The organism is Halolamina pelagica (assembly GCF_001307315.1).
GTDB classification, from domain to species: domain Archaea; phylum Halobacteriota; class Halobacteria; order Halobacteriales; family Haloferacaceae; genus Halolamina; species Halolamina pelagica_B.
Map to the genome: position 1 here is coordinate 1287801 of NZ_LGUC01000001.1, position 55614 is coordinate 1343414.

Below are 55614 nucleotides of genomic sequence, written 5' to 3' on the forward strand. Positions count from 1 at the left end.
CCGATTGAAGGACTCAGTGAGGAGGAGAAGCAGGACTACAAAGCCCGGTTTGACACCGCAGAAGGGCGCTTCGACCTGTTCGTCCTGTTCTACGAACAGGCCCTCGAAATGCTGGCCGATAGCGGACGGTTGTCGTTCATCACGCCGGAGAAATTCGAGTACACGGGAACGACCGCCCCGCTCCGGCGCATTCTCGCGACGTACGATATCGAGGAGATCGATCACGTCGACGAAGACTCGTTCGGTCAGCTGATCACGTTCCCCGTCATCACGACCGTCAACAACGCCGAACCGACAGACACCCGCATCATCACGCGAGAAGGTGACGAACGCATTGTTTCTCTTTCGTCAGATGGGTCGAGCTGGGCAGCAACTGTCCGAGGCGGCGCTCCCGACATTGACTCCGGTGTCACCCTCGGGACGTGTGCGAACGCATCAGTTGCGGTGTTGCGACCGGGGCAGACAGCGTGTTCGTCGTCGATGAAGACGAGGTTGCGCCGCAACTGGAGGACTGGACGTACCCGACGACCAGCGGCAAACAACTGCGTATCAACGACGGCCCCGACAGCGGCCAAGTGTTCATCAGCGCCTACAACGAGGACGGGAACCTCCCTCCCGAGGACGAACTCGGAGCGTTCGGCGACTGGGCCGAACTCAATCGCGACCGTCTCGAAGACCGGTCGTGCGTCAAGAAGCACGGCAAGCGCTGGTATGCATGGCACGAAAACCCGCCGATGGAAGACATCCTCCAGCCAAAACTCGTCTGTAAGGACATTACCGAGTCACCGCACTTCTGGCGGGACGACACCGGCGAGGTCGTGCCGAGACACAGCGTCTACTACCTGATTCCAGAGGAATCAGTCGAGATGAAGGAACTTCAGGAGTATCTGAACGGCCCAGATGCCACAGCATGGTTGGAGGCGAACTGCCAGCGCGCAGCGAACGGTTTCCTGCGGATGCAATCGACGGTGTTGAAGCAACTACCGGTGCCGCAGGAGTTCGGGGAGTCGCACCAGGCGAAGCTCACTGAACTCTGACGATGCAGCGATTCGCCGAAGGCGACCGCGTACGCATCGACATCCCAGACAAGACCGACCCAGATCACGACCGCTGGCACGACACGCTCGGTACCGTTGTTGCTGTGCGGGAGGACGATGCTGGGGTCGAGACCGGTGACGAGCGCGACGGCGTTGAGTACCGAGTTGAGGGCGACGGCGGGGAGTCGATGTGGTTCAGGTGGCGTGACGTCCGGCCAGCCGGTGGGCGCTAGTTGAGGGCTTCTTCGACCGCGTTCTGCGCGTCCGCTACTGCGTACAGTTCCTGGCGAACCTGGACGACTTTGGCCTGTTCGTCGTAATCGACGACCGACTGAGACAACCGGGGGATGTGCTGCTGAATGCAGGACACGTAGCAGGCAGTCCGGTCATCGCCCAACTCCGACAGATGGTCGGCGATATCACTCACCGGAACCTCCTGATCTTCGCTTTCCGTGAGGAACTGGATGATGTGACGACGGCGCTCGTTTTGGAGGAGGGAATACGCTTCTGACGGTGGGATATTGGCGCTCGCCGGCTGTTCTTGCGGTTGCGATACCTTCTCTCGAAGACGGTCAAGCAGGCTCATCACTGTCCCTGATGCGAGCCTGCGCGACCGGCTAGTATAAGACTGTAGACCAGCTCTCCTCCGTTTCCAACGGCGTTTCCGCCCCCAACGCCCGCCACCCTTCCTCGGTCAGATAGTAGTGCTCGTCCATTAGCGGGTGTTCGATCATCCCAAGTTCGGTTAGATTGCTTCTCGCGGCTTTGAACGCCTCGAAGTCGAACTCGCCGCGACGATCCGCGAGCACGCTTTTGAGTTTGTGGTGGTCGATAGGGTGATAGTATGCGACCGCTCTGAGCATCTCTTCCTCGAGCGACCCACCGGCCATATTCTGTGTTGTGCCGGTCAAGGCTATGAATACGATTGGTCTAAACGCCTCTCTCGTGACTAAAACAGGCCTAAACAAGGAGTCAGCGGGACAATCCGGGCACGTCCACGGATCGATAACCCCGTCGGGGTCACACCATGCGTCAATTAATTCGAGGCCGGCGTGCTCGCCGCAGTTGGTGCATCGAACAGGGTCACGGTCAGGGTCGGGATCTATGTCGACTGCTGTTTGGTTATGCAACTTATTCTCAGATGTTATTCTATGCTAATAGAGGGGTTTCGGGGGTTAATTCTGTGGGAGGGAAGCTGGGGGCGACCTGAATCAATGATAACGTACACGACCTGGAGCAGTCGTAATCGGTCGCCCCGACCGAATCGTGTCACCGGGTAGTATTAGTTTTAGGGACTGGGGTAGAATGGCGCAGTGACGAAACAACCTGTGCCTATAATCGGGTTTCTTTAAACAGTCGTGAAACGAGGTGCGGGGTTCGACAGTGACGAAGTCAGGTGTGAGTCGAGAACATCGAAACGGAAAGGAGGGGATATGGAGCAACTAACTGCGTTGAAGCTAGCATGAACCCCTGAGAAAAGGGGGATATCAACCACCAACCGTTCGAGGAGGGCAATTCGTTGTTGACGCGATCCTGTCAAGGGCCAATCAGAGGAGATGTGACAGTAGGGCACGGATAGCAATAAACTCCAAGCAGTTGAAGTTTCGAATAAATGCTAGCCGGCAAGCGATGCCGTCCACGCCGCCTTTTCTCCCCTACCACCACCGCTGCCTCCGGCCACCGACAGCACCGCAGCGAGACATCAGAGACCCGACAGCCACAGCGACAGCGACCGCAGCAAGAGTCTCGGGGATCGAGCAGAGAGTTGAGCTTGGTGTAACCGGGGTTGCCGGGGTGTAACCAGGTGGGGGTGACGAAAGAATCGGCAGCCGGCGTTGGGGTGTAACCCCCGTAACCGGGGAGGGTGAAACTTTGGATGGGAGGGGTGGTAGAAGTGAGTTTGACGGAGTGTAGAATGGTATGGGAGAAAGTTTGGTCGCACCCCGGTGACGGGGATTACACCGAGGGTGTTTTCGCAAGATAGCGGAAGGGCCGATGTATAACCGGGTGATGGGTTACGGGCGGCTACAGGGGTGGCGGTTAGTGATTGTGAGGTCAGTAGAAGACGGGTGGGCGGGTCGCAACCCCCGCCCGAAATGAATTCGGGTCTTCGGAGCTATCAGGCGAAGACGTGGGTTCGACCCGCCGTCTTCGATTCTTTCTAGCATCTGGCTAAAGTTAAAACTTGCTACTACCATGGATTAATACCGGTGATAGGGTGTCGATGAGCGGGGATGAATGGGTGGGCAGGACGCAACCCTGCCCGAGTGTGGCATGGTTTGATGTCATTCGGGTCTTCGGAGCTATCGAAGTGACTTTTCTTGGGGTGCCACGCCCCGAACTGCTAGATTGTGCGCGTCCTACTTATATTTTTCACAACCTCCATTAGATATTTATAAATTCGAGCAATACCCACAATCAACCCCGACGGGGCTCGCACCCCGTTCGGGTCAACGGAGCTATCGAAATGACTGCAAGCCCTCCCGCCGGAGACGAGAGTCCCGGCAACGACTCGGAAGCACAGCAATCAACCAACCAAAACGGTCACAACGACGACATCGAATTTGGTGGCGACACCGACACCGTCGGGGTCGTCGGCGCCCCCATCGACGACGGAAGCGACGATGTCGACGAGAACGTCAGCGGTGGAATGTTCGGTTCCGACGACGGTCGGACACTTGGCGAAGCAATCGAAGAAGGCCAAGAGAATCTTCCAGAGCCCGACACCGAAGATGTTGACTGGGAGCGCGCGTTCGACGAGATTTTCGAGGCCGAACCATCAACGCCAAGCGACGACAGCGGTATCAGCGACTTCGTCGAAGACGACGACGACCACGACTTCCTGTGGAGCGTCGGCACCACAGTCGAACGTTGGCAAGACGGAGAATACGACGAAACCGAAGCGCTGCACCGCATCGCGGAAGCTGTCGTTGACCACTACAACTGCGTTCGCCCGCACCCCGAAGCCTCTGGCGTCAGAGACGCCCTGTACGTATACAAGGGCAACGAGGAAGGCATCTACACGCCGCGCGGCAAGGCCATTGTCGAGTCGGCGCTCGAAGATGTGCTCGGGAAGTACCTGCGGAACGCGAAGCTGTCCGAGATTCTCGGGCACGTTGACCGCATGGCGATGAAACTCGACGACGCCTGGTTCAGCCCACCGCGGTACGAAGCAGTGATTGACAACGGAATCCTCGACTTCCGCACCGGCGACGTTCGCGACTGCACGCCGGACGAATTCTTCACGAAAGCGTCGCGCATCGAGCACGAGTATGACCCTGAGGCGTCCTGTCCTGAAATCCGTGAGTTCCTCGAATCCATCGTTGATGGTGGCGACGTGGACACGCTGATTCACATTGCCGCGCACTCGCTGCTGAACGCCTATCCGACGCGGAAGGCGTTCATGCTCGTCGGCGACGGTAGTAACGGGAAGTCCGTATTCCTGCGCCTGCTCGAAGCATTCCTCGAGGGTGAACTTGTCGAGGAAGACGAGCAGAAGGACAAGGTATCGAACGTTGAGCTGGCGGACATCGCAGCTGACGAGCACGCTGCTGCGGAGCTATACGGGAAGCGGCTGAACATCGGGTCGGACATCTCGTCGCAGGCGCTGACCGATTTGAACATCTTCAAGAAGGCAACAGGTGGTGACCCGATCCGGGCACGTCGCCTCTATGAGAACTCATTCACGTTCAAGAACAAGGCGTCGATGGTGTTCGCGGTGAACGAGGTGCCGCAGTTCGACGAGGACACGCACGCGGTGTGGAGTCGCTGGGCGATGATTAACTTCCCCAACGAATTCCACCCCAGCGACGACGATTACGTCCCTGAAGAGGAACTGCTGGACGATATCGCCTCTGAGGAAGAGCTGAAAGGACTGTTCGCGCTGTGCGTCGAGCACCTGAAGGATGCCCTGAATGGTGGCGAGTGGTGGCCGAACGTTGACGGTGCGTCGAAGCAGCGGGAGAAGATGAAGAAGGCTGCTGAGCCGTTCTACGCGGCTGCAATGGCGTGCTTCGTGCCAGATGAAGATGGTCAAGTGAAGACCGATGACGCCCGTGAGTGCCTCCGAGCGTATGCTCGGCAGGAAGGGCTTCCCATGGGTACCGAATTCGAGGAGTCCTCGGACTTCGGGACTGCCTTGAAGAACATTCGTGAGTTCGACGTTGAGCGGAAACAGCGTCGGTTCAACGGTAGCACAGAGTACGCCTATACGGGAATTTCCCTGTCTCCACGTGGCCTCCAGGTGCTCGAAGGGGAGCGTTCCGGTGAGAAGATTCTCTCGAGTATTGAGGGTCAGCAGAAGGACGATACTGACGGAGAGTCTGAGTCGGAAGAGGAAGATACAGGCGATGAGAGCCGTGTTGTGATGGAAGTCACTGCGAAGAGTGTCATCGCACACCTGAACAGAGAAAACGACTCAGAAGCCAATTACAGGGCGATTGTTGAGCACTGTCGTGACGGCCCAGATCTGACCGGCGTGCTTGAGGCCCTCGACACGCTTGAGGAGAGCGGTGAGGTGGAACGAGACGAGAGCGGCGTCTACCACGTTGTCGAAACCGACGACGGCGGCGGGGATGATAGCGCTCGCCGGACAGTGGTGGACGGTATCCGGTATGCGATGTCGCACGACATGGATACCGTGGCTGTGAAAGCTGTCGCAGGTAATCTGCACAATAGCCCGCTCGGTCGCAGTGAGATTGACGCTATCCTCCGGAAACTCGACGAGGAAGGCAAAGTGGTGTTGTCAGATGATGGTGACAGGGTGACGCTCGTCGAGTCAGCTAATGAGATTCTGGCTGAGGGTGAGTCCGATGAGTGAAGCTCCCGGTGAAGACGCCGGTTGGTATTACGAGCTGGAACGTGCCGAGGGTGTTGACCCGGTCTTCGTCGATGAGAGTACTGAGAGTCGGTACATGGTGTGTAAGAATCAGAGTAATCCGGATATCTGCGAGAAGTGTGGTGTCGAGTCGGCTGATGTCAAATTGGGTGGCCCAGAAGGGCATGTCGTGTGTCCTCCTTGCCGAGAGGAGTTGCAGGAGTGGTACGATGAGAACGCGCCCGACCCGTGCATCGCCTGTGGGTATTGGTCTACCGACGATAGTGAACTGTGTGCGCCGTGCATCGAGAAGTACGAATCGGTTGAGGGATATCGTCGGTACCAACGGAATAAGAATAAGTATGCGAATGTAATGCCGCCTGGTCGTCGGAAGTAGTTCTGGGCACCCCTAGTTCTTTTCAGTTTTCTCAGGTAGCGTTCTGTGGGTCGCGTTTGCTATCCCTCCCTTTCCGGTGGACACCGTCGTTTCCAGTCTGTATTTTCTGTATGATCGGGGTATCTTTGGTTCCCTTTGACCGGTCATACATGGCAATCCGAGCGAGTATTTTCGAGAACGGACGTCGTTCTCCGCAGATTCGGGGGAGAATAGTGATATATCGAAATCGGCAACAAATGTTGCGACGCGACTACCAACGTGATAAGACAGAAAAACCGCTGTTCTGCGAATATATCGCGCGCTCGCCGGGCGATATTTAAAGGTGGCGCGGCGTCACTACCGTTGTCGCGACCAACTTGAAGATTCAGTTCGGTCGAATCTCCAGATGTACGCCCGGTTTCTCCCCTATCACGTTGGTAGTTGGGGTTAGTCGGGTGGTTTCTGCGGTGCGGGTGTTGGAGGGGTATAAGATTTTGATTCGTAAGAGTAGTGGTGCTTAGTTGATGCCGAGCGGGTCTACCGTCACTACTACGTTCCCTTCTGAATCGATCAGAGAGCGTAGCCCGTCGTCGGTTCGCTCGACGGAGAGGTTGTCGCCACCATGCTCTTTCAACACCCCGAACGGAACATAGACAGTTGTTTCACCATCTTCGTCGGCATGCGGGAGTGATATCGGAACGGTCTCATCGTCGGTAGGACTGGCCGAACCCATCAGGGAGTGACCGACGACGTTCTCGATTTTGTCTTGATGTTTCGATTTCAACGATTCGGGGAGGTCTGCTGGGTCTCGAACGATTTGAGATGGTGAGTCAAGTAATATTTCGACGAGCGGGTCTTCTTGGCCGAACGTTTGGAGGTACTCCGTGAACCACTGCGGACGCATATCTTGCTCCAACTGCTGGCCACACTGTGGGCAAAATCGCATCGCAGTATCGACAGATATGTTACAGTTAGGACAATTTTCGATGGGGGCGACCTTCATACCCGTCCGTTCTTCAGCCTCAATACCAAGCGTGTCCAAAATCTGGCTATTCACGTCGTCGCCGGTCAGGTGTTCGTAGCGTTTCAGTTGCCCAGATTCGCGCGCCCAGCCAGCCCTATATTCGATTTCGCGGTCGGACATACCACGCAGGGCCCATATTGTGACGGCTGCGTGCTTCATGTTGTGCGGATGCAGCTTCGAGGGGTCGATGTCCGTGTTTCGCGCTAACCGCTTCATACGGCGCCTGAACAGTGCAGGGCCGATTGACCCGTCGTCGTCCGGATCATCTGGGTCGTAATGCCTGCCGATTTTGTGAAATAGAGGCGCTTCAGGGTCGTCTGGACGTGGGTGCTCGTTTCTCAAGTAGCTGCGAATGTGCCCGGAACTGATCGTGGCGACGTGTGTTCGTCCGCCACTCCCTTTCTGCCCTAAAGCGTCACCGTTGACGGTGATTTCCCCGACTCGCGCACCGTCTTCGAACTCAAAGTCCTTGACACGCAGCGAGCAGAGGGCCGCGACTCTGAGACCGAGGTCAATTAACGTAGAGAACATTGCCCGGTCACGTGCGCGGTTGCTGGCTTCGTCAATCAGGACTCGCACTTCTTCAGGCGAGAGAATGTCCTCTTCCTCGATTTTGCCCCCAGAGTCGTCTTCTGCGAGGGAGATATCGTCCTTGTCTGCGGGCACGTCGTCTTCAACGGCATCGAGGAACGACCGAATGCTTTTCTGATAGTTCCGTTTTGTCCCTGAAGTCCACCCACGTCTATTCGACAGATCTGTGACGACGCTTGTCCAGTCGAATTTCGTCGCTTCAGCGAGTGGCACGTCGAGTTCCTCTTGGAGCGTGAGGAGGTGACCGAGGTGTGCTAATGTAGTGCTGTCGGCGTTGCTGTCGCGGAAGTTCGAGAGCCAGTATTGGAGCAGTTGACGGTCTTCCCGGGGGAGGTCTTGAACATCTTCGATGCGGGATTCGAGCCTACTTTTATCGTTGTTTGGGTCATTGACCGATGGCACGCGTGGTCGGGTTTTCTGGTAGAGAGGATTAATACCTTCTCGTATCGAATCCGCCCGGGACTATCTTCCCGCGAACGTCGGTGAGTGAGAGATCTCGCTGTGGCGTCGACGCCCCCAAGTAACCCTCACGTCAGCGCGTACTGAAGTTTCTCCAGGGCGTACAGCCGGTATGGCCGATCCGACGCCCACACCGGGCATCCACCACGTCACCTGCGTCGCCGGCGACCCCCAGCAGAACCTCGATTTCTGGGTCGAGACGCTGGGGCTCCGCCTCGTCAAGCGCTCCATCAACCAGGACGACCCGAGCACCTACCACTTCTTTTTCGCCGACGCGGAGGGGACGCCGGGGACGAGCATGACGTTCTTCCCCTGGGAGCATCTCCCCCAGGGAACGGTCGGCTCCGGGCAGGTCTCCCGGGTCGCGTTCCGTGTTCCTGAGGGGAGTCTCGACTACTGGGAGGCGCGCTTCGACGAGTACGGCGTCGACTACGACGACCGCGTCGAGCGCTTCGGCGGCGAGGCGCGAAGCGCCTCGGCAGAAGCGAGCGGCGATCAGCCGCGAGCAGAGACCGTCCTCCCGTTCCGCGACCCCGACGGCCTCCCCTCGAACTGGTCGCGACCGCGATCGGCGACGACGATCCCACGGTGCCGTGGACGGCGTTCGTCCCGGAGTCGGCCGCAATCAGGGGGTTTCACTCGGTGACGCTCTGGCTCGCCGATCCCGACCCGACACAGGAACTCCTGGAGACGATGGGGCTCGACCGCGTGGGCACCGAGCAGACCGAGGACGACACCCCGGGCGACGAACGGACGCGCTTCGCCGCCGACGGACCGGTCGGGGCGTATGTCGACGTCGTGCCGACGGTTCAGGGCGGCCGGAACGGACACGGGACCGTCCATCACGTCGCGTTCCAGACGCCGACCGATGCCGACCAGGACGCCATGCGCAAAGCCGTTCGCTCGCGCGGGCTCAACCCCACCTCGCAGGTCGACCGTCACTGGTTCCGGTCGGTTTACTTCCGTGAACACGCCGGCGTGCTGTTCGAACTCGCCACCAACGGCCCCGGCTACGACAGCGACGAACCGCTCGCGGAACTGGGCGACAGACTGGTCCTCCCCGGCCGGTTCGGGGAGCGCCGCGAGGAGATCGAGGCGAACCTCGCGGAGGTAACGATCCCCGGAAGCGGCCGCGCCGACGCCGACGACTGAGACGCTGTTCGCGTTCTCTCCCGCCGTTCGAGATACCGACAGCGACGGCGCCGCCCACCGCCCGCCGTGGCGTTTTCTGGAGGTTGTCGCCCACCGACAGCCCTTGTTGAAAGAGAATTTTCTTCAAGATGTTCCTGTGTTCGCTGTTCCGGTACTATTATCACTGGTAGATGAGAAATCCACTCCACAATGCCGACTCGTACTGCATCGGTGGCGTGGGGCGCCGCGTTCCTCCTGCTCGCGGCCCTCTCGATTCCGTGGTTCCTCTGGAACGACTCGACAGTCGTCGCCGGCTTCCCGGTGTGGTTGTGGTGGCACATCGGCTGGATGGTGCTGGCGTCGATCACTTTCGCCGTGTTCACCCAACGTGGGTGGGGCGTCTGGATGGGGGGGTGGTCGGCGTGACCGCGTCGCTCGCACCCGCGGGGCCGCTTCAGTCGGCGGTGACGATCCAGCTCGGTATCGTCGTCGCCTACCTCCTGCTCGCGCTGGGGGTGGGACTGGTCGCCTACCGGCTCACGGACCGCACCGCGGAGGACTACTACCTCGCCTCGCGGACGCTGGGGACGGTCGTCCTGCTGTTTACGACGTTCGCCACGCTCCTGTCGGCGTTCACGTTCTTCGCGGGGCCGAACATCGCCTACGGCCTGGGACCGGAGTGGATCTTGGTGATGGGGCTGATGGACGGGATCATCTTCGGTGTGCTCTGGTACGTCGTCGGCTACAAGCAGTGGCTCGTCGGGAAGGCCCACGGCTACGTGACGCTTGGTGAGATGCTGGGCGATCGGTTCGGCTCGCCGGTGCTGCGAGCCACGGTCGCGCTCGTCTCGCTGTTCTGGCTGTTCCCGTACGTGATGCTCCAGCAGGTCGGTGCCGGCGGCGCGCTCTCGGCGCTGACGAACGGCGCCGTCCCCTACTGGGCCGGCGCGGGGCTGATCACCGTGTTCATGATCGTCTACGTCGTGCTCTCGGGGATGCGCGGCGTCGCCTGGACCGACACGCTGCAGGGGCTGTTCATGCTGACGATGGTCTGGGCGGCGTTCGTCTGGGTGCTCTCGGCGGTCGGCGGCATCGGCGCCGCGACGGACGCGATGGCGTCGGCGAACCCCGAGTTCCTCGCGTTGGGCGACGGCTCGTCCTCGCCGTCGCTGTTCGGCGGCGGCGCCTACTCGCTGCCGTGGATGCTCTCAAAGGCGATCGGCATCGCCTTCGGCGTCGCGATGTTCCCCCAGGTGAATCAGCGCTTCTTCGTCGCGAACTCCGAGAAAGTCCTGAAGCGCACGATGGCGCTGTGGCCCGTCGTCGTGCTCCTGCTGTTCGTTCCGGCGTTCATGCTCGGCGCGTGGGCGGCCGGCCTCGGCGTGGCGATGCCCGAGAGCGGCAACATCCTCCCCGGCCTGCTCGCTGAGTACACGCCGACGTGGTTCGCGGCCCTGGTCGTCGCGGGCGCGATGGCGGCGATGATGTCCTCCTCGGACTCGATGCTGCTCTCGGGATCGTCGTACTTCACGCGGGACCTGTACCGCCCGTTCGTCAACGCCGACGCCAGCGAGCGCCGCGAGGACCTGATCGCCCGCGTCGGCGTCGCCGTGTTCGCAACGCTTGCGTTCGTCGCCAGCCTGTTCAACCCGCCGTCGCTGTTCGTGATCGGCGACACTGCCTTCGGCGGGTTCGCCCAGCTGGCACCCCCGTGATCGTGGCCCTCTACTGGTCCCGGACGACGCTGTCGGGGATGTTCGCGGCGATCCTCGGGAGTCAGCTGTTCTACATGGTCACGACGTTCACGCCGGCGGCCGGCGAGACGATGACCGTTCTGGGTGTCGTCGTCCCGGGCGTCGTCGAGAACTTCGCCGGTTGGTCGTCGTCGGTGGTCGGGATGGTCGTCGGCCTGGTGTTGGTCGTCGGCGTCTCGGCGGTCACCTCCGCGTCGGTCGCCGAGCAGCCGTCGGTGCTGGAGGGCCCGACGGACGACTGACGCCGGCAGCGAACGTTCGCGGGCGATCCGTTTTCTCAGTCCCGTCGCCACGCCTCCCGCAGGAACACCAGCACGCCGCCGAGCATCGCGAGGTTCCCGAAGAAGGCGAGGCGGTCGCCGCTGCCGTCGCCCTCGGCGTTCCAGAAGTCGTGCATCGTCGGCGTCACCACTGCGAGAAAGCCGGCGGCGGCGGCGGTCGCGAGCCGCGGTAACCGCCAGAGCGTGATCCCCAGCCCCGCGGCGACCATCGACCCCGACGCCAGCGGCGCGAGCGTCTCCGGCATCGGGACGCCGGCCGATTCGGCGTACTCGACGGTGTCCTCCATATCCCGGAAGTCCTCGGTCGCCTGAAGCGCGAGGCCAAGCCCGAGCGCGATACGGCCGAGCGTCGAGAGCGAACGGTCGTCGTCGGTCATGGGCGGTCGTTCTCGGGGACGACCAAAAGCGTGACTGCGCCGTCGACGACACGCGGCTGCTGTGCCCGACGCGTTCGGGTTCTCAGTCGAGTTCGAAGGTGATCCGCTCCTCCTCGCTGCCCTTCGTCTCGCGGCCGGTGACCGTCACCGCGCCGATCTCCTCGGTGTTCGAAACGTGGGTGCCGGCACAGGCCGTGCGGTCGAACGGCTCGTCGTCGTCGCTCGCGGGGTCGGGGCCGACCTCGACGATCCGGATCTCCGTGATCGAGTCCGGCAGCAGCGAGAGCCGGGTCCGCTCGGGGTCCAGCCGTTCTTCGGCGGTCGACCGGTCCAGCACGTACCAGTCGACGGCTCGGGCCTGCTCGACCAGCTCGTTCATCCGCCGTTCGATGTGGGCGAGTTCGTCGTCGTGGAAGCGCTCGTAGGCGCAGTCGAGCGTCGCCTTGTGCGCCCGGACCTGGTTCCCGGTCGTCTCGGCGTCGTACTCCTCGAGCAGCAGCGCCGACAGCAGGTGCTGGGCCGTGTGGTAGCGCATGTGGCTGTACCGGCGCTCCCAGTCGAGGACGCCAGTGACCGTGGATCCAGCGTCTGGGAGCTCGCCCGCTTCCACGCCCTCGCCGGGTTCGAGGTAGTGGTGGATCCCGTCGTGTTTCTGCACGTCGACGACGGCCCACTCGCGACCGTCGGTGCCGGTGATCGTACCGCGGTCGGCAGGCTGGCCGCCCCCTTCAGGGTAGAAGTGGGTGCGGTCGAGCACGACGCGGTCGTCGCTGACGGTGCGTTCGACGGTCGCCTCGAACTCTCGGACGGTGGCGTCCTCGAGATAGGGCTGCTCGGTCATACCGCTGGGCAGCATCCCGACGCACCTAACGGTTCGGTCCCCAGCAAGGTCGCGGGCCGACCCGCCCTGCCCGAACTGGATATCGGCCGACGAAGCGCCGAAATCGCGTGTTTGCCCGTCCCGCAACGACTAAGAGCGAAACGACCCTCCTTTCCGGTAATGAACTACGTACGCTGTCCGACCACATCCGGAGGGGGATCATGGGCGTCGAAATAAGGGACGCACCGGTCACCGCCGAGGAGTTCGCCGCGATGGAGGAGTTCGTCCACGACTACCTGGCCGCGAGCGTCGAGACCGAGGACGACGGCGGCCGGATGCGCTGGTACCCGTGGCACTCGGCCGACTACCGGTTCAACCACATTCGGAACGTCGTGGAGATCGCGACCCATATCGCGGAGAAGGAAGGAGCGAACGTCCACGTGGTTCGCGTCGCGGCCGTGTTCCACGACGTGGCCAAACTCGAGGCGGAACAGGACCGCCACGCCGACGCCGGCGCCCGGGTCGCCCGGGAGTACCTCCAGAGTCGGGGCGATTTCCCCGACTCGTTCATCGACGAGGTCTGTGGCGTCGTCGCCGACCACTCCTACCAGGGGCCGCTCTCGGACGTGTCGCTCGAGACCCAGAGCCTGATCGAGGGCGACGTACTGGACAAGGTCGGCGCCAACGGAACCGTCCTGATGCTGCTGCGAATGGGCTACGAGGCCCGCACCCACATGGACGCCGCGGAGATGGTCGACCGCGTGCTCGAACGCGGGAAGGAACACTGCGAGCGCGTCGAGAGCGACACCGCCGAGTCGATCGGCCACCAGCGGCTCAAGCGCGTGAAGTGGTTCCGCGAGTGGCTGGAGGAGGAAGTCGCCGGTATCAGCGAGGAGAGTCGGGCGACGGAGTTCTGAGCGGCCGAGGCGGGCCCGGGTGCCGGTTTCAGACCGTATCGAGCACCGACAGCACCGTCTCCTCGTTCTCGCGGCCGGGGTCGTACTCGCTCCCGTCGCGGTCCGACTCGCGGTGCTCCTCGACGGTCCGTGCCATCGCCTCCTCGAGCGGCGTCGACGACCAGCCGAGGGCGGCCAGCTTGTCCGTGTCCAGGAGATGTGGGTAGTCGCGGTAGAGGATGAACGACTCCGGGTCCAGACCGGCGGCGGCGAGTTCGCGCTTGCCCGCGTGGACGACCTCGATCTCGGTGTCCATCGCGTCGGCCATCAGCTCCAGCATCTCGTCGAGGGTGACCGCGGTTCGGTCGCCGACGTTGTAGAACTCCCCCGGCTCACCCTCCTCGGCGACGACCCGGAGCGCGCTCGCCACGTCCTCGACGTACGCGCGGTGCCAGACGTTCTGCCCGTCGCCGGGGACGACCACGCGGTCGTAGCTGTCGACGCGGTCGAGCCAGTAGTCCATCCGCTCGGTGTAGTCGTACGGCCCGTAGACGATGCACGGCCGGACCGACATCGCGTTCACGCCGTTTTCGGCCGCTTCCACGACCTTCCGGTCGCCCTCTGCCTTGCGGTTGCCGTACGTCTCGCCGGACTCGTCGACGGCCTGTTCCTCGGTACACGGCCGCATCGGCGTCTCGTCCTCGCGTTTCGGGATCTCCTCGACCCCGTAGGCGTCGCCGGAGGAGATGTACACGTACCCGTCCACGTCCGCGAACACGTCGGTCGCGATCGCCACGTCCGCGGGGTAGTACGCCACGCAGTCGATGACGATATCGGGTTCGACCGACAGTTTGGCGGCCTTCAGGTCGGTCTCGTCCCGGCGGTCGCCCTCGACGTGGTCGACGTTCTCGCGGTCGGCGAACGGGTTGTCGTGGTTGCCGCGGTTGAAGATGGTGACGTGGTAGTCGTGATCGAGCAGTTCCTCCACGGTGTGGCGGCCCACGAACCGGGTGCCGCCGACGACGAGCGCGCTGTCGGACATGGCCGACCGTTCGTGGCCGAAGGGGAAAGCGTCCCGGAAGCCGGCCATCCGTTCGTGGGTCCGTTCGGGAGGGCCGACACTGACTGCTGTCGTGGTGAATATACGGGGACCGCTGTTTTCTTGGTACGTGCCACCAAACGACAGTGTGATGGCCACCTACACGCTCGTCGTCCGCGAGACGAGTAGTCACGACGGCGTCGACGCCGACATCCTCGACGAGGACGGGTTTATCGAGACGACTACCCAGTTCAGATACGGTGACTACGGCGTGGCCACCGACCGGGAGGACGGGCGGCCGGACCGGATCGAGGAGGAGTTCACCGCCGACGCGAGCCGGATCGACATCCAACTCGAACGGAACGACGAGGCGTTCGCGTTCCGCGCCATCGTCGACGACGAGGAGGCTGCTCGGGTCGAGGTCGCCGACGACGACTGGGGACTCGAGGCCTGATCAGTCGGGGCCGGTCAGACGCCCTGCCCCATCAGGTGGCTCCGGAGCACGTCCGGCGCCTTCGTCGCCGCTTCGGTGTTCACGACGACCGCCTCGTCGGCCGCGCCGAGGGGCCCGTCCTCGGCGAGCGCCCACAGGCCGGCCGCGGCGACGCCGCCGGCCAGCCCCACCTCCACCGTCTCCGTCGACGCCACGGCGACTGCACTCTCCAGCGCGTCGGCGTCCTCGACGGTCAGCACTTCGCCGCCGGTCTCCGCGACGGCCGCAAGCGCGGGCGCGCCGCCCGGCGGGTCCGCGACTTCGAGTTCGCCGACGATCGTGTCCGGGGTCTCCCAGGGCTCGGTCTCGGTTTTGCCGGCCTGCCACGCGGCCGCGATGGGCGCACAGCCTTCCGCCTGGACGGCGTACACTGGGGGAAGCTCGTCGACCAGCCCCAGTTCGACACACTCCCGGAGCCCGTCGACGACGCCGACGACGAGTTCGCCCGTGCCCGCGGGGACGACGACGGCGTCCGGCACGTCCCAGCAACGGTCGGCGAGCAGTTCGTAGGCGACGGTTTTCAGCCCGTCGTGGCGGAACGGGGTCGCGAACGCCCCCAGATCGACGTAGTCGGACTGCAGTTGCTCGGCGAGCGCGTCGACGGCGTCGCCCAGCCGGCCCGGTACGACCTTCATCTCGCCGCCGTGGACGTTCACCATCGCCTTGTTCGAGAACGGCGAGCGCGTGGGGACGAACGCGTACGAGCGCAGGTCCACCTGGCCGGTGTAAGCCGCCATCGACTGGCCGGCGTTACCCGGCGACGCGCAGGCCACGAGGTCGGCGTCGGCGGCGTCGGCCGCGGTCACGGCCGCGGAGAGCCCACGATCCAGCACCGAGCCGGTCGGGTTGCGCGCTTCGTCTTTGATGGCGACGCCGGCGAGGCCGAGCTCGTCGGCGACTCGCGGCGCGTCGACGCTCGGCGTGCCGCCCTCCGCGGCCGAGAGCGCCGCGTCGGCGTCGAACGGAAGCACCGCGTCGCGATCCCAGGCGCGCAGTCCCGCGCTGACCGCGTCGGGGTCGACGGCGTCGAGGTCGTACTCGGGCGTCCGGGGGGCGCCACAGTCCGGGCAGGGCCCCGCGCCGGCGATGGTCTCGAGGTCGGCGTCCTCGACGGCGAGGGTGGCGCCGCAGTCGGTGCAGGCGAGTCCGACGAACGCGTCGCTGAACATAGTTCGAGCCTGGAACCGGCGCGGGAAGGGCTTGCCGGAACGCGCCTGCGCTGTCGACTCCGGCAGGCCTTTAGCTGAACCGTGCCAACGGCTGGGCATGACTGGCGTGCGCGTAGCCGGCGTGGGACTCACTCACTTCGGCTCGCACCCCGACCGAACCGGCCGCGACTTGTTCGCCGAGGCGGCGCTGAACGCGCGGGAGGACGCGGGCGTCCCGCTCGACGACATCGAGCAGTTGAACGTCGGCAACTTCGCCGGCTCGCTGCTCGAGGAGCAGGGCCACATGGCACCGCTGCTGGCCGAGGCTGCCGGCCTCGACTGTCCGGCGACGCGCTACGAGGAGGCCTGCGCGTCGGCGGGCGTCGCCGTCCGCGAGGCGGTCCGGACCGTCCGCTCGGGCGAGGCCGACGTGGTGCTCGCCGGCGGGATGGAGCGCATGACCAACAACGACACGCCGGAGACGACAGAGGCGCTCGCGATCGCCGCCGACGAGCTGTTCGAGATCCGCGCCGGGGTCACGTTCCCCGGGGCGTACGCGCTGATGGCGACGGCGTACGCCGACGCGTTCGACGTGGACGAGGACGAGCTGAAAACCGACCTGGCGAACGTCGCCTCGAAGAACCACGACAACGCCATCCCCAACGAGTACGCCCAGTACCAGCGCGAGATCAGCGTCCAGCAGGCGCTCGATGCGCCCCCGGTCGCGGAGCCGCTGGGGCTGTTCGACTGCTGTCCGGTCACCGACGGCGCCTCGGCGATCGTGCTCGTGAGCGAGGAGTACGCGGCCGAGCACGACCTCTCGGCGGAGGTGGCGGTCGTCGGCACCGGCCAGGGCACCGACCGGATGGCGCTGCAGGATCGCGAGTACCTCGCCCGCACGCCCGCGGCCGACGACGCCGCGGCGATGGCCTACGAGGAGGCGGGCATCGACGCCACGGACGTGGATCTGGCGGAGGTCCACGACTGCTTCACGATCGCGGAGGTGCTCGCGATCGAGTCGCTCGGCCTCTACGAGCCGGGCGAGGGCCTCGGCGCTGCGCGGCGCGGTGAAACGCGAGCGGACGGGAAGCGCCCCGTCAACCTCTCGGGCGGCCTGAAGGCGAAGGGCCACCCCGTCGGCGCGACCGGCGGCTCACAGATCGCTGAGATGACCCGGCTGCTCCGGGGTGACCACCCCAACAGCGACCACGTCGCGGACGCCGAGGTCGGCGTCACCCACAACGCGGGCGGGACCGTGGCCTCTGCAGTGGTTCACGTCCTGGAGGTGGCAGAATGAGCGACGCCGGCTTCGACGAGTGGCTGCACGCGTTCGCCGCCGAGGACGGCTACTACCTCGAGTGCGCGAACGGCCACGGGCTGCTGCCACCGCGGCGGATCTGTCCGGACTGCGGCTCGACCGAGTTCTCCGAGGAGTCCCTGCCCGAATCGGGCACGGTCGCAGCGGTCACGACCGTCCACGTCCCGGCGCCGTCGTTCGACGCCGACGCGCCGTACGACACCGTCGTCGCCGACTTCGGCGCCATCAGGCTGACCGGCGTCGTCGACGCCGAGCCGGGAACGGTCGAGATCGGCGACGACGTCGAACCCGCCGTGGGTGCGAGCGAGACCACCGGGAACGACGTGCTGATGCTGCGTCCGGTGTAGGCGATCGTCGAAGACAGACGGGGACCCAAGTATCGGTTCGGGGCGCAGTGTCGGATCCGGCATCGGAGCTGAAAGCGGGGGGGTGGCTGACACCTTCGACGACCATGGTCCCCGACGCGGCGGTCGTTCCTCTCGGCTGCGCAACAGCTACCTGCTTTATCTATCGAGAGCCCGTAGCTGTAGGGGAGAGATTATGCAAAAGAACGTCGGAGGCACTGACCGCATCGCCCGGCTCGTCCTCGGCCCCGCCCTGATCCTCGCAGGAGTCGCTGGCTATGCCGGCCTGTTCACCCTCGCAGTCGGCCCGCTACCTCAGGCACTCACCGCCGTGGCCGTGTTCCTCGTCGGGGCCGTACTGCTGGTCACTGGACTCGTGCAAAAATGCCCGCTGAACCGGCTCCTCGGGTTCGACACGCTCGGCCAACAGCGAGCCGAGGGGGCGGACGACCCGACAGTTACGAATCGGAAGTAACCGCGTCCTCGGCGTCGGCCTCGTCGGCGTCGTTCTCGACTGCCGGCTCCGCGTTTTCGCTCGGATCGTACTCCCGAACCACCGAGTAGTCGTCGGGGAGCTCGCCGTCGAGCACGTAGTTCAGGAACGCGTCGGCGCGCTCGACGTGGGGGAGCAGCTTCGCGCGGTCGAACACGAGCAGTTCGGCGCCCGCGTCGCGGGCGAGCGCCTCGCCCTCGGCGACCGGGGTCATCTCGGTCTCGCGGCCCCAGACGATCGTCGTCGGCACGTCGAGGGCGGCGAGCGTCGCGCCGAGATCGCGGTCGGTGTCGAGGTCCCCGGCGAGGAAGCCGGCGGGGGCGAACCGCGCGTTCTCCTGGTGGGCGGTTCGCCACTCGTACTCGGCCCACTCCTCGTCGGGGCCGTCCGGGTCGGCGTAGCCGTGGTCGGCGTTGAAGTAGTCGATCGCGGGCTTGGAGGTGACGGCGTTGAACAGCGCCTCGCCCACCAGCGGCGCTCGGACCAGTTCACGTACCCACGTCCCGCCGCCGGGCCCGGTGGTGGTCGTCGGGCAGACGAGCACGAACCGCGAGACGGGGACGGTTTGGGCGGCCTCGGCCGCGTAGGCGGCCGAGAGCGAGGAGGCGATCACCGCCGGCCCCTCGTCGTCGCCGAACTCGCCGAGGAACGACTCGACGAACGCTTCGTACAGCGCCGCGGAGTACCGAACCGGCGGCCGATCCGAGCGCCCGTAGCCCGGGAGATCCGGCGCGATCACGTGGTACGATTCGGCGAGTTCCTCGAACACCGCGCGCCACTCGCCCGACGAGCCGGCGGCGTTGACCCCGTGGAGGAGGACGAGATCCGGATCCGCCGGATCCCCGGCCTCGGTGTAGGCGACGTTCATGCCGCGCCAGCGGTAGGTGCGCTGCATCCCGTCGAGCGCCGGTGGGAGGTCGCCGGCGTCGCGTCGGAGGAGGGCGTTCGTGGCCGCGGCGGCGCCGATGCCGAGAGTCGCGAAGCTGAGGGCGCGTCGGAGTTTCATTCAGCGCCAACTACGTGTTCCGGGTGCTTAACTCCACAGTTCCCGGCCGCGGCCCGGCGGTTCGACCGTGGTTCTTTTGACGCGGTGAAACGTAGCGTTCGACATGCTAAGTGACGCGATGGAGGACTATCTCAAAGCGATATACGTCCTCCAACGCCAGGAGGGGCCCCCGTCTCTACCTCTGCCGTCGCGGAGTATCTCGACAAGACGTCGCCGACGGTGACGAGCATGATGGAGAAGCTCGACGAGCGCGGGCTGATCGACCGCGAGAAGTACCGCGGCGTCGAGCTCACCGAAGAGGGCCAGACGGTCGCGCTCGAAGTGGTCCGCCACCACCGCCTGTTGGAGGCGTATCTCGCCGAACATCTCGACTTCGACTGGACCGAGGTACACGACGAGGCGGACACGCTCGAACACCACATCAGCGAGGACCTGGAGCGCCGGATGGCCGAGGCGCTCGACGACCCTGCCGTCGACCCCCACGGCGATCCGATCCCGACCGAGACGCTCGAACCGGTCGACGAGGCGGCCGGCGAGCGGCTGAGCAGTTTTGCCGTCGGCGATCGGGTCGTCGTCTCCCGGGTGCACCACCGCGAGCAGGACGAACTCGACTACCTCGCGGCGGCGGGGCTCACGCCGAACACCACGATCGAGATCGTCGACGTGGCCCCGTTCGGGATGGTGACGGTCCGCCTCGCGGACGGCGACGAGCAGAGCCTCCCCGAGGACATCGCTGACGCGATCCGAGTCAGGTCGGCGACGGAGGAGGTCGCCTGAGCGTGCCGGGGGCGATCGCGCTGCCGCTACAGTCGGGGCTGGACGCCGTCGTCGGTCGCTACGCCGAACACGGGCCGCTGGCGGCCGCGTTCCTGGCGAACCTGCTCGCCACGTTCGGCGACAAGGGGCAGTTGGTCGTCATCACGCTCGCGACCCGGTACGACGCGAAGAACGTGTTCGTCGGCGCGATGGGGGCGTTCGCGCTCTGGTCGGCGCTCGAAGTCGCGTTCGGCCAGTACGTCGTCTCGATACTGCCCGCGGGCGTGGTGACGCTGCTCACTGGGGGCTGTTCATCGTCTTCGGGGTCTGGACCGCTCGATCGTCGATCCAGGGGTTCCGCGACGGTGACGTGTCGGAGTCCCTAACGTCGGGCACGGGTCTCGACATGGGGCTCACCGGGATGATCGTCCCGGACGCGTTGCTCGCGCGGATCGGCCGCTACGGCGGCCTGCTGACGGGGTTTCTGTTCGTGCTGTTCGCCGAGTTCGGTGACAAGACCCAGCTACTGACGATCAACCTCGCGGCGACGTTCCCCGACGCGCCCGTGTCGGTGTTCGTCGGCGTCGTCGGCGCGCTGGCGCTCCGGACCGGCGTCGACGCCGTCATCGGCGAGCGAGTGGAGGCCGTACTGCCGACACACTACATCGAAGCCGGCGCCGCCGTCGTCTTCCTCGCGTTCGGGGCCGTCGTGCTCGGCGCGCCGACGGTGGTGCTCTACGCCGCGATCGCGGCGCTGGCCCTCGCAGCGATCGTCGGCGTCTTGCGCCGCCGGTGAGGAATCAGGCGGTTTTTTCGCAGTTCCTGCCCTCCCTCCGACCGTGATCGATGTCGTTCCGTCGCTCGTCGCCGGCGCCGCGTTCGGCCTCGCCCTCGCGGCGCCGCCGGGCCCGATGAACGCAGTCATCGCCGAGGAGAGCGTGCTCCGTGGCTGGGCCGCCGGGCTGAAAGCCGGGCTCGGCGCGGGGCTGGCCGATTTCGTCTTCTTCCTGCTCGCGCTGGCCGGGGTGGTCAGCGTCGTCCAACAGTACCCGACCCTCCAGGGCGTGCTGTTCGGGGTCGGCGGCTTGCTGATGATCTACTTCGCCTACGGCGCCGCGAACAGCGTCAGGGCGACGTTCGCGCCGTCGTCGGTCGGCGACGACGCGGTCGGGACGGACGGCGAGGGAGGCGCCGACGCCGACGCGACCGACGACACGGGCGCGCCGGTCGACCTCGGCGAATCGACCGGGTTCCGCCGCGCGTTCGTGCTCGCGCTCACGAACCCCTACCAGATCCTGTTCTGGCTGACCGTCGGCGTCGGGCTGCTCGACCCCGGACGGTTGGACGTGCTCGCGGTTGTCCCCTTCGTCGGCGAGGCGCTGACGGGCGTGTTCGTCGTCGAGACGGGCAGCCCCGCGCTGATCGTCGGCCTGTTCGGCGGGATCGCCCTCTGGCTGGCCTGTTTTCCGGCCGCGCTCGTCCAGGCCGGCCGCCGGGTCGACTCGTTTGCCCCCGCCGTCGCCGCTCTCAGTGCGCTGGTGCTCGGCGGGTTCGGCGTCAGTTTCCTCCTCGAAGCGTGGCGCGTGCTCGCCTGATCGGCGACGACTGACGAACCGCTTTTCACGACTGCACCCGACCTCCGGTGCATGTTTGACAAATCGAAGTGGATCCGGCTCCCCCGGAACGTCGTCGTCGGCCACGGCATGCTCGACGAGCTCGGTGCCGCCGTCGGTGAGCTCTACCTCACCGGTACCCCGCTGATCGTCACCAGCCCCTCGCCGAACCGGATCGTCGGCGACCGCGTCCGCGACCAGCTTCCGGCGTCCGAGACCGTCGTCGTCGAGGAGGCGAGCTTCGCGCAGGTCCAGAAAGTCATCGACGCCGCCGAGGACGCCGAGGCGGGCTACCTCGTCGGGCTCGGCGGCGGCAAGCCCATCGACACCGCGAAGATGGCCAGCGACGAACTCGGCGTGGGGTTCGTCTCGGTACCGACCGCCGCGAGCCACGACGGGATCGTCTCGGGCCGGGGCTCGATCCCGGAGGGCGACACTCGGCACTCCGTCGCCGCCGAGCCGCCGCTGGCGGTCGTCGCCGACACCGAGGTGGTCGCCGACGCGCCGTGGGAGCTCACGACCGCCGGCTGTGCGGACATCATCTCGAACTACACTGCCGTCGCGGACTGGAAGCTGGCCAAGCGACTGAAAGGCGTCGAGTACTCCGAGTACGGCGGCGCGCTCTCCCAGATGACCGCGGAGATGCTGGTCGACAACGCCGACCTGATCCGGCCCGGCTTGGAGGAGTCGGCGTGGATCGTCGTGAAGGCGCTGGTCTCCTCCGGCGTTGCGATGTCGATCGCCGGCTCCTCGCGGCCGGCCTCGGGCGCCGAACACCTGATCTCCCACCAACTCGACCGGATCGCCCCCGGCCGGGCGCTTCACGGCCATCAGGTCGGCGTCGCGTCAATCATGACGGCGTACCTCCACGACGGGCCGGGCGGGCTGTGGCAGGACATCCGGGCCGCGCTCGATAGCCTCGGCGCGCCGACGACGGCGGCGGATCTGGACGTGAGCGAGGCGGAGCTGCTGGAGGCGATGACCAGCGCTCACGAGATCCGTGACCGCTACACGGTGCTGGGCGACGGCATCACGGAGAAGGCGGCCCGCGACGTGGCCGAGACGACCGGCGTCATCTAGAGCGGGAGGTCCGTCACGCCAGCGTATCGCAGGGGTTCTGGAAACTCGGCCAGCCACGCCGCCTCGTCGACTCCGTCGTCCCGCGGCTGTGGCTCCCCGCGGAGGTGTTCGGCGTCGAATACGACGATGAGCCGTGGGAGCGGGGGCCGATCACCCCCGTCGGTCACGTGGACCGCGCGTTCAGCGCGCAGGAGGCCGGTCAGCCGGCACTCGACGCCAGTCTCTTCGTACGTCTCACGGCAGGCAGCCGCGCCCAGTGACTCCCCCGGCTCCTGCTTGCCCGCCGGCTCGGACCAGCCACCGTGGTCGGTTTCGCGGACCATCAGGGCCTCTGTCGTCCCACCACACTCCCGGCGAACCCACGCGCCGGCGCCGCCTATGGTTCCCGCTGCTGCGCGCTCGGCGGTGGCGTCGTATGTCGCGGTGTCGACGTGCCATTCGGACTTCTGTACGGTGATTGGCCCCCACCGCTCCTGCAGCCGTACGACGGCGTCGTCGACGGCACGGGCTGCCTCTTCGGTGTCCACACGTGGCCGCTCGTAGTGGTTCGTGAAGAATCCTGTCGATGGTCGGTAGTGAAACGTCCCCGAGCGTGGAGCGAGCGCTCGGGAACTGAGAACCGCCGCGTGACCTGTCCTTGGGGCACGCGGCGAGAGTGGTCGGCCGGGCCGGTGGCGCCAGTCTGCCGCGCCGTGGGGGCCACCCCGTCGCGGCGGGAGTCGGCCCGGCCGACCGGAGACGGGTGCGTCGCCATCACCCGTACGACTGCGTTGCTCGTTATCCGTGATAAACCCCCGGACTTCGGCCCGGCGGCCGCCGGGCCGGAACCCGAACCGCCTTGTCGCTTCGGACCCTGCGCTCGCGTATGCTGGACCCCCTCCGGTCGCGCGCGCGGGATCGGCCGCTGGCGACCGTCGCGGTGCTCTCGGTGCTCGGGTACGCGCTGGTGATCGGGACGTTCGCGGGCGCGATCCCCGCGGCCGCCTTTCCCGACCTGACGAACGCGCAGGTGAACCTCTTCTCTCACGCCATCGCCGCGATCAACACCACGGCGACGCTGCTGCTCGTCTTCGGCTGGAAGTGGATCCGCGACGGCAAGGTCGAGAAACACCGGAAAGCGATGGGGAGCGCCTTCGGACTCATCATGGTGTTCCTCGTACTCTACCTGTGGAAGATCGGCGGCGGCGGCACGAAAGAGCTCGTCGGCGCGCCCGACCCGGTGTACTACGCCTACCTGCTGATGCTCGCGATTCACATCATCCTCTCCGTGGTCGCGGTCCCGGTGGTGCTGTACGCGCTGGTGCTCGGGCTGACCCATACCCCGCGCGAACTCCGCGAGGAGACGCCGCACAGGAAGGTCGGCCGTATCGCCGCCGGGTCGTGGATCCTCTCGCTCTCGATGGGCGTGCTGACGTACGTGATCCTCAACTGGATCTACAGCTACGAGTTCGCCGCCGGCACCGGGATGTAGGCCCCGGCGGCACCAAGCGGTTTCGCGGACGACTCCGGACCGAACCGTTCAACCGCCGGGGAACGAAACGCCGCGTATGGGCGAGCCACTCGAACCCCGTCGCGAGCAGGCCGAGACGGTCATCGACCGCCTCGACGCCGAGTACCCCGACTCCACTATCTCGCTGAACTTCGAGACCCGACTCGAACTGCTGATCGCGGTCGTGCTCTCGGCGCAGTGCACCGACGAGCGCGTCAACGAGGTGACCGCGGAGCTGTTCGAGAAGTACCAGTCCGCGGCGGACTTCGCCGCGGCCGACGAGGAGGAGTTGGCCGAGGATATCTATGGGATCACGTTCCACAACTCCAAGGCGGGCTACCTCAAGAGCATCGGCGAGACGCTCGTCGAGGACCACGACGGCGAGGTGCCCGACACCATGGACGACCTTACCGACCTCTCGGGCGTCGGCCGGAAGACGGCCAACGTCGTGCTCCAGCACGCCCATGACGTGGTCGAGGGGATCGTCGTCGACACCCACGTCCAGCGGATCAGTCGCCGACTCGGGCTGACCGAGCAGGAGCGCCCCGAAGCGATCGAGACGGATCTGCTCGACGTGGTGCCGGAGGCGCACTGGCAGCAGTTCACTCACCTGTTGATCGACCACGGGCGCGCCGTCTGTACCGCCCGGAACCCCGACTGTGGCGACTGCGTGCTGGCCGACATCTGCCCCTCGGCGAAGGGCGACAGCGAGATCGATCTGGCCAGCGGCGAGGCGTGGTGACCGTGGCTCAGAACACGTAGTCCATCAGGAACCGGTAGATCCCGACGAGGTACGCCAGGATCCAGAGGATCAGATAGCCGAACACGCCGACGCGGAGCCGTCGACGCCACCCGCTCATGTTCTCGTGGAGCTCGCCGATGTCGGCGTCTGGATCGGGGTCGCGGTAGAGATCCGCCGCTCGTTTGGCCTGGAAGATGCGCACGATCCCGGTAAGCGCGACCACCAGCAGCGCGTAGGCTTGGAGGCCGAGGAAGGCGTGTAACGCCGCCAACCCCGTGAAGCGGCCGAACAGCCGGGGAGCATCCACAGGAGTATCGGCGCCGTCGTCAGCACGAGCCCGGTGAGGACGAACTTCAGGTGATGCACCAGGCGATCCCACGTCATCACCTCCGTCTCGATCGCGTACCACGCGCCGTAGAGGAAGAAGGGGAGGCTGAGCGTGACCGACACCGCCGCGAGCGTCGCGGCCGTCGACTCCGAGACCATTCACCGAGAGTTGGCGCCCGCCCTGCCTAAAGGGTACGACTCCGGCGCGTCGCCAGTGGGCCGCTCGCGAAGCGCTTAACGGCACGCCAGTCCAACCTCGACTATGGCCGACCCCTCCGACGACGACGCTGCGCCGGGGCGGACCCGCGCGGACGCCGACGACCGAGCGGCCGCGAGCGACGAGGCCGCCGACGGCGACCGCGAGTCCACCGATCTCGACGCGCTGCGTGAGGAGGTCGAGGAGAAGTACGACTTCGACGAGTTCGGCCCCGCGGACATGGCCGAGATGGAGCGCGAGGAGTGGGAGGCGGTGTTCGACCCGGACACGTGGATCACGGGGCGGAGCTGATCGACCGGGTCGAACAGGATCTCGAAACCCGGATCGCCACCCGGGAGGTGTTCGCGCGACTCGAACGCCACCCCGGACCGGACGGCGACCGGCTGCTTGCGTACTCCGACGAGGGGTACGCCATCGTCAACCCCGACGGAAGCGTCGAGGGGAGGGGACCGTACTCCGGGACGTGGAGCCGACGGTGGCGCTGTGCTCGATGGAGAAGTACGAGGTGGCGACGCCGCCGGAGAACCCGAGTCTCCCCGACCCGAGGACGTGGAGTCCGGCTCCGGCCAGCTCGGCAACAACATGCTTCAGCTGATCGCGGCCGCCCAGATTCTCGCCGGGATCGGGCTGATGGTGGGATCGCTCGTCTGGGACCTCCAGCCCGACGTTCCGCAGGGGGGTGTGATCGGTCCCGTCGTGGGACTCCTGTTCGTGGCGATCGGCGTGTTCCTGTTCGCCGTCGTCGCGAACGCGCGGCTCTCGGACCGGTTCCGCGCGGCGGAGTACCGCGACCGACTTCGGGCCGTCGACGAGGCCGGCGAGCGCCCGGAGTTCGTCCCACAGCTGAGCGACGAGGCTGACGAGGACCGGGGCGACTGATCGGCGGGCTGCATCGGCGCCGTCTTTCGGTCAAGACGCCCCTGCTGGGTGGCATGAAACGGTGGGTTTAAGCGCTGGCCGTCCCACCTTTTGGCCGTATGAAGAGGCGGGATTTTCTCCGAGCGACAGGCGGCTCCGGCGGTGCCGTCGCCCTCGGATCGGGGGTCGCAGCCGGGCAGGAAGGCACCGGCACGGCCACCGGGACGGAGGGCGGCGGTGGCGGCGGGACCACACACACTGTCGACATGACTGACAGCCTCGTTTTCGACCCCGCGGAACTAACCATCGAGGTCGGCGACACCGTCGTCTGGGAAAACGTCGGCTCGGTCGGGCATAGTGTGACGGCCTACGAGGACGGCATTCCGGAAGAGGCGGAGTTCTTCGCCTCCGGTGGCTTCGACGCCGAACAGCCAGCACGGGACGCGTACCCCGAACAGGGGACATCCCCGGCGGCGAGAGTTACGAGCACACGTTCGACACCCTCGGCACGCACGAGTACTTCTGTATCCCCCACGAGAGTGTGGGGATGATCGGGAGCATCGAGGTCGTCGAGGAGATCGAAGCCTCCGGCGGCGGCGGGGAACGAGAGCTCCACGAGATCGGCGCGCCGATCCACCCCCACTGGGTGGGTGCGGCGACGATCCTGATGATGTTCGTCAGCCTCGTGTTCACGTTCTACGTCCTCAAGTACGGCGAATCACCCAACACCGGCAACACTGGAGGTGGTGACTGATGTCGACGTCAGGCTCCACCTACGGTGACATCCACCGGTACGAGCCAGCGCGTGAGAGCACGGCCGCGGCGATCGCGATCGTGCTCCTGACGCTGCTGGAGATCGTGTTCGTGTTCATGTTCTCCTGGGGGCTGGTCTCCGGCTGGGGACTGACCGCCGACGGGAACATGTTCCTCGGCGGTCTGCTCGCCGCCGTGTTCATCGATCTGGCGTTCATCCTCGCCCTCTACCGGAAGGAGTTCCTGCCGGACGTGATGGTCGTCAAGAAGCGCCGACGCAAGTGGGAGGACCTCTACATCCGCGGCGACCAGGCCGACGGCCAACAGTTCGAGGGTGCCGGCGTCTGGGATCAGCTCAAGCGTGCTGTCTACCCGTACTACAAACGATAACCAATGAGCCTCAAAGAGAAAGACGAACACGACCATCTCGGCTGGATGGAGGAGAAGCAGCTCTCCCCCATCGAGAAGGGGTACCTGTTCACCCTCATCTGGCTCGACAAGCGGTTCCGGGTCGTCGACTACCTGGAGCTTCTGGAGACGATGTACTACCGCGTCAACCTCCAGATGCCCAAGAGCCACACCGAGCAGTACAACCTCGACAACAAGTTCTGGTACTGGTACCCGCTGTACGCGCTGGGGTCGTTCTCGACGCTCGCGTACGTCGTCGCCGCCCTCTCGGGCGCGTTACTGGGGTTCTACTACACCCCGTCGGCGGCGTTAGCGGAGACCGGGACCGTCGCCTACTCCCAGATCGCGATGATCATGCAGGACCTCCAGTTCGGCTTCATGCTGCGCTCGATCCACCGCTGGTCGGCGCAGGTGATGACCGCGGCGGTGTTCCTGCACATGCTTCGGGTGTACTTCACCGGCGCGTACAAGGAGCCACGCGAGCTCAACTGGCTGCTCGGGATCGTCCTGATCAGCCTCACGATGGGCTTCGGGTATACGGGCTACCTGCTGCCGTGGGACCAGCTCGCCTACTGGGCGGGACAGATCGGCGTCGAGATGGCGCTGTCGATCCCGATCATCGGCGAGTGGGTCGCCCAGCTGGTGTTCGGCGGCTTCTCGCTCGGCGCACCGACGCTCCAGCGAATGTACATCCTCCACGTGTTCCTGCTCCCCTTCGTGGTGACCTCGCTGATCGCGATCCACATCGCGATCGTCTGGATGCAGGGCATCGCGGAACCCCACTAACACAATGAGCGACGACAACCAACCCGACGCACGAACCGACGGCGGAACCGGCATCGTTCCCCCGGACGACGAGACGCCCACGTGGAGCGAGCGCAAGAGTCGCCGGGCGGGACTCCCCCGTCTCACGTACGAGTACTTCGAGCGGGCCCGCCGCGAGGACCAAGACCTGCGCGAGCAGTCCACGTACGTCGAGCGCGACGTGCTGGGGTTCCCGACGTGGCCCCACGAGCTGATCCGCAACCTCGCGCTGACGAGCTTCTTCGTCGGCATGCTGCTGCTGCTGTCGGCGACGCTCCCGCCCCACATCGGCAACCCGGCGAACCCGAGTTCGACGCCGGCGATCATCCTGCCGGACTGGTACCTCTACTGGTCGTTCGGCCTGCTGAAGCTGGGTGACCTCAACCCCGCCCTCTCGCTGCTTGGCGAGCAGAAGCTGATGGCCGACCGCACGTACGGCGTGCTCGCGAACGTCGTGATCGTCGGCGCCATCGCGATCGTCCCCTTCCTCAACAAGGGGAGCGCTCGACGACCGGTCGAGCAGCCGTTCTGGGCCGCAGTCGGGATGGGTGGCGTGACGTTCGCGTTCACCATGTCGATGCTGTCGATCCAGAACATCATGCCGATGAACGTCAGCCTGCTGTTCGACCTGACGTTCCTGGCTCCGATCGTCGTGGGCGCCATCACCTACGCGGTGCTGAAGACGATGCGGGAGGGGTACATGTACGACCTCAACCGACGCTACTACCGGCTGCGGCCCCCAAATAGGCCGTGGCCGACGACGACCACCGTACCGACGGCCGCGAGGGGCGCGACGTGGAGGTCCCGCTGCGGCTCTACAAGACGGTTACCGTGTTCTCGACGCTGATCGCGGTGTTCGCTGTGGTGTTCGGCTTCCTGTTACTCGACGCCGCCGCGCTCGGGACGGGCCTGCTCCGCCAGCTGGCCCGCTCGGTGCTGGGCGCGCTGTCGCTTTCACCCGCGGACTCGCTTCTCTCCGGGCTGTTCGCCGTCGCCGGACTGCTGTCGATCGCGTTCGGCGCCGCCGTCTACGTGCTCGGTACGCGGTTCAAGGCGACGGAGATGAGCGCCGACCAGGAGTGAGGATCGGTCGACGCCAGTCCCGACCCGTCGCCGGTGCCGATCGCGAACCGACGTTCGGGCGGCCGGGATGGGAAACGCTGAAGAGGGCTCGCGGCCCAAATCCAGGTAATGGCTGACGAGTTCATGAAAGGGTTCGGGCTGTTCAGCGTGGCTGCCCTCGTCTGGATGATCTCCGCGAGCTGGTACCGCACGCCCAGTTTCGAGAGCACCCGACAGCTGGTTGCGGCGCCGCCGGAGGAGCCCGGCACGGTGTTCGACACGCTGGGGATCTTCCTCGGCGACCTGATGTTCTGGACCGCGCTGCTGGGCGCGTTCACGTTCTGGGTCATCATCCCCGCCGGCCGTCAGGCCCGCGAGGCGCTGGTCGTCGACGAGTAGTTTTCCAACGAGTTTTCTCCGGTTCTCAGCCGCCGCCGGCAGTCACGACATCGAGAAGCGAACGCCGCGCCTGCTGCTGTGGCCGAAGCTCACAGAGCGTCATCACTCGGCTCTTGGCTCCCGTCGACGAACAGCGAGTGCCTCCGAGCGAGCACGCTCGCAGTGGCTCGCCGGCTCAGTCGCTGCGTCCGCCCGCGGTGGAGGAGCGTCCCGGACGGGTGAGCCCGTCAGTGGAGCGTCCCCGGCCTACAGGTCGCGTGGACGCCGAAGCAACCGCTACGGTGCTGTCGTGCTCCGTCGAAAAAGCGTCGGCGCCGATCAGACGATCGCTTCCCAGGGCCCCTTGATGACCCAGAACAGGGAGATGTACAGCGCGTACAGTAGCGCGAGAAGCGAGGCGGTGATGGCGCCTTTGGGCTTCTCGATATCCAGGTTGTTCCGGGCCTCGACCTGCCGGGCCTCGAACTCGAAGAGGTCGGCCACGAACGTCCCGACGACGAGCGTGGAGATCACCATCCCGGAGTGTGGTTCGATCACGAGGTACAGAAGCGAGACGAGGATCGCCAGCGAGGAGATCGCTACGTGGGGCGTGTAGCGACTCAGCGTCTCGGCACCCCCTCGGCGGCTCGCTTGTAGCTCCGGAAGGCGAGATGCCGAGTGAGGAGGTTTGCGACGACGAGTGCTAGAATCACGTAGGGGAACGCCCCAGAGATCGACTCGAGCGCCCCGATCGGGACGGCGAACTGCAGTGGGGTCATACCCGCATATCGGCACAGGACGGTTTAGTGCTTTTCCAATTCCGGCGACCCCGCGACCAGCGGCCGGAGGCAGGTGAACTCGTCGACGACGCTGATCTCCACGGGCTCGGCCGGGCCCAGCTGACGGCGCTGTTCGCCGTCGAGGAACAGCGAGACGGCGCCTTCGTCGCGTTCGACCTGTAGCGACAGCGGGCCGGGCACGACCCACGGGCTCGCCCGCGTCGAGAACGGGGCGACCGGAACGACCGAGAGCCCGCCGCCGGGGGCGACGATCGGCCCGCCGGCCGCGCGACCGTACCCCGCCGAGCCCAGCGGCGTCGAGACGACGACGCCGTCGGCACGCACGTCGAACAGGCGCTCCGCTGTGGCCACGAGCGCGTACTCGGAGATCCGGGCCGGCTCGCTGGTCATCAGCGTCGCGTCGAAGACGGCACGGCCGACTCGTTCGCCCTCGACGGCCACGCCGATGACGGGGTGGCTGACGCGGCGGTACGACCCCGCCGCGAGCGCGGCGGCGGCGTCGGCGAGTCGGTCGCGGGTCGTTCCGTGGCGGCCGTCGTCCGCGTCGACCGCGAGGATCGGCCGGTCGGCGTCTGCGAGCGCGGCGGCTTCGACGGCGTCGGCGCCGACGGCGACGACCGCATCCGGATCGTCGTCGTCGAGCGAGAGCGGAGCGAGGTCGGCGTCCGCGCCGCGGAGGCTGACCCGACTGATCGGCGTCGACTGGGTCATGATCGCGTCCTCGGACGGCGCGGGTAAAACGACGGTGGTCTGTTCACGGGACGGTGGCCGGGCGGGTCGCTACTCGAAGTCGTACGGCCAGCCGTTCGTTTTCTTCATGCCGATCGCCTGATCCTCCTCTTTCAGGTAGCCCGCCATCGTCTCGGGCTCCTCGTGAGGGATCTCGACCGAGTCGTCGGCGACCTCGACGACGAGCTCCGTCAGGAGGATCGCCTGTTCGCGCAGGTTCCGGCCCTCCAGTTTGTCGAGCGTGTCCGCGGCGGTGTGGCCCCAGCCGCGGCCGGCCGATTCGGACTTGCTGGAGACCATGTAGCCCGGCACGCCCCAGCGCACGAACGGCCAGTGATCGGAGTGGGGCACCATCCGCGGCACCGTCGCGATCGGGTGGTCGAAGCGCTCGCTCACCCGCGTTGCGGCCGCGTCGAGCTCGTCGAAGCGGTGGGTAGTCAGTTCGAGCGTGCGCTCGCCCATGTTCGAGTCGACGTTCACGATCCCTTTGATCGCGTCGAGGTCGGCGTTCTCGGCTTCCAGCTCCGAGCCGACGAGCCCCACTTCCTCGGCGCCGTAGGCGATGCACTTCACACGTGTGTCGAGGTCGTCCTCGCGGGCCGCGAGCGCGTTCGCGACCTCGACGATCGTCGCCGTGCCGGCGCCGTTGTCCCGCGCCCCCTCTGCGATGTCGTGGGCGTCGACGTGGCTCGAGAGGATCACCATCTCCTCGGTGTCGGGGCCGAGTTCGGCGACCGCGTTCCCGGACTCGGTTTCGGGCGTCTCGCAGTCGACGCGCACGGTCACCTCGTCGCCGTCGAACCGCCGGGCGAGGCGTGCGCCGGTCTCCGCGGAGACGCCGACCGCGGGGATGTCGCCGTAGGGGCCGCCGTCGCTGCCGTTGACGCTCCCCGTCGGCGGGAGCTGGCCGGGGACGTGGTTGGCGTAGACGAACGCCGCAGCACCGCCCTCGACGGCGTACTGGTACTTCTCGGTCCGGTGGATGTAGCGATCGAAGTAGTCCGGCACGTCGGAGGTGGCGAGCACGATCTTCCCTGCCACGTCGTGGCGCTCGAAGTCCGCGGGGAGGCCGGCGCCGAGATCGATCAGCTCCGCGGTCACCTCGCCCTCGGGGCCGCGCGGGAGACCGATGCACTCCTCCTCGGTTTCCGGGGTGGCGATCGAGCTACTGCCCCGCTCCCAGCCCGCGAGGTCGAACGTCTCCACGCGGGCGTCGCGGGCGCCGGCGTCGGCGAACGCGTCGCGCGTGGCTTCGAGCCCCGCCGTCTCCCCGGGCTGGCCCGCCATCCGGTTGCCGATGTCGACGAGCGTCTCGAGGTGGTCCCAGCCGGCGTCGCTCCTGAACGTCTCCGCGATCCAGTCTGCCATACCGCGTCGGTCGCGTGGGAGCCGTTATCACCTGTCGGCTCCGGCCGACTTCGCCGCTTCTCCGGCGGCACCGGAGCTTTGTGGCCGCCGGTCGAACGGCGGGTATGCACACGACCGCTGTCGTCGGCGGCGGGCTCGCGGGGCTGGTCGCGGCTCGCCGGCTCGCCGAATCCGGGCACGACGTGACGCTGTTCGAGGAGCGGGCGGAACTCGGGGGCCGGGTCCGGAGCCGGACCGTCGACGGGTTCACCTGTGACCGCGGGTTCCAGGTGCTGTTCGACGCCTACCCCGCGGTCGAGCGGGAGCTCGATCTCGACGCACTCTCGCTGCGGCGGTTCGCGCCGGGCGGCGTGATCTGCCGGCCCGGCAGCCGGTCGACGCTCTCGGACCCGTTTCGCGACCCGGCAGGTCTCCTCCCCTCGGCGTTCTGCCGGGAGGTCACACTGTCCGACAAGCTCCGAACGCTCCGGCTCCGTCGGCGGCTGACCGGCGCTGACTGGCCCGAGTTCGAGACGCCGGACCGCTCGATCCGTGAGTACCTCCGGGAGGCCGGGTTCTCCGAGAAGTTCATCGATCAGTTCGCCGCGCCGCTGTACGGCGGCATCACGCTGGACCGCTCCCTATCGACCTCCGCGAACGTGTTCGAGTACACGTTCCGTGCGATGTCGCTCGGCAACATCGTCGTCCCCGCGGAGGGGATGGCCGCGATCCCGGCTCAGCTGGCCGAGCGCGCGCGGTCGGCGGGCGTCGACGTACAGGCCGGCGTCGCCGTCAACGACCTGGAGACGGCTGGCCAGGCCGTGACACTCGCCACCAAGTCCGGCGATTGGGAGTTCGACGCCGCCGTCGTCGCGACGGACCCGCCGACGGCCCGCGAGCTCACCGGCGTGGCATCGATCCCGACCGAGGGTGCGGGCGTCGTGACCCAGCACTACCGGCTGCCGGGGCCGGCGCTCGATGCCGGCACGCGGATCATGCTCAACGCCGGCGACGAGGCGCCGAACACCGTCGCCCAGCTCTCGGCGGTCGCGCCGGAGTACGGCGACGGGAGCGACGACGCGCTGCTCGCGGCGTCGTTCGTCGACGACGGCGCGCAGGACCGGCCCGCCGACGAACTCGCGGCCCGGACCCGCAAGGCGCTCTCGTCGTGGTACCCCGAGCGGGACGTGTCGGGGCTGGAGCCGATCGCGACCGACCGCATCCCGTTCGCACAGTTCGCCCAGCCGCCGGGGACCCACGCGCGGCTACCGGACGCCGACGACCCGTCGGGGCCGGTGTATCTCGCGGGCGACTACACACGCTGGTCGTCGATTCAGGGCGCACTGGAGAGTGGGCGGCGCGCGGCGGCCGCCGTCACCGCCGCGTTCGACGCCTGAGTCCCTGACAGGTCGGGCGGTTTATGTGCCAGCCAGCCCACACCCCGGCCATGAGCGACGCGCTGGCGGACAAACGCACCGCGAGTCGGTTCCGGATCCTCGCGGAGATCGCCGACCGCCAGCCGGCGGTGAGTCAGGGGGAGATCGCCGACGCCGTCGGCGTCACGAGCCAGGCGGTCAGCGAGTACATCCGGGAGCTGGTCGACGACGGCCTCGTCGAGAAGGAGGGGCGCTCGCGCTACCGCGTCACCAAGGAGGGCGTCGACTGGCTTTTCCGCGAGGCCAAATCGCTCCGGCGCTACGTCGATCACGTCACCGACGACGTGCTGGAGAGCCTCCAGGAGGACGCCGCTATCGCCGTCGAGGACGTGACCGCGGGCGACACCGTCTCCCTCTCGCTCCGGGACGGTCTGCTCCACGCGGCCCCCGGCGAACAGGGGGCGGCGACCGGCGTCGCGACGACCGACGCCGAGGCCGGCACCGACGTGGGCGTCACGGGGTTCGAGGGCGTCATCGACATGGCGCCCGGCACGGTGACGGTGTATCAGATCCCGCCGGTCAGAGCCGGCGGCAGCCGCGGCATCGACGACGCGGCGCTCGCTGCCGCCTGCGAGGCGGCGGATCTCGTGCTTGCAAGCGGCGTCGAGGCCGTCGTCGCCCTCCAGCAGGTGGATCACTCGCCCGCGGTCAGCGCGGCGGCTGGTGAGGTCGCGGCGGCGGCCGCGGGACGCGGGCAGGAGGTCGTGGTCGCGGTCACGCGCGACGAGGTCGGTCGGGTCACTGACGCGCTCCGGGACGGTGACACCGAGTACGTCGTCGAAGGAAGCTAGTCGATCCGGAGTTCGCCGTCACCCTCGCCGCCGGCGTCGCCTTCCTGCCACTCGATCTCGAACTCGACGCTCTTCTCGGGGCGGTCGGCCGGCCCCTCGCGTTCGACTTTCACTTCGAACGTCGCTCCCTCGGGAGGATCGACCGTCACCGACTCCGAACCGGTCTGGAGGCGCAGTTCGCCCCCGCTCTCGAGGGAGTCGGCGACGCGTCGGAGGTAGTCGGCGATCTCGCTGCGACTCTGGGTGCTCTCAGTCTTGAAGAGGACTTCTTCGGGCATAGTTGGTGTACGGGGCTGGCGGGGATAAACGTACGTGCGGCCGGCGGCTCAGCTCGCGTACTCCTTCGCGGTGGTGTACGCCTCCTGCAGCCGTTTGAACTCCTCCTCGCTGCCGCCCTGGTCCGGGTGGAGCTCCTTCACCTGCTCACGGTAGGCCGACTGCACCTCGTCGGCGTCGGCGTCGCGGCTCACGCCCAGGAAGTCGAACGCGTCGCCGACGGGATCACGCCCGCCGGCGCCGGCCCCCGGATTGCCTCGTGACCCCGTGCCGCTGGAGGGACCAGCGCGAGCACCGCGCGGGCCGGCACGCCGCTCGCGCCCGCGCGAACCGGCACGCCCGCCACGCGGGCCGGCACCTGTGGCTCGACGGCCGCCGCCGAGGCCGAGGTCGAAGGGGAGCCGTCGACCGATCGTGGCCCCAGGCACCCCGTGTTCACAGAGCACGACGTGGGTCGGGCCGTCGACGAGACGGAGGTACGCCCGCGGGTCGAACGTGATCGCGACGTCACGATCCGGCAGGTAGAACGCGATCGTCGTCGTGCCGAGTTGGTAGTCTTCGAGGAACGGCTCGTCGGCTTCGTCGAAGATCTCCCGGAGCTCGGCGCGCTGCTGGCCGAGCCCCCGACCCGCCGCCCGCTGCGGTCGGGGTCGGGGATGTAGCGCTCGCCGAGAGCGAACACGACGGCGACGACGACGGAAGCGGCGACGCCGAGCAACAGCCCGGAGATCAGCCACGACGGGAGCCCGGTCTGAACGGCGGGAAGCACGTCTCCCCGTTGGGCGGCACCCTCTTCAACGACTCTCTTCCGACTCGCCGCCGGCGACTCCGCGAGCCATCACCGGGACCCGAACTACCTTTGTGTCCCACTGCGAACAGGTGACTCGTGACAACGTACGACATCGAGCGGTACCTGAACATCCGGAGCGCCTACGGGGGCTCGTTCGGGCCCGACGGCGAGCGACTCGCGTTCCTGATGGACACCACCGGCACCGCACAGGTCTGGACTGTCGACGGCCCCGGCGAGTGGCCCGTCCAGCGCACGTTCTACGACGACCGCGTGACGTTCGTCGACTACTCCCCGGAGCGGCAAGAGCTGGCGTTCGGCAAGGACCAGGGGGTAACGAGCGGGCCCAACTGTTCACGCTCGACGTGACGACCGGCGAGATCATCAACCGGACGCGCCACCCCGACGCCAAGCACCGCTGGGGTGGCTGGGACAGCGACGGCGAGCGCTTCGCCTTCGCGTCGAACCGGCGGGACCACACGGTGTTCGACATCTACGTCCAGGACCGCGACGCGGTCGGCAACGACGCGGAGCTGGTGTACGAGGGCGACGGCTGGCTCTCGCTGTCGGGCTGGTCGCCCGAGGACGACCGGCTGCTGGTCCACGAGGCTCACTCCAGCTTCGACCACGACGTGCACGTGCTCGACGTGAGTGACGGCGGCATCAGCCACGTCACGCCCCACGAGGGCCGCGCCCGCTACAGCAGCGTCGAGTGGGGCCCGGATGGCGAGTCGCTGTACATGGTCACCGACCACGACTCCGACACGCTCCGGCTCGAACGGCTGGATCTCTCGGCGGGCGAGTTCTCGGTCGTCGAGGACGGCGGCGAGTGGAACGTCGACGGCGTCACCATCGACGAGGAGAGCCGCCGGGTCGCGTACTCGCGGAACGTCGACGGCTACACCGACCTGACGATCGGGGAGCTGGTCGACGCCGACCGGATCGACGCCGTGGAGTCGCCCGAATACCCGGACGGCGTCGTCGGCGGCGTCTCCTGGGGCCCCGACGGCGACCGCTACGCGCTTACGGTCACCGCCAGCTCGGACAACACGAACGTCCACGTGGGCGACGTGCCCACGGGCGAGAGCGAGCGCTGGACTGACGCCGCCACCGCGGGGATCCCCGCGAGACGTTCGTCGAGCCCCAACTGGTTCACGTGCCGAGCTTCGACGGCCGGGAGATCCCCGGCTTCCTCTCGGTGCCGGAGGACGCCGAGGGCGAACTGCCGGTCATCGTCGATATCCACGGCGGCCCGGAGAGCCAGCGCCGCCCCTCGTTCCGCGCGGTGAAGCAGTACTTCCTCAACAACGGCTACGCGGTGTTCGAACCGAACGTCCGGGGCTCCTCGGGCTACGGGAAGGAGTACGCCAGCCTCGACGACGTGCGCAACCGCATGGACTCGGTGAAGGACTTGAAGGCGGGCGTCGAGTGGCTGCAGGACCACCCGGACGCCGACGCGGACCGCATCGTCGCCTACGGCGGCTCCTACGGCGGGTTCATGGTGCTCTCGGCGCTGACGGAGTACCCCGACCTCTGGGCCGCGGGCGTCGACGTGGTCGGCATCGCGAACTTCGTCACGTTCCTCGAGAACACCAGCGACTGGCGACGATCGCTGCGGGAGGCCGAGTACGGGAGCCTGGACGAGGACCGGGAGTTCCTCCAGGAGATCTCCCCGACCAACAACATCGAGAACATCTCGGCGCCGCTGTTCGTGCTCCACGGCGAGAACGACCCGCGCGTGCCCGTGAGCGAGGCCGAACAGATCGTCGACGACGTGCGCGACCAGGGCGTGCCCGTCCGGAAGCTGATCTTCGACGACGAGGGCCACGGGTTCTCCAAACTGGAGAACCGCAAACAGGCGTACTCGGCGGTCGTGGAGTTCCTCGACGAACACGTCTGAGGCCCCACTCGCCGCGGCGGGCCCCAACTCGCCGCCGAAACCCGAGAAACCGGGCGTTTCCTTTTCACCTCGGCTCCCGTACAGGTCGGTATGAGCGCAGATCAGCCCAACGAGATGGACGAGGACGAACGGGACGCGTTCCTGGGATCGGGGGGACAGGCGTCCTCTCGCTCAGCACGCCGAGCGACGAGTCACCGTACGCGGTTCCGGTGTCCTACGGCTACGACCGCGAGACGGGAACGTTCTACTTCCGCCTCGCGGTCACCACCGGGAGCGAGAAGGGCGAACTCGACGACCGCCAGGCGACGTTCGTGACCTACGACCAGCCCGAGGATCGCTGGCAGAGCGTCGTCGCCGAGGGGAAACTGGAACCGACGAGCAAGGAGTCCATCGCGCTCGAGACGCTCGAAGGGCTCGGCAACGTCGAACTTCAGTACGTGGACATTTTCGACCAGCCGATCGAGAGCGTGCCGTTCGAGTTCTACCGGCTCGTTCCGGACCGCATCGGTGCCCGACGGGAGTTACGAACCAGTCGGTAGGGACTGAGAGCGCCCTTACGTGGCGACGGGGGCGTTCTCAAAACTGGCAACGTAGTGGGAATCGTTAAGTTGGTGTCGGTGGCTGTTTCGGCCGATATGTTAGAAGAGGGACTTTCGTACCCGTTCAACGGCGACAGTGCGCTCGGTCGGATCATCATCGGTGGGCTGCTCGGCTTCGGTAGCTTCCTGATCGTTCCGGCGATCGCGCTGATGGGATATCTGGTCTGGGTTCTCGACGGCGCCGCACGCGGGGAGGAAGAGCCCCCCGCCTTCGAGAACTGGGGCGACATGATCGTCGACGGGCTGAAAGCGACCGCGGTGACGATCGTATACGGGATCGTTCCGTTCGTGTTGATGCTCATCAGCATCTTTGTCGCCGGTAGTGGCGGTACCACCGGAAACGAAACTGCAACAGGAATATTGGGGGGTATCGGCCTTCTCGGACTGCTTCTAAGCTTCGTCGCGTTGTTCGTCCTCTACTACCTCATCCCGGCGGCACTCACCAATATGGCGCTCGAAGACGATTTCGGGGCCGCCTTTGATTTCAACACGATTAAACAGGTAATTCTCTCTGGAGACTACCTCGTCGCGTGGCTGATTCCGTTCGTACTTGCGGCGGGAGTCCAAATCTTGCTTACCGCCGTGACTTTCGTCCTCGTCCTCTCGATCGTCGGAATCCTCGCACTCCCACTGCTCCTGATCGTCGGACCGTTCATCCAGTTCTACGTGCAGGTTGCCGCGTTCTACATGTTCGGCGTCGCCTTCGGGAAAGTCGTCGACGTGCCGGGCGCAGTGACCGAGGACAGCGCCGCGCTCTGAGCCCCGTTTCGGCTCACTTCGTCTCCACGACGACCGTTCCCCCGGCGAGGTCGCCGACTCGCTGGCCGCGCTCGGTGACGACGATCAGCGCCGCGCCGAGCAGGAAAAACGCCGGCAGCGCGTCGGCGACCCGGAGTAGGTTCCGCACCAGCGCGTCCCAGTAATCGATCTCGTCGCCGTCCTCGGTGACGACGACGAGTCCCACGGCGCGCTTTCCCAGCGTCTGGCCGTACTTGCCCTCCGTGAGCACGAAGTACCCCAGGCCGGCGACGACGGTGAACGACTGGAGGACCAGCACCGCGAACTCGACGGCCACTGGCCCGGTCGGGTCGGCGACGAACACGAACGTGAACGCGGCGACGAGTCCGGAGACGACGCCGAAGACGGCACCCACCAGGAGCGTATCGAGGAGAAAGGCGCCCACGCGCTGGCCGAACGTCTTGCTCTCGGTGCCGAGCCGCGGGGCAGGACGGGTCATGTGGCCACGGTCGACGGCACGTCCCTTCACCGTTGTGACCCGCCTCGGGGTCGGCGGTCGGTCCATCGCCCGCGGGGATTTTGGAAAGGAAACTGAGAATTGGCCCGAATCCGGGTGAACGAGGTCCGGCTGGGTTGATAACCATAGTTACCGAAGAGAAAACGTGGTAAAGCATGGACACGTATCGTTACCCATGTCCTCGAACACTGACGGTCGACAGCTCGCCGTGGTACTGCTGGCCGTCGTCGTCGCGCTCATTGTCTTCCCAGCGTTGTTCATGGGAATCGGAATGATGGGCGTCGGCGGGATGATGGGCGGCGCGTGGGGCGGACACATGTGGGACGGCAGCGCCACTGGCGGCTTGTTCCCGCTGCTGGGGTTGGCGATGCAACTCCTGTTCCTGCTCGCCTTCCTCGGTGGTGCCTATCTGTTCTACCGGGCCGTCGCCAGTGGCGGCGGAGACGATCCGGCGATCGAGGAACTCCGCTCGGCGTACGCCCGTGGCGAACTGACCGACGAAGAGTACGAAACCCGCCTGGAAGCCCTCGGCGGTGACCGGGAGGGGTGATCAGCTGTGAGTGGACGACAGCCGGATGGACCTTCGCTCCCGCGGTGGATTGACCGGTACGCGACACTTGGCCTGTACGGGCTCCTCGTCGGCGCCGGCCTCTCGCTGCTTGCGCTGTTTACCAACCCCGTCCCCGACCCGTCGTTCCCGTGGGCGACGTTGCCCGCGTCGCTTCGACTGCCGGTGACCCAGCCCCGGATCGAACACTGGCCAGTCACGTACACGGTGGGAATCTGGCTGTGGGTGTGGTTGTTGCCGGCGCTGTTCCTCGCAGGGTACCGACGGTACCACGACACGCTCGGCGCGACGGGCTGGCTCGTCGGGCTCCCGACGGCGTCAATGGGTATGTTGACGACGTACTGTCGATTTTTCTGGCCGAAGCTCCAGCCCCCACGTGGAACGCACCGTCCTACACGCTCGTCTGCTGGCTGTACTGCTCCTCCTACGAGCCGGTTTGGAGTAACCTGGCGTACGCTGTCGCCGGCGTCGGTGTCGTCGCAACGGTTCTCGCGGCTCGGCGACTTCGCCGGGACGTGGCTGCACTCGCGGCGTTCGGCATTCTGGCGTTTCCGTTGGGGCTGCCGGCGCTAGTCGCCGCGTGGCGTCGACGCGCGATGCGGCATGGCACCGCCCGACCGGCCGGAGGTGTGAGTGCTACTCCGCCCGGTCCTTCGTGAGGTTCTCGACCCGACCGCCACACGCCGGACAGACCGTGAGCCCGCCGTCGGCCGTGTGGTGTTCGAGGCAGTCTGTACATTCGTACACTTTTCTCTCCGATCGGTACTCGTTCAACGACTTCTTCATCGTTACGTGTTACCAATAGTCACTCACAGTATTCAACCCTTCGGCGATGTGGCTCTCGACGGGTGATGTCGACCCGTTAGAGTGAAACCGCGGCCGGGCGAAGTAGCTCCCAATGAGCGCAGATCAGGAGCAACGCACCATCCGCTGTCTCGTCGCCAAGGTCGGGCTCGACGGCCACGACCGCGGCGCACACGTGATCGCGCGTGCGTTCCGCGACGCCGGCTTCGAGGTCATCTACTCCGGACTCCACCGCGCGCCCGAGGAGATCGTGCAGGCGGCGGTCCAGGAGGACGTCGACGTGCTCGGGATCTCCATCCTCTCGGGCGCCCACAACACGCTGGTCCCCAAGGTGATCGAGGGGCTGAAGGAGTACGACGCGTTCGACGACACGCTGGTGCTCGTCGGCGGCATCATCCCCGACGAGGACAAGGAGGAGCTGCTGGAGCTGGGCGTCGCCGAGGTGTTCGGCCCGGGGACGCCGATGGAGGAGACCGTCGAGTTCGTCGAGGCGAACGCGCCCGAGCGATGAACGCCGCCGCCGAGACCGAGCTGGTCGAGGAGCTGCTCGCGGGCAAACACCGCGCGCTGGCCCGCGTCATCTCGAAGGTCGAGAACCGCCAGCCCGGCTACCGCGACATCGTCTCCCGGCTCCACGAGCACACCGGCCACGCCGACGTGATCGGCGTCACCGGCTCCCCGGGCGCGGGGAAGTCGACGCTCGTCGACAAGCTGGCCGCACACTACCGCGAGCGGGGGAGACCGTCGGCGTGATCGCGGTCGACCCCTCCTCGCCGTACACCGGCGGCGCCGTTCTCGGTGACCGCATCCGGATGGCGAGCAACGTCGGCGACATGGACGTGTTCTTCCGGTCGATGTCCGCCCGCGGGACGTTGGGCGGACTCTCGACGGCGACCGCGGACGCCGTCAAAGCGCTCGACGCGTTCGGCAAGGACCGAATCATCGTCGAGACCGTCGGCGCCGGCCAGAACGAGGTCGACATCGTCCGGACCGCCGACACCGTGGTCGTGCTCGTGCAGCCGGGGTCGGGCGACGACGTGCAGATGCTCAAAGCGGGGATCCTGGAGATCGGCGATCTGTTCGTCGTCAACAAGGCTGACATGGAGGGCGCGAGCCGGACCGTCGCGGACTTAGAGGAGATGCTCCACATGGAGCGCGATCCGACGGCGAAGCTGAACACCGGGAGTTTCGAGAAGCCCGACCACCCGGACCAGGAGGAGATCGACGCGAACGGGAGCGCCCCGACCGAGGACGACGACGAACACTGGGAGCCGATGGTGCTCGAGACGGTCGCGAAAAGCGGTGAGGGCGTCGAGGAACTGATCGAGACGCTCGACGAGCACTCGGCGTGGATGGACGAGACAGGGCGCCGCGAAGCGAAGGCGAAACAGCGCTACGCCGCGGAGATCCGCCAGCTGCTCCGGGCCGACGCCGCCGACCTGATCGACGACGAGCTCGACCGCTGCGGCGGCGTCGAGGCGATGGCCGAGCGCGTGCTCGACCGCGAGACCGACCCCTACACGGTCGCCGACGAGGTGCTCGGTCCGATCGAGGACTGCGTCCGCCAGCAGCGGGAGTAGCTACGACCTCTCCTCGCCGACCGGAACGCGTTCGCGGAGCCACGCGACCCCCTCCGCGACGCGTTCCGCGTCGTCGCCGGTCACCTTCAGCCGGTTCCGCCCCTCCGTCGAGGGGTAGCTCCCGACGGCGAGGTCGAACCGGCCGCGGAACGTCGCGAGCGTGTCGGTCAGCGACCCCTCCGGCGCGGTCGTCTCGAACGTCTCGCTCACGGCGTCGCCGCCGAACTCCTCGGCGACCGAGTCGAAGGTCGCCTCGAACTCCGCGGGCGGGCCGGGGAGCACGTAGACGTTCTCGACGACGGCGCCCGGGGAGAGCCCCTCGGGGTTCGAGAGCGGCCGCCCGCCGGCGGGCGTCGCGCCCCACGCCGCCAGGTCGAGGTCGATCTCCTCGGGGTCGAGAGCGTCGGCGTCGACGCCGCGGTAGTCGGCGAGGTGGGCGATCAGGTCCTCGCGAACCGCGTCTTCGAGGGTCAGTTCGCGGTCGAACGCCTCGGCGACGGCCGCCATCGTCACGTCGTCGTGCGTGCCGCCGAGCCCGCCGCCGACCACGACGGCGTCGAACCGCGCGGCCCAGTCGTCGACCGTGTCGGCGATCAGCCCGGCGTCGTCCGGGATCGTGAGCATCCGGGCGACCGACGCGCCGCGCTCGTCGAGCCGGCGCGCGAGCCACTCGGCGTTGGTGTTCCGGGTGTCGCCGGCGAGGATCTCGTCGCCGACGGTGACGATGGCCACGTCCATGCGACCCCGGAGGCGGGCCAGCCCCCTGAGTCGTTCGCCTCCGGCCCGGCCGAACCGCGGGAGCTATGGCCGGCGGTCGTCCAGCCACGGGCATGTCGTGGTACCTCCTGTTCGCCGCGGGGCTGTTCGAGATCGCGTGGGCGATCGGCCTTGAGTACTCCGAGGGGTTCACCGAGCCGGTCCCGACCGCCGGCACCGTCGTCGCGCTCGTGGCGTCGATGCTGCTGCTGGCGAAAGCGGTCGAGCAGCTGCCGGTCGGGACCGCCTACGCCGTCTGGACCGGGATCGGCGCCGTCGGGACGGCGATTTTGGGGATCGCGCTGTTCGACGAGCCGGCGACGGCCTCGCGGCTGGGGTTCGTCGGCGTGATCGTCGTGGGAATCGTCGGTCTGCACGCCGTCTCGACGTAAAAACGAGCTTCGCGGGAGCGGCCGCGGGCGGTCAGTACGACTTCGCGAAGAACGCGGTCTCGTCGGCGTCGTCGCCACAGACCGCGCAGTCGGCGTCGCCCGCGAGCACGTCGTCGTGGTGTTTCTCCTCGTCGTCGGGGAACGGGACCATCACGATCTCGGCCGCCATCTGGTCGCTGATCTCCTCCTCGCAGCTCTCCTCGCCGCACCACGGCGCCCGGACGTAGCCGCCGTGCTGGCCGAGCGTGCCGAGGATGCCCGCACGGTCGTCGGCGTCGCGGACGTTCGCCTCGATGTTCGCCTCGGCCTCGGCGAACAGCTTGGCGTAGACGGTGTCGAGTTCGTCACGGACGGACTCGGCGACGTTCTCGCGGTCCAGCGTGACCTCCTCGCCGTCGGGGCGGTGGACCGCCGTGATCTCGCCGTCCTCGACCTCGTGGGGGCCGATCTCGAAGCGGACGGGCACGCCCTTCAGCTCCCACTCGTTGAACTTGAACCCGGGGTTGCGCTCGTCGCGGTCGTCGAGTTCGACGCGGACGCCGGCGTCCTCGAGGTCCTCGGCGACTTCTTCAGCGTAGTCGAGCACCTCGTCTTTGGTGTCGGACTGCCAGATCGGGACGATCACGACCTGCTCGGGCGCGAGCGTCGGGGGCAGCACGAGCCCCTGCTCGTCGGAGTGGGTCATGATCAGCGCGCCCAGCGAGCGCCACGAGAACCCCCAGGAGGTCGTGTGGGCGACGCGCTCCTCCTCGTCCTCGTCGCTGTAGGTAATGTCGAACGCCTCCGCGAACGACTGGCCGAGGTGGTGGGAGGTCGCGCCCTGCACGGACTTCCCGTCGGGCATCAGCGCCTCGACCGTGGTGGTCGTGTCGGCGCCGGGGAACTTGTCGTGGTCGGGCTTCTGGCCGCGCATCACGGGGATCGCGAGCACGTCCTCGTACACCTCCTCGTACTGGTCGAGGCGGGTGAGCGTCTCCTCCCACGCGTCCTCGTCGGTCTCGTGGGCGGTGTGGCCCTCCTGCCAGAGGAACTCCTTGGTGCGGAAGAACGGCTTCGTCTCGGTCGCCTCCCAGCGAACCACGGAGGCCCACTGGTTCACGCGCAGGGGAGGTCACGGTGGCTGCGGATCCACTGGGACATGTAGGGGGCGATGATCGACTCGGAGGTGGGCCGGACCGCGAGGCGCTCCTCCAGCTCCTCGTGGCCGCCGTGGGTGACCCACGCGACCTCGGGGTCGAACCCCTCGACGATGTCCTTCTCGCGCTCGAGGTAGGACTCGGGGATGAACAGGGGGAAGTAGGCGTTCTGGACGCCGGTGTCCTTGAACCGGGCGTCGAGCTCGCCCTGCACGCGCTCCCAGAGGCCGTAGGCGCGCGGACGGGCGACGATGAACCCGGACATCCCCTCCGGGCCGTAGTTGGTGAGGCCCGCCTTCTGACAGACTTCGGCGTACCAATCGCCGGTGGCGTACTCCTTGGACTCGGTGATCCCGAGCGTCTGGTCGTCGTCGCTCATACCGCGAGGAAGTGGTGGTCGCGGCTTAAAACGTCCGAAGGTGTGTGCCCCCGCCCCGCGCTGACGTGGCGGCGCAGTACGGGGGAGGAGTCACAGGGAGGGCGTCACGCCGGTCTCCATGCGTACCTCCCGAGGCTCGCCGTCGCTGTAGACGAACCGCCCGCGGAACGTGCCGCCGTCGAGGACGTGGGGGAGCCACTCGCGGTCGGTCTGCCACATCTCCGCGAAGGGGAGGTCGTCGACGGGGAACCACCGCGGGTCGGCCTCCGCGGTCTCCTCGGGCGTGCCAGCGTACTCGGTCGCGCGGAACACGTGGACGACGGCGTCCCAGCCGTCCGAGCGGTAGACGAACACGCCCGCCCGCTCCGGGTCCAGCACGTCGATCCCGACCTCCTCGCGCACCTCGCGGACGACGCACTCCTCGACCGTCTCGCCCGGCTCGACTTTCCCGCCGGGGCCGACCCACTGGCCGCTGCCGACGCCGCGTTTCTTGCGGATCAGCAGCGTCTCGTCGCCGGCTGCGCCGCCGTCGCCGCCCGGATCGTCGCCACGGTCGACGAGGTGGCAGAGCGTCGCCGCCGGCAGGTCGTCGACAGGGTCGTCCTCGAACACGGCCGGCGGTTCGTCGGTGGGCGAAAAAGTGTGTCGGCCAGTGGCGCGCACCCGCTTTGGGAAGGTTTTTACGACCGCGCGGGAGTATCTCCTGGTAAGCGGGTTCTCGCTGTACTTTCCCGCGCGGCACCACCGAAGCGATAACCGCTACTCTCGCGTCGGGCAACGCCGCCGACGCGAGCGTCTTCGACACATGAGTCAAGTAGATACGCAACTCGAGGAGTTGAAAAGTGAGATCGAGGCCGAAATCCCGAGTACGATCTCCATCACCGACGTGAAGTACGAGGGGCCGGAGCTGGTCGTCTACACCCGGGACCCCAAGGAGTTCGCCGGCGACGGCAACCTGGTGCGCCAGCTGGCCTCCAAGCTTCGCAAGCGCATCACGGTCCGTCCCGACCCCGACGTGCTCTCCCGCCCCGCGGAGGCACGCGAGAAGGTCATGGACGTGATTCCGGAGGAAGCCGGGGTCCAAGATCTGGATTTCCACGAGGACACCGGCGAGGTCGTCATCGAGGCCGAGAAGCCCGGGATGGTGATCGGCCGCCACGGCTCGACGCTCCGGGAGATCACCCGCGAGGTCGGCTGGACGCCCGAAGTCGTCCGGACGCCGCCGATCGAGTCCTCCACCGTCTCGAACGTCCGGAACTTCCTGAAACAGGAGCGCCAGGAGCGTCGGGACATCCTCGAACGGGTGGGCCGACAGATCCACCGCGAGGAGATGCAGGACGAGCAGTGGGTCCGCATCACCACCCTCGGCTGCTGTCGGGAGGTCGGCCGCGCCGCCTTCATCCTCAACACCGCGGAGACCCGAGTGCTCGTCGACTGCGGCGACAAGCCCGGCGCCGAGGGCGAGGTTCCCTACCTCCAGATACCCGAAGCGCTCGGTGCGGGGGCACAGAACCTCGACGCGGTCGTCCTGACCCACGCCCACCTCGACCACTCCGCGCTGATCCCGCTGCTGTTCAAGTACGGCTACGACGGCCCGATCTACTGCACGGAGCCGACGCGTGACCTGATGGGGCTGCTCACGCTCGACTACCTCGACGTGGCGTCGAAAGAGGGCCGAACGCCGCCGTACGAGTCCGCACAGGTCCGTGAGGCGATCAAGCACTGCATCCCGCTGGAGTACGGCGACGTGACCGACATCGCGCCCGACCTCAAACTCACGTTCCACAACGCGGGGCACATTCTCGGCTCGGCGGTGAGCCACTTCCACGTCGGCGACGGCCTCTACAACGTCGCGTTCTCGGGCGACATTCACTACGACGACACCCGCCTGTTCAACGGCGCCGTCAACGACTTCCCCCGGGTGGAGGCGCTCGTGATGGAGTCCACCTACGGCGGGCGCAACGACTACCAGACCGACCAGGAGGACTCCGAGGAGGCGCTGATCGACGTGATCAACGAGGCCCACGAGAAGGGCGGGAAGGTGCTGATCCCCGCGTTCGCTGTCGGCCGGTCCCAGGAGATCATGCTCGTCATCGAGGAGGCGATGCGGACGGGGAAGATCCCCGAGATGCCGGTCCACCTCGACGGGATGATCTGGGAGGCGACGGCGATCCACACCACCTACCCCGAGTACCTCCGTGACGACCTGCAGGATCGGATCTTCCACGACGACGAGAACCCGTTCCTCGCCGACCAGTTCAACCACATCGACGGCGGGGAGGACGAACGACAGGAGGTCGTCGACGAGGGGCCGGCGATCATCCTCTCGACCTCCGGGATGGTCACCGGCGGCCCGATCATGTCCTGGCTGCGCCACCTCGGCAGCGACGAGGACTCCACGCTCACCTTCGTGGGCTACCAGGCCCAGGGGACCCTCGGCCGACGGATCCAGAACGGCTGGGACGAGATCCCGGTCTCGGACTTCGGCTCGGGCCGTGACGGCCGCGGGTCGAAGCTGACGCTGGAGATGGACGTCGAAACCGTCGACGGGTTCTCCGGCCACGCGGATCGCGAGGGGCTGATGAACTTCGTGCGCAACATGAGCCCCCGCCCGGAGAAGGTGCTCTGTGTCCACGGCGACGAGAGCTCCGTCCAGGACTTCTCCTCGGCGCTCTACCACGAGTTCAACATGCGCACGTTCGCGCCGAAGAACTTGGAGACGTTCCGGTTCAAGTGAACCGTTTTTGCGGGGGCATGTCCTCGGCGGCGTAACCGCCGCCTGCGGCCAGACACCCGCAAAACCCGTTCATGCAAAAAACGCTCACTCGTTCTACGGACTCGCTCGCGCCGAAGAACCTCGAGACGTTCCGGTTCAAGTAACCGCCAGAGACGCTCATTCCGCAGTTAGTCCTCGGCGACGACCTCCGCCGGATCGACGACCGCGCCCGACAGTTCGTCGATGCCCACCTGGTCGCAGTGCTCTACCAGCGGGCACGCCTCCGGGCCGTCGAGACACGCCGGCTCACGGGCGGTACAGTACTCCCGGCCGAACTGTATCATCGCCGTGTGGCCGAAGCCGCACTTCTCCGGCGGAACCGCGGCCTCGATCGCCTGCCGGACCTGCTCGTGGTCGGCGTCCGCGGGCGCGAGCCCCATCCGGCGCGCGATGCGGTGGACGTGCGTGTCGACGGGGAAGACGCCGCCGCGGCCGCCCGAGAACAGCAGCACGCAGTCGGCGGTTTTCGGGCCGACGCCCTTCATCTCGAGGAGCACGTCCCGGACCTCGTCGGGGTCGCCGGTTTTGACGAACTCGTCGAAGCTCTCCTCACCGCCGTACTCGTCGACGACGCGGTTCGCGAGTCGGATGATCGTCTCGGACTTCTGGTTGTACAGCCCCGCGGAGGCGATCGTCTCGGCCAGGTCGTCCTGCGCGGCGTTCGCGAGCGACTCGGCGAGATCCCCACGCTCCCCGTACCGACTCATCAGGCTGTCGTGGGCCGGCTGACTGGCTTTGTCGCTCGTGTTCTGACTCAGGACCGTCCGGACGAGACACTCGAAGCCGTCCTGGCCGCCGTAGGCCTTCTGCCAGTACATCGCGCCGAGTTCATCGACGACCGCCTCGGCGCGCGTCTCGGGCTCGCTGTCGTCGCCGGGCACGACCGTCTCGCCGCCGCCGCCGGGGCCGCCGCTGATGTTCCTCGACGGCTCGTCGGGTCGGTCGTCGGCGTCGTCGTTCATGTACTGCCGTTGGCTCGTCTTCCGCAAAAAGCGCCCGGCAGCGGCGAACCGCTACCGCTCGACGGTGAGCGTCAGCGTCAGCGTCGCCCCCTCGGCGAGCGCGTCGATCAGGTCCCGGTCCAGATCGGCGGCCGCGCCGTCGGCGCCGACGAACACGGTCCGGTCGTCGACGTACTCGCTGGTCCGGCCGACGAGGCTGCGGTCGCCCTCGAAGGTGAGTTCCGGGTCGCCGCGAGCAGTGATGGTGTCCGTGTACGTTTCGCCGTCGAGTGCAGCCTCGAACTCGGCGGTGATCGTCGCCCCGGCGGACTGGCAGGCCGAGACGAAGGCGTCGTCGAACTCCGCGGGTGTCGTGTCGGCCTCGACGCCGACGATGCAGTCCCCGGCGGGGGTGAGCCAGTCGTCGCTGGTCAGTTCGACGGTGCTCCCGTGTGTGCCCGCGACGTGCTCGTGGCCGCGGGCGTGGATCCGTTCGACGGTGGATGTCCCAGGTGCGTCTTCGGCGGTCCCGGATGTGTCTTCGACTGTCTCCTCTTCGCCCGTGCCCGGGGCGCCGTCGGCGTCGCTCATACCCGTCGGTCGGCGACGCCGGCGGAAGTGCCTGCCGAACTGGAACGACCCTCCGGGCGGTGTGTGGGTCCGTGACGGCCGATAGAGACCGTGTGAAGCAATTACACCCACAATCCACCGAAGAATTTAACTACGCCAGTAGCATACGTTCAGGTACCAGAACGCCTCCGGCGCTGGTGGCACCGCACGCAGAATGATCGGGAACTCTTATCCACGATTTACTGCGGTCTCACGAGCGTCCGCTGTGTCCGGAGGGCGGATGGTACAGAGGTTCGATTAGCATGGTAACGAAACAGGACGTACTCGAGAAGTACGACATCGAAGCACTGACCGAATCGGATAACGTCGACCTCGACGACGATAAACTCGAGGATGGTTCTAAGGGCGAACTGATCAAACTCGCCGGCCAGCTCCGCGACCGGCGGAACGATCTGAACCAGATCGCCTCCGAGCGCGCGTCCAAGCGGGACGACCTGAACGCCAAGACCCGGGAGAAGGTCGACGAGGCCCAGGAACACCGCGAGAAGCGCGACGAGCTCAACGAGCAGGTCCAGGAGCACAAGGAGAAGCGAAACGAGCTCAACGCCGACGCCAACGAGCTGTTCGACGAGGTCGAGGAGATGAAGGAGGACCTCGAGCTCGACGACGGCAAGGACGCCGAGGAGCTCCGCGAGGAGATCGAGGACCTCGAGTTCCGCCAGCAGACCGAGGTGCTCTCCGCCGAGGACGAGCGCGAACTCATCGAGAAGATCGAGGAGAAGCGCGAGCAGCTCGCCGAGCGCGAGGAGAAAGTCGACCAGAGCGACGAGCTCGAAGAGAAGATCGAGAAGGCGGAGGAGGTCCGCTCCGAGGCTAGCCAGCACCACCAGAAGGTGACGGAGCTGGCGGACAAGGCCCAGGAGCACCACAACGAGATGATCGAGGCCTACCGAGAGGCCGACGAGATTCGCGACGAAGCGGACGAGATGCACGAGCTGTTCGTCGAGGCCCAAGAGGCCGCGGACCGCCACCACGAGGACTTCGTGCGCGTCCAGAAGCGCCTGCGCGAACTCGACAAGGAGGAAGAGGAAGAGCGCAAGGACGAGCGCGAGCAGAAGATGGAAGAGGAGAAGGAGGAAGCCGAGGAGATCTACCAGAAGTTCAAGGAAGGCGAGACCCTCGACACCGAGGACCTGATGAAGCTGCAGAAGACCGGCCTGCTGTAACGTTCGACGCGACGGATCACACTTCGTTTTTCGCTGCCGCTATGCCGGTAGCCTCGGCGCCGTCGACGCCCGCGGCTGCCAGCATTTTTTGTACCACCCCGCCGCAGTAGCGCCCATGTCCAACACCTCCGATCGACTCGGACAGCTGCTCGTGATCGCGGGCGTGACGCTGTTCGCGCTGCTCGCGGGCTGGCTGTTGTTCGTCGAGTTCGCTACGGATCTCGCGGATCTGTTTGGCGTGCTGCTCGTCTTCGCCCTCGGCGCCGCCGCCCTCCGGTTCGCGTCGGGACTGGCGGGGAGTCAGTTCCCCACGTACAACGTCGCCGAAGTCGGCGTCGAGGGGCCGATCACCCGCGACGGCGAGGGGAACAACCCCATCCCGACGGGGCCGGTCGGCGCCACCGCCGACGAGATCGCCGAGCAGATCGACACCGCCGACGGGGATCCCGCGGTCGACGCGCTGCTGGTCAAACTCAACACGCCCGGCGGCGAAGTGGTGCCGAGCGAGGACATCCGCAACGCGGCCGAATCGTTCGACGGCCCAACGATCGCCTACACGACCGACGTGTGCGCCAGCGGCGGCTACTGGATCGCTTCCGGCTGTGACGAGATCTGGGCGCGGGAACCCTCCATCGTGGGCTCGATCGGCGTGATCGGCTCCCGGCTCAACGTCGCCGACCTCGCGGACCGACTGGGCGTGAGCTACGAGCAGTTCACCGCTGGCGAGTACAAGGACGCCGGCACCTCCCTGAAAGATATCGACGAGGACGAACGGGAGTACCTCCAGGGGATCATCGACGGACTGTACGACCGCTTCGTCGGCCGCGTCGCCGAGGGACGAGCCCTCGACGAGAGCGAGATCCGCGACACCGAGGCACGGATCTACCTCGGTGACGAGGCCGTCGAACTGGGGCTCGTCGACGAGATCGGCACGCGCGAGGACGTGATCGACCGCCTCGAAGACGAACTCGACGAGGAAGTGAGCGTCCGCGAGTTCGAGCCCCAGCGCGGCGCGCTGGCCCGCGTGGGCATGGGCGCCCGTGCGGTCGCCTACTCCTTCGGTGCGGGAATCGCCAGCCACGTCGACACGGACGGACTCGGCGTGCGGTTCCGGACGTAAGGCCGGTGGTCGCCTCGGCCCCCCGAGTCGCTGGCGGGGGCTGACCAGAAGCTTAACGTCCCGGGGCCCGTCCCTCCCGGCGTGAGCACGCTGGTCCTCTGTGTGGACCGCTCGAACGACGTCGGTGCCAAGACGGGCGCGTCGATGCCCGTCGCCGGCTGGGAGGCGGTGCGCTCGCTCGTCACCGACGTGGGGCTGGCAGACCCCGAAGACGCGAGCGTGAACTGCCTGCTCGAGGCGCTGCGTGTCGCCCGTGATCTGACCGACAGCGGCGACGACGCCACCGTCGCGGTGGTCTCCGGCGGCGGCGACTCCCGAGTCAACGCCGACCGCGCGATCGCCCGGCAGATCGATGACCTCCTGGAGCGCTACTCCCCCGACTCGGCGATCGTCGTCGTCGACAGCGCCGAAGACGAACGCGTCGTGCCGATCGTCGAGTCACGCATCGGCGTCGACGGCGTCGACCGCGTCGTGGTGCGGCAGGCACGGGACATCGAGTCCACGTACTACCTGCTCAAGCAGTTCCTCGGCGACGAGGAGATGCGCAAGACGGTGCTCGTACCGCTCGGGGTCGCCCTCCTGGTGCTGCCGGCGCTGGCGATCCAGTTCTCGCCCCAGATCGCGATGGCCGGCCTCGCGTCGCTTTTGGGCGCGGTGTTGCTGTTCAAGGGGCTCGCCATCGACGACCGGCTCGAGAACACCCCGAGCAGGTGCGCGAGGCGCTCTACTCCGGGCAGGTCTCCGTCGTCACCTACGTTGTCGGGGTCGGGCTTGCGCTCGTCGGCGCCTTCCTCGGCGGGCTCTCGGCGACCGAAGCGAGCGCCGAGCCCGCGCTGATCCGGTTCGTCCTGTTCGTCTACGACGCGGTGCCGTGGCTGGCGCTGGCGGCGTTGACCGCTTCTGCCGGCCGAGTGGTCGACGAACGCATTCGCGACGAGCGACTCACCTCGCCCGTCATGAACCTCCCCTTCGGCGTCGTCGCCGTCGGGCTGGTGATCCGCGGGTTCGCGGGCTACTTTCTCGAACAGCAGGCCGACATCCCCCACCTGACGCTCTCGCTGTTGAACGTCGAGATCGTGTTCCAGCCGGGCCAGCGTCTGCTGGGGTTCATCGTCGCGGGGATCGTCGTCTCGCTGATCGGCGTCCGCGTCGCCTCACGGGTCACGGAAGAAGTCGAAGAAGATCCCGTTGCCACCGAGGAGTCCGACGGCGACGTAGAGCAGTCCTAGAACTGGCCGGCGCTCGAACTCGTCGACTGCTTTTCCTGCGGGCGGATCACGTCAGCCAGCGCGACGACGCCACCGAGCAGCCAGCCGAGGGGGACCGCGATCCCGAACCACATCGCGACGTACGCCGGCCCCTCGAGCGCGAACCGGTCGCGGATGATCTGGTTCAGTCCGCCGACGGTCAGCACGTTGTCGAGGATCCAGATCGCGAGGTTGGTCGACCCCGTGAGCACGCCGGCGAGGGCGGGGGAGTACAGCGCCGCGACGACCGGGGGAGAAACAGCGCGGTCATCGCCGCCGGATACGCGAGCAGGACGCTGGTCAGCCGGTCCCCGCGTCGGGAGAGCACGAACGCGAGCCCGGCCGAGACGGTCGCGACGGCGCCGGCGGCGCCGACGGCGATCAGCCCGTTCGTCGAGAACTGTCTGACCCAGGCGCCGACGGTCAGCAGCCCCCACGTGACCGCGGCGAGGCCGACGACGCCGACGATGCCCAGCCGGGTGGTCGCGGAGTCGAGTTTGGCCGCGTAGTACCGCGTCGCGAAGCCGAGCAGGAGGAGCGGGTAGCCGATCACGACGAGCGGGATGCCGATCGCCGCCCACGCGTAGTAGGCCGCCGTCTGTGGGCCGGTCTCGGGCTCCCAGCGGCCGAGCACGCTGCTAGGGTTGAGCTGTCGAGGAAACGCCAGCTCCATCCACGTCGCGTGGAGGCGCGCGACGTCGATTCGGATCGCGTCGATCAGGCCGGTTCGTTGCCCTTGCATTGAGCGAGTAGAGCAGTCCCGCCGAAGTGAAAGTTGCGGTGCGGCGAACGGCTAACTAATGACGCTCGTCAGACACCGTCGCCGACCCGGGTGTCGTGTTCGCGTGGGACGCCCAAGCCGGAACGGGGGTTATCGCGAGTCGGAGAAGCGCTCGCGGGCGAACTTCGCGAGCAGCGGCACGTCGCTCAGGCGGAGGAGATTGCGCATCGCGCCGAGGTTGCCGGCGTTGACCTTCGCCAGCGTCTCCTCCTCGGTCTCGTTCAGGTCGGCCATCAGCTTGTCGTAGCGGGAGTTGGGCGCGAGATAGAGTAGTTCGGTCATCAGCAGGCGCTCGCGCATCCGCGGCGCGACCTCGCTGTGCCAGAGCTTGTTGTACACCGCCATCGCCGACGCCGAGGTGTCCGGCTCCTCGGGGGTGAGACAACGGTCGGCCGTCGTCGCCGCGGCGCGCCCGGACTGCATCCCCTTGTGGATCCCCTCGCCCCAGAGCGGATCGATGGTGGGGACGGTGTCGCCGATCGCCATGAAGTTGTCCGTGCTCAGGTCGCCCGGCGTCTGGATGTGGGCCGAGCCGCGGTGGACTTTCCCCTCCAGTCGCTCGGCGTTCTCGAAGCGCGGGTCGGTGTCGAGCCAGTACTGGAGGTAGTCGTCGATGCTCATCCCCTCCTTGCCGTGCTGACGGTGGCTGTCGTTCTGGATGTAGCACAGCCCAACCTTCGCCTGATCGTCGCCGGTGTGGAAGATCCACGAGTAGCCGCCGGGCGCGAGGTCGTGGTCGAGCCGCAGCATCATCGAGTCCGTCAGGTCGGCGAACTCGGGGTGGTCGATCTCGATCCCCTCCATCTCGTACTCCACGCCGATGGCCTGCTTCTTCCGTTCGAGATCGCTGACGCCCAACTCTTTCGCCAGCGGCGCCGCGGGCCCGGTCGCGTCGACGATGATGTCGGCGTACACCTCCTCGTCGCCGTTGTAGCGCACGCCGACGGGTTTGCCGTCGTCCATGATCGGGCGGGCGACGCGGGCGTCGAACCACACTTCCGCGCCCTTCTTGCGGGCGTCGGCGACGAGCCACTGCTTGAACTCGGCGAACTCCAGGACCGCCCCCGGCTGGTTCTGGACGTAGTGGTGGTTCGGCGACTCGAGCACTACGTCGTCGGTGTAGTTCATCACCACGTCGTCTGGGACGCCGAAGGCGGCCATCATCGACGGGAACGTGCCGGCGGTCGACTTGTTGCTCTGACGCGGGAACCCGTCCTCCGACTCCATCTCGAGGAGGACGACTTCGTAGCCTCGCTGGGCGAGGTCACGGGCACACTGTGCACCCGCCGGCCCCGCCCCCGCGATGACCACGTCGAAGCGCTCGGACATGCACAGGAGAAGCGGCGTGTGGGTAATGAGTGTTGCTAACTCCGGAGTGCGAGTCAGTGGCTCACTCGGCGTGTTTTCCTCGCTCTGCCCCGGTCGGAAACGGCCTTCAGCCCCAGCTTGGCGACGGTCGGATCGCGGGCCAAACGCCGGCGCCACCGCGCGGAAACACCCGTAGTCTTGCTCCCATCCGTGTATTGTT

The 55614-nt window shown here is 66.7% G+C and carries 50 protein-coding genes and 14 pseudogenes (1 of these 64 cut by a window edge); 40 read left to right on the forward strand and 24 right to left on the reverse strand.

Annotated elements, in window-relative coordinates; translation table 11 throughout:
- The 3 genes and pseudogenes from SY89_RS18185 to SY89_RS06805 all read left to right on the forward strand — a co-directional run.
- A pseudogene (locus SY89_RS18185) lies at positions 1 to 177 on the forward strand (Eco57I restriction-modification methylase domain-containing protein) (its annotated part extends 288 nt beyond the left edge of the window); the annotation flags it as partial.
- Between the two features lie 245 nt (positions 178 to 422).
- A complete protein-coding gene (locus SY89_RS18190; protein ID WP_239685670.1) occupies positions 423 to 1037 on the forward strand; it encodes a TaqI-like C-terminal specificity domain-containing protein in 615 nt (204 codons plus the stop codon).
- 2 nt (positions 1038 to 1039) lie between these two features.
- Positions 1040 to 1270 (forward strand): hypothetical protein, encoded by a 231-nt coding sequence (locus tag SY89_RS06805; RefSeq protein ID WP_054583645.1) that lies wholly within the window; start codon positions 1040 to 1042, stop codon positions 1268 to 1270.
- Here SY89_RS06805 and SY89_RS06810 read toward each other — a convergent pair.
- Together SY89_RS06810 and SY89_RS18195 are read right to left on the reverse strand one after the other, a co-directional pair.
- The gene (locus SY89_RS06810) at positions 1267 to 1623 is read right to left on the reverse strand and encodes a DUF7344 domain-containing protein (RefSeq protein WP_144427158.1); all 357 of its coding nucleotides are present in this window, start codon (positions 1621 to 1623) and stop codon (positions 1267 to 1269) included. The two genes, SY89_RS06805 and SY89_RS06810, sit on opposite strands and share 4 nt — an antisense overlap.
- 31 nt (positions 1624 to 1654) lie before the next feature.
- Positions 1655 to 2167 carry a hypothetical protein gene (locus SY89_RS18195; RefSeq protein ID WP_239685530.1) on the reverse strand — a complete coding sequence of 171 codons (513 nt, stop codon included), beginning with the start codon at positions 2165 to 2167 and terminating at the stop codon, positions 1655 to 1657.
- Positions 2168 to 3504: 1337 nt separating this feature from the next.
- On the opposite strand from SY89_RS18195, the gene SY89_RS06820 reads away from it, so the two are divergent.
- Complete coding sequence (locus SY89_RS06820; RefSeq protein WP_054583648.1) at positions 3505 to 5856, forward strand: DNA primase family protein; 2352 nt, start codon at positions 3505 to 3507, stop codon at positions 5854 to 5856.
- An 890-nt stretch (positions 5857 to 6746) separates the two neighbouring features.
- Here SY89_RS06820 and SY89_RS06825 read toward each other — a convergent pair.
- Entirely contained in the window at positions 6747 to 8246 is a 1500-nt protein-coding gene (locus SY89_RS06825) for a tyrosine-type recombinase/integrase (RefSeq protein ID WP_189319124.1), read from the reverse strand.
- A 169-nt stretch (positions 8247 to 8415) separates the two neighbouring features.
- Here SY89_RS06825 and SY89_RS06830 point away from each other — a divergent pair.
- The 3 genes and pseudogenes from SY89_RS06830 (at position 8416) to SY89_RS06840 (ending at position 11430) form a co-directional block, all read left to right on the forward strand.
- Positions 8416 to 9455 (forward strand): annotated as a pseudogene (locus SY89_RS06830) (VOC family protein).
- A gap of 189 nt (positions 9456 to 9644) precedes the next feature.
- The gene (locus SY89_RS16495; protein WP_054583650.1) at positions 9645 to 9860 is read left to right on the forward strand and encodes a DUF3311 domain-containing protein; all 216 of its coding nucleotides are present in this window, start codon (positions 9645 to 9647) and stop codon (positions 9858 to 9860) included.
- Positions 9857 to 11430: pseudogene (locus SY89_RS06840) on the forward strand (sodium:solute symporter family protein). Before SY89_RS16495 ends, SY89_RS06840 begins: the two are co-directional and overlap by 4 nt.
- Before the next feature lie 35 nt (positions 11431 to 11465).
- On the opposite strand, the gene SY89_RS06845 reads toward SY89_RS06840, so the two are convergent.
- Positions 11466 to 11846 carry a DoxX family protein gene (locus tag SY89_RS06845; RefSeq protein WP_054583651.1) on the reverse strand — a complete coding sequence of 127 codons (381 nt, stop codon included), beginning with the start codon at positions 11844 to 11846 and terminating at the stop codon, positions 11466 to 11468.
- An 82-nt stretch (positions 11847 to 11928) separates the two neighbouring features.
- Positions 11929 to 12687: an alanyl-tRNA editing protein gene (locus tag SY89_RS06850; RefSeq protein WP_054583652.1), complete on the reverse strand. Its 759-nt coding sequence runs from the start codon at positions 12685 to 12687 to the stop codon at positions 11929 to 11931.
- A gap of 200 nt (positions 12688 to 12887) precedes the next feature.
- On the opposite strand from SY89_RS06850, the gene SY89_RS06855 reads away from it, so the two are divergent.
- Entirely contained in the window at positions 12888 to 13583 is a 696-nt protein-coding gene (locus SY89_RS06855) for an HD domain-containing protein (RefSeq protein ID WP_054583653.1), read from the forward strand.
- A 28-nt stretch (positions 13584 to 13611) separates the two neighbouring features.
- Here the strand turns inward: SY89_RS06855 and SY89_RS06860 are convergent, their stop codons facing one another.
- Positions 13612 to 14604, reverse strand: a complete 993-nt coding sequence (locus tag SY89_RS06860; RefSeq protein WP_054584682.1) for an NAD-dependent epimerase/dehydratase family protein — start codon at positions 14602 to 14604, stop codon at positions 13612 to 13614.
- Between the two features lie 148 nt (positions 14605 to 14752).
- On the opposite strand from SY89_RS06860, the gene SY89_RS06865 reads away from it, so the two are divergent.
- A complete protein-coding gene (locus tag SY89_RS06865) occupies positions 14753 to 15055 on the forward strand; it encodes a hypothetical protein (protein ID WP_054583654.1) in 303 nt (100 codons plus the stop codon).
- A gap of 14 nt (positions 15056 to 15069) precedes the next feature.
- Here SY89_RS06865 and SY89_RS06870 read toward each other — a convergent pair whose 3' ends face one another.
- On the reverse strand, positions 15070 to 16263 hold the full coding sequence (locus tag SY89_RS06870; protein WP_054583655.1) for a pyridoxal-phosphate dependent enzyme: 1194 nt from the start codon (positions 16261 to 16263) through the stop codon (positions 15070 to 15072).
- Positions 16264 to 16360: 97 nt separating this feature from the next.
- On the opposite strand from SY89_RS06870, the gene SY89_RS06875 reads away from it, so the two are divergent.
- The 3 genes from SY89_RS06875 (at position 16361) to SY89_RS06885 (ending at position 18379) form a co-directional block, all read left to right on the forward strand.
- Positions 16361 to 17539 carry a thiolase domain-containing protein gene (locus tag SY89_RS06875; protein ID WP_054583656.1) on the forward strand — a complete coding sequence of 393 codons (1179 nt, stop codon included), beginning with the start codon at positions 16361 to 16363 and terminating at the stop codon, positions 17537 to 17539.
- Positions 17536 to 17907, forward strand: coding sequence for a Zn-ribbon domain-containing OB-fold protein (locus SY89_RS06880; RefSeq protein WP_054583657.1), 372 nt, complete (start codon positions 17536 to 17538; stop codon positions 17905 to 17907). Before SY89_RS06875 ends, SY89_RS06880 begins: the two co-directional genes overlap by 4 nt.
- Before the next feature lie 193 nt (positions 17908 to 18100).
- Entirely contained in the window at positions 18101 to 18379 is a 279-nt protein-coding gene (locus tag SY89_RS06885) for a YgaP family membrane protein (RefSeq protein WP_054583658.1), read from the forward strand.
- Here SY89_RS06885 and SY89_RS06890 read toward each other — a convergent pair.
- Complete coding sequence (locus SY89_RS06890; protein WP_054583659.1) at positions 18363 to 19403, reverse strand: alpha/beta fold hydrolase; 1041 nt, start codon at positions 19401 to 19403, stop codon at positions 18363 to 18365. The genes SY89_RS06885 and SY89_RS06890 overlap by 17 nt on opposite strands.
- A gap of 103 nt (positions 19404 to 19506) precedes the next feature.
- Here SY89_RS06890 and SY89_RS06895 point away from each other — a divergent pair.
- The 5 genes and pseudogenes from SY89_RS06895 to SY89_RS06910 all read left to right on the forward strand — a co-directional run bounded on the left by SY89_RS06895 (position 19507) and on the right by SY89_RS06910 (position 22852).
- A pseudogene (locus SY89_RS06895) lies at positions 19507 to 20180 on the forward strand (metal-dependent transcriptional regulator).
- A gap of 2 nt (positions 20181 to 20182) precedes the next feature.
- On the forward strand, positions 20183 to 20545 hold the full coding sequence (locus SY89_RS17615) for a TMEM165/GDT1 family protein (protein WP_204374426.1): 363 nt from the start codon (positions 20183 to 20185) through the stop codon (positions 20543 to 20545).
- A gap of 20 nt (positions 20546 to 20565) precedes the next feature.
- Positions 20566 to 20955, forward strand: a complete 390-nt coding sequence (locus SY89_RS17620; protein WP_204374427.1) for a TMEM165/GDT1 family protein — start codon at positions 20566 to 20568, stop codon at positions 20953 to 20955.
- A 43-nt stretch (positions 20956 to 20998) separates the two neighbouring features.
- Positions 20999 to 21754 carry a LysE family translocator gene (locus SY89_RS06905; RefSeq protein ID WP_054583660.1) on the forward strand — a complete coding sequence of 252 codons (756 nt, stop codon included), beginning with the start codon at positions 20999 to 21001 and terminating at the stop codon, positions 21752 to 21754.
- A gap of 51 nt (positions 21755 to 21805) precedes the next feature.
- Entirely contained in the window at positions 21806 to 22852 is a 1047-nt protein-coding gene (locus SY89_RS06910; protein ID WP_054583661.1) for an NAD(P)-dependent glycerol-1-phosphate dehydrogenase, read from the forward strand.
- Here the strand turns inward: SY89_RS06910 and SY89_RS06915 are convergent.
- Positions 22849 to 23379 carry an NUDIX domain-containing protein gene (locus tag SY89_RS06915; RefSeq protein ID WP_054583662.1) on the reverse strand — a complete coding sequence of 177 codons (531 nt, stop codon included), beginning with the start codon at positions 23377 to 23379 and terminating at the stop codon, positions 22849 to 22851. The two genes, SY89_RS06910 and SY89_RS06915, sit on opposite strands and share 4 nt — an antisense overlap.
- Positions 23380 to 23717: 338 nt before the next feature.
- Between SY89_RS06915 and SY89_RS06920 the strand changes: the two genes are divergently transcribed.
- Both SY89_RS06920 and nth read left to right on the forward strand, forming a co-directional pair.
- Positions 23718 to 24323, forward strand: coding sequence for a DUF420 domain-containing protein (locus SY89_RS06920; protein ID WP_054583663.1), 606 nt, complete (start codon positions 23718 to 23720; stop codon positions 24321 to 24323).
- A 76-nt stretch (positions 24324 to 24399) separates the two neighbouring features.
- Positions 24400 to 25083 carry an endonuclease III gene (gene nth / locus SY89_RS06925; RefSeq protein WP_054583664.1) on the forward strand — a complete coding sequence of 228 codons (684 nt, stop codon included), beginning with the start codon at positions 24400 to 24402 and terminating at the stop codon, positions 25081 to 25083.
- Between the two features lie 7 nt (positions 25084 to 25090).
- Here the strand turns inward: nth and SY89_RS06930 are convergent.
- Positions 25091 to 25569 (reverse strand): annotated as a pseudogene (locus SY89_RS06930) (DUF7321 family protein).
- A gap of 103 nt (positions 25570 to 25672) precedes the next feature.
- Here SY89_RS06930 and SY89_RS06935 point away from each other — a divergent pair.
- The 8 genes and pseudogenes from SY89_RS06935 to SY89_RS06965 all read left to right on the forward strand — a co-directional run bounded on the left by SY89_RS06935 (position 25673) and on the right by SY89_RS06965 (position 29911).
- Positions 25673 to 26506 (forward strand): annotated as a pseudogene (locus tag SY89_RS06935) (DUF7319 domain-containing protein).
- A gap of 98 nt (positions 26507 to 26604) precedes the next feature.
- Entirely contained in the window at positions 26605 to 27036 is a 432-nt protein-coding gene (locus tag SY89_RS06940; RefSeq protein ID WP_080506621.1) for a plastocyanin/azurin family copper-binding protein, read from the forward strand.
- Positions 26949 to 27239, forward strand: coding sequence for a plastocyanin/azurin family copper-binding protein (locus SY89_RS18200; protein WP_080506622.1), 291 nt, complete (start codon positions 26949 to 26951; stop codon positions 27237 to 27239). The genes SY89_RS06940 and SY89_RS18200 overlap by 88 nt, the downstream gene beginning before the upstream one ends.
- Positions 27239 to 27628 carry a DUF7318 family protein gene (locus SY89_RS06945; protein ID WP_054583665.1) on the forward strand — a complete coding sequence of 130 codons (390 nt, stop codon included), beginning with the start codon at positions 27239 to 27241 and terminating at the stop codon, positions 27626 to 27628. Before SY89_RS18200 ends, SY89_RS06945 begins: the two co-directional genes overlap by 1 nt.
- A gap of 3 nt (positions 27629 to 27631) precedes the next feature.
- A complete protein-coding gene (locus tag SY89_RS06950; protein ID WP_054583666.1) occupies positions 27632 to 28432 on the forward strand; it encodes a cytochrome b in 801 nt (266 codons plus the stop codon).
- 4 nt (positions 28433 to 28436) lie between these two features.
- Positions 28437 to 29192: pseudogene (locus tag SY89_RS06955) on the forward strand (cytochrome b family protein); the annotation flags it as partial.
- 53 nt (positions 29193 to 29245) lie between these two features.
- Positions 29246 to 29533 carry a DUF7315 family membrane protein gene (locus SY89_RS06960; protein WP_463467449.1) on the forward strand — a complete coding sequence of 96 codons (288 nt, stop codon included), beginning with the start codon at positions 29246 to 29248 and terminating at the stop codon, positions 29531 to 29533.
- A gap of 108 nt (positions 29534 to 29641) precedes the next feature.
- Positions 29642 to 29911, forward strand: coding sequence for a DUF7314 family protein (locus SY89_RS06965; RefSeq protein ID WP_053947605.1), 270 nt, complete (start codon positions 29642 to 29644; stop codon positions 29909 to 29911).
- A gap of 318 nt (positions 29912 to 30229) precedes the next feature.
- Here the strand turns inward: SY89_RS06965 and SY89_RS19815 are convergent.
- The 3 genes and pseudogenes from SY89_RS19815 to SY89_RS06980 form a co-directional block, all read right to left on the reverse strand.
- Positions 30230 to 30669 (reverse strand): annotated as a pseudogene (locus SY89_RS19815) (DUF7313 family protein).
- Between the two features lie 24 nt (positions 30670 to 30693).
- Positions 30694 to 31401 carry an NAD(+)/NADH kinase gene (locus SY89_RS06975; protein WP_054583668.1) on the reverse strand — a complete coding sequence of 236 codons (708 nt, stop codon included), beginning with the start codon at positions 31399 to 31401 and terminating at the stop codon, positions 30694 to 30696.
- 69 nt (positions 31402 to 31470) lie between these two features.
- Complete coding sequence (locus SY89_RS06980) at positions 31471 to 32787, reverse strand: M28 family peptidase (protein WP_054583669.1); 1317 nt, start codon at positions 32785 to 32787, stop codon at positions 31471 to 31473.
- A 104-nt stretch (positions 32788 to 32891) separates the two neighbouring features.
- Here SY89_RS06980 and SY89_RS06985 point away from each other — a divergent pair, with 104 nt between their 5' ends.
- Positions 32892 to 34163 (forward strand): NAD(P)/FAD-dependent oxidoreductase, encoded by a 1272-nt coding sequence (locus SY89_RS06985; RefSeq protein ID WP_054583670.1) that lies wholly within the window; start codon positions 32892 to 32894, stop codon positions 34161 to 34163.
- A gap of 50 nt (positions 34164 to 34213) precedes the next feature.
- Positions 34214 to 34993 carry a DUF7839 domain-containing protein gene (locus SY89_RS06990; protein ID WP_054583671.1) on the forward strand — a complete coding sequence of 260 codons (780 nt, stop codon included), beginning with the start codon at positions 34214 to 34216 and terminating at the stop codon, positions 34991 to 34993.
- Here the strand turns inward: SY89_RS06990 and SY89_RS06995 are convergent.
- Complete coding sequence (locus SY89_RS06995) at positions 34990 to 35271, reverse strand: amphi-Trp domain-containing protein (protein ID WP_054583672.1); 282 nt, start codon at positions 35269 to 35271, stop codon at positions 34990 to 34992. The two genes, SY89_RS06990 and SY89_RS06995, sit on opposite strands and share 4 nt — an antisense overlap.
- A 48-nt stretch (positions 35272 to 35319) precedes the next feature.
- Positions 35320 to 36006, reverse strand: a complete 687-nt coding sequence (locus SY89_RS07000; protein WP_239685531.1) for a J domain-containing protein — start codon at positions 36004 to 36006, stop codon at positions 35320 to 35322.
- A gap of 149 nt (positions 36007 to 36155) precedes the next feature.
- Between SY89_RS07000 and SY89_RS07005 the strand changes: the two are divergent.
- From SY89_RS07005 to SY89_RS07015, 3 genes and pseudogenes are all read left to right on the forward strand, one after another.
- Positions 36156 to 37956: pseudogene (locus SY89_RS07005) on the forward strand (S9 family peptidase).
- Positions 37957 to 38046: 90 nt separating this feature from the next.
- Positions 38047 to 38495: pseudogene (locus tag SY89_RS07010) on the forward strand (pyridoxamine 5'-phosphate oxidase family protein).
- Positions 38496 to 38549: 54 nt separating this feature from the next.
- The gene (locus SY89_RS07015; RefSeq protein WP_239685533.1) at positions 38550 to 39314 is read left to right on the forward strand and encodes a DUF4013 domain-containing protein; all 765 of its coding nucleotides are present in this window, start codon (positions 38550 to 38552) and stop codon (positions 39312 to 39314) included.
- A gap of 13 nt (positions 39315 to 39327) precedes the next feature.
- On the opposite strand, the gene SY89_RS07020 is transcribed toward SY89_RS07015, so the two are convergent.
- Positions 39328 to 39792, reverse strand: coding sequence for an RDD family protein (locus SY89_RS07020; protein WP_054583674.1), 465 nt, complete (start codon positions 39790 to 39792; stop codon positions 39328 to 39330).
- Positions 39793 to 39985: 193 nt separating this feature from the next.
- Here SY89_RS07020 and SY89_RS07025 point away from each other — a divergent pair, with 193 nt between their 5' ends.
- Positions 39986 to 40360, forward strand: coding sequence for an SHOCT domain-containing protein (locus tag SY89_RS07025; RefSeq protein ID WP_054583675.1), 375 nt, complete (start codon positions 39986 to 39988; stop codon positions 40358 to 40360).
- A 654-nt stretch (positions 40361 to 41014) separates the two neighbouring features.
- Here the strand turns inward: SY89_RS07025 and SY89_RS19820 are convergent.
- Positions 41015 to 41164: a DUF7129 domain-containing putative zinc-binding protein gene (locus SY89_RS19820; protein ID WP_463467450.1), complete on the reverse strand. Its 150-nt coding sequence runs from the start codon at positions 41162 to 41164 to the stop codon at positions 41015 to 41017.
- Between the two features lie 112 nt (positions 41165 to 41276).
- Here SY89_RS19820 and SY89_RS07030 point away from each other — a divergent pair, with 112 nt between their 5' ends.
- Both SY89_RS07030 and meaB read left to right on the forward strand, forming a co-directional pair.
- Positions 41277 to 41693, forward strand: a complete 417-nt coding sequence (locus SY89_RS07030) for a cobalamin B12-binding domain-containing protein (protein WP_049981223.1) — start codon at positions 41277 to 41279, stop codon at positions 41691 to 41693.
- Positions 41690 to 42762, forward strand: a pseudogene (meaB, locus tag SY89_RS07035) (methylmalonyl Co-A mutase-associated GTPase MeaB). The gene SY89_RS07030 and the pseudogene meaB overlap by 4 nt, the downstream one beginning before the upstream one ends.
- Here meaB and SY89_RS07040 read toward each other — a convergent pair.
- Positions 42763 to 43500 (reverse strand): competence/damage-inducible protein A, encoded by a 738-nt coding sequence (locus SY89_RS07040; protein WP_054583676.1) that lies wholly within the window; start codon positions 43498 to 43500, stop codon positions 42763 to 42765.
- Positions 43501 to 43592: 92 nt separating this feature from the next.
- On the opposite strand from SY89_RS07040, the gene SY89_RS07045 reads away from it, so the two are divergent.
- Positions 43593 to 43910, forward strand: a complete 318-nt coding sequence (locus tag SY89_RS07045) for a DMT family transporter (RefSeq protein WP_054583677.1) — start codon at positions 43593 to 43595, stop codon at positions 43908 to 43910.
- 31 nt (positions 43911 to 43941) lie between these two features.
- On the opposite strand, the pseudogene proS reads toward SY89_RS07045, so the two are convergent.
- Positions 43942 to 45425: pseudogene (gene proS, locus SY89_RS07050) on the reverse strand (proline--tRNA ligase).
- A 90-nt stretch (positions 45426 to 45515) separates the two neighbouring features.
- A complete protein-coding gene (locus tag SY89_RS07055) occupies positions 45516 to 46037 on the reverse strand; it encodes an 8-oxo-dGTP diphosphatase (protein WP_144427159.1) in 522 nt (173 codons plus the stop codon).
- 193 nt (positions 46038 to 46230) lie between these two features.
- Between SY89_RS07055 and SY89_RS07060 the strand changes: the two genes are divergently transcribed.
- Positions 46231 to 48162, forward strand: coding sequence for a beta-CASP ribonuclease aCPSF1 (locus SY89_RS07060; RefSeq protein WP_054583678.1), 1932 nt, complete (start codon positions 46231 to 46233; stop codon positions 48160 to 48162).
- A 167-nt stretch (positions 48163 to 48329) separates the two neighbouring features.
- On the opposite strand, the gene SY89_RS07065 is transcribed toward SY89_RS07060, so the two are convergent.
- Positions 48330 to 49163, reverse strand: a complete 834-nt coding sequence (locus SY89_RS07065; RefSeq protein ID WP_054583679.1) for an endonuclease III domain-containing protein — start codon at positions 49161 to 49163, stop codon at positions 48330 to 48332.
- Positions 49164 to 49214: 51 nt separating this feature from the next.
- The gene (locus SY89_RS07070; protein WP_080506625.1) at positions 49215 to 49733 is read right to left on the reverse strand and encodes a DUF371 domain-containing protein; all 519 of its coding nucleotides are present in this window, start codon (positions 49731 to 49733) and stop codon (positions 49215 to 49217) included.
- A 281-nt stretch (positions 49734 to 50014) separates the two neighbouring features.
- On the opposite strand from SY89_RS07070, the gene SY89_RS07075 reads away from it, so the two are divergent.
- The 3 genes and pseudogenes from SY89_RS07075 (at position 50015) to SY89_RS07085 (ending at position 53287) form a co-directional block, all read left to right on the forward strand.
- Positions 50015 to 50938 carry a coiled-coil protein gene (locus SY89_RS07075; RefSeq protein ID WP_054583680.1) on the forward strand — a complete coding sequence of 308 codons (924 nt, stop codon included), beginning with the start codon at positions 50015 to 50017 and terminating at the stop codon, positions 50936 to 50938.
- A 115-nt stretch (positions 50939 to 51053) separates the two neighbouring features.
- Positions 51054 to 52058, forward strand: a complete 1005-nt coding sequence (sppA, locus tag SY89_RS07080) for a signal peptide peptidase SppA (protein ID WP_054583681.1) — start codon at positions 51054 to 51056, stop codon at positions 52056 to 52058.
- Positions 52059 to 52202: 144 nt separating this feature from the next.
- Positions 52203 to 53287: pseudogene (locus SY89_RS07085) on the forward strand (DUF373 family protein).
- Here the strand turns inward: SY89_RS07085 and SY89_RS07090 are convergent.
- Together SY89_RS07090 and SY89_RS07095 are read right to left on the reverse strand one after the other, a co-directional pair.
- A pseudogene (locus SY89_RS07090) lies at positions 53284 to 54047 on the reverse strand (hypothetical protein). The pseudogenes SY89_RS07085 and SY89_RS07090 overlap by 4 nt on opposite strands.
- Before the next feature lie 129 nt (positions 54048 to 54176).
- Positions 54177 to 55415, reverse strand: coding sequence for a digeranylgeranylglycerophospholipid reductase (locus SY89_RS07095; RefSeq protein WP_054583682.1), 1239 nt, complete (start codon positions 55413 to 55415; stop codon positions 54177 to 54179).
- Positions 55416 to 55614 lie beyond the last annotated feature (199 nt).

Excerpts from the sequence above, each read along its gene's own strand:
- SY89_RS07045 (WP_054583677.1), top strand. The coding sequence starts at position 43,593 with ATGTCGTGGTACCTCCTGTTCGCCGCGGGGCTGTTCGAGATCGCGTGG.
- SY89_RS06880 (WP_054583657.1), top strand. The coding sequence starts at position 17,536 with ATGAGCGACGCCGGCTTCGACGAGTGGCTGCACGCGTTCGCCGCCGAG.
- SY89_RS06820 (WP_054583648.1), top strand. The coding sequence starts at position 3,505 with ATGACTGCAAGCCCTCCCGCCGGAGACGAGAGTCCCGGCAACGACTCG.
- SY89_RS06805 (WP_054583645.1), top strand. The coding sequence starts at position 1,040 with ATGCAGCGATTCGCCGAAGGCGACCGCGTACGCATCGACATCCCAGAC.
- SY89_RS07040 (WP_054583676.1), bottom strand. The coding sequence starts at position 43,500 with ATGGACGTGGCCATCGTCACCGTCGGCGACGAGATCCTCGCCGGCGAC.
- SY89_RS07020 (WP_054583674.1), bottom strand. The coding sequence starts at position 39,792 with ATGACCCGTCCTGCCCCGCGGCTCGGCACCGAGAGCAAGACGTTCGGC.
- SY89_RS06885 (WP_054583658.1), top strand. The coding sequence starts at position 18,101 with ATGCAAAAGAACGTCGGAGGCACTGACCGCATCGCCCGGCTCGTCCTC.
- SY89_RS06965 (WP_053947605.1), top strand. The coding sequence starts at position 29,642 with ATGGCTGACGAGTTCATGAAAGGGTTCGGGCTGTTCAGCGTGGCTGCC.
- SY89_RS07075 (WP_054583680.1), top strand. The coding sequence starts at position 50,015 with ATGGTAACGAAACAGGACGTACTCGAGAAGTACGACATCGAAGCACTG.
- SY89_RS06920 (WP_054583663.1), top strand. The coding sequence starts at position 23,718 with ATGCTGGACCCCCTCCGGTCGCGCGCGCGGGATCGGCCGCTGGCGACC.
- SY89_RS06870 (WP_054583655.1), bottom strand. The coding sequence starts at position 16,263 with ATGTTCAGCGACGCGTTCGTCGGACTCGCCTGCACCGACTGCGGCGCC.
- SY89_RS07025 (WP_054583675.1), top strand. The coding sequence starts at position 39,986 with ATGTCCTCGAACACTGACGGTCGACAGCTCGCCGTGGTACTGCTGGCC.
- SY89_RS06865 (WP_054583654.1), top strand. The coding sequence starts at position 14,753 with ATGGCCACCTACACGCTCGTCGTCCGCGAGACGAGTAGTCACGACGGC.
- SY89_RS06845 (WP_054583651.1), bottom strand. The coding sequence starts at position 11,846 with ATGACCGACGACGACCGTTCGCTCTCGACGCTCGGCCGTATCGCGCTC.
- SY89_RS06945 (WP_054583665.1), top strand. The coding sequence starts at position 27,239 with ATGTCGACGTCAGGCTCCACCTACGGTGACATCCACCGGTACGAGCCA.
- nth (WP_054583664.1), top strand. The coding sequence starts at position 24,400 with ATGGGCGAGCCACTCGAACCCCGTCGCGAGCAGGCCGAGACGGTCATC.
- SY89_RS16495 (WP_054583650.1), top strand. The coding sequence starts at position 9,645 with ATGCCGACTCGTACTGCATCGGTGGCGTGGGGCGCCGCGTTCCTCCTG.
- SY89_RS06985 (WP_054583670.1), top strand. The coding sequence starts at position 32,892 with ATGCACACGACCGCTGTCGTCGGCGGCGGGCTCGCGGGGCTGGTCGCG.
- SY89_RS06850 (WP_054583652.1), bottom strand. The coding sequence starts at position 12,687 with ATGACCGAGCAGCCCTATCTCGAGGACGCCACCGTCCGAGAGTTCGAG.
- SY89_RS07065 (WP_054583679.1), bottom strand. The coding sequence starts at position 49,163 with ATGAACGACGACGCCGACGACCGACCCGACGAGCCGTCGAGGAACATC.
- SY89_RS06875 (WP_054583656.1), top strand. The coding sequence starts at position 16,361 with ATGACTGGCGTGCGCGTAGCCGGCGTGGGACTCACTCACTTCGGCTCG.
- SY89_RS07030 (WP_049981223.1), top strand. The coding sequence starts at position 41,277 with ATGAGCGCAGATCAGGAGCAACGCACCATCCGCTGTCTCGTCGCCAAG.
- SY89_RS06975 (WP_054583668.1), bottom strand. The coding sequence starts at position 31,401 with ATGACCCAGTCGACGCCGATCAGTCGGGTCAGCCTCCGCGGCGCGGAC.
- SY89_RS07095 (WP_054583682.1), bottom strand. The coding sequence starts at position 55,415 with ATGTCCGAGCGCTTCGACGTGGTCATCGCGGGGGCGGGGCCGGCGGGT.
- SY89_RS06980 (WP_054583669.1), bottom strand. The coding sequence starts at position 32,787 with ATGGCAGACTGGATCGCGGAGACGTTCAGGAGCGACGCCGGCTGGGAC.
- SY89_RS06890 (WP_054583659.1), bottom strand. The coding sequence starts at position 19,403 with ATGAAACTCCGACGCGCCCTCAGCTTCGCGACTCTCGGCATCGGCGCC.
- SY89_RS17620 (WP_204374427.1), top strand. The coding sequence starts at position 20,566 with ATGGGGCTCACCGGGATGATCGTCCCGGACGCGTTGCTCGCGCGGATC.
- SY89_RS06950 (WP_054583666.1), top strand. The coding sequence starts at position 27,632 with ATGAGCCTCAAAGAGAAAGACGAACACGACCATCTCGGCTGGATGGAG.
- SY89_RS06860 (WP_054584682.1), bottom strand. The coding sequence starts at position 14,604 with ATGTCCGACAGCGCGCTCGTCGTCGGCGGCACCCGGTTCGTGGGCCGC.
- SY89_RS06855 (WP_054583653.1), top strand. The coding sequence starts at position 12,888 with ATGGGCGTCGAAATAAGGGACGCACCGGTCACCGCCGAGGAGTTCGCC.
- SY89_RS06810 (WP_144427158.1), bottom strand. The coding sequence starts at position 1,623 with ATGAGCCTGCTTGACCGTCTTCGAGAGAAGGTATCGCAACCGCAAGAA.
- SY89_RS19820 (WP_463467450.1), bottom strand. The coding sequence starts at position 41,164 with ATGAAGAAGTCGTTGAACGAGTACCGATCGGAGAGAAAAGTGTACGAA.
- SY89_RS07070 (WP_080506625.1), bottom strand. The coding sequence starts at position 49,733 with ATGAGCGACGCCGACGGCGCCCCGGGCACGGGCGAAGAGGAGACAGTC.
- SY89_RS06940 (WP_080506621.1), top strand. The coding sequence starts at position 26,605 with ATGAAGAGGCGGGATTTTCTCCGAGCGACAGGCGGCTCCGGCGGTGCC.
- SY89_RS06990 (WP_054583671.1), top strand. The coding sequence starts at position 34,214 with ATGAGCGACGCGCTGGCGGACAAACGCACCGCGAGTCGGTTCCGGATC.
- SY89_RS06910 (WP_054583661.1), top strand. The coding sequence starts at position 21,806 with ATGTTTGACAAATCGAAGTGGATCCGGCTCCCCCGGAACGTCGTCGTC.
- sppA (WP_054583681.1), top strand. The coding sequence starts at position 51,054 with ATGTCCAACACCTCCGATCGACTCGGACAGCTGCTCGTGATCGCGGGC.
- SY89_RS07060 (WP_054583678.1), top strand. The coding sequence starts at position 46,231 with ATGAGTCAAGTAGATACGCAACTCGAGGAGTTGAAAAGTGAGATCGAG.
- SY89_RS06995 (WP_054583672.1), bottom strand. The coding sequence starts at position 35,271 with ATGCCCGAAGAAGTCCTCTTCAAGACTGAGAGCACCCAGAGTCGCAGC.